General features: G+C 53.7%; 42 protein-coding genes, 2 tRNA genes, 1 other RNA gene and 1 riboswitch. Of the genes, 38 read left to right on the top strand and 7 right to left on the bottom strand.

What is annotated here, in order from left to right; all coding sequences use genetic code 11:
* Both FC43_RS10575 and mvk read right to left on the bottom strand, forming a co-directional pair.
* Nucleotides 1–956, bottom strand: a 956-nt coding sequence (locus FC43_RS10575) for an RNA-guided endonuclease InsQ/TnpB family protein (RefSeq protein ID WP_082611512.1), incomplete at its 3' end; no start/stop codon positions are given.
* 248 nt (nt 957–1,204) lie between these two features.
* A complete protein-coding gene (mvk, locus tag FC43_RS10570; protein ID WP_056955639.1) occupies nt 1,205–2,152 on the bottom strand; it encodes a mevalonate kinase in 948 nt (315 codons plus the stop codon).
* Nucleotides 2,153–2,370: 218 nt separating this feature from the next.
* On the opposite strand from mvk, the gene FC43_RS10565 reads away from it, so the two are divergent.
* From FC43_RS10565 to FC43_RS10530, 8 genes are all read left to right on the top strand, one after another.
* Nucleotides 2,371–5,205 carry a helicase C-terminal domain-containing protein gene (locus FC43_RS10565; protein WP_056955638.1) on the top strand — a complete coding sequence of 945 codons (2,835 nt, stop codon included), beginning with the start codon at nt 2,371–2,373 and terminating at the stop codon, nt 5,203–5,205.
* 76 nt (nt 5,206–5,281) lie between these two features.
* The gene (locus FC43_RS10560) at nt 5,282–5,800 is read left to right on the top strand and encodes a cell wall elongation regulator TseB-like domain-containing protein (RefSeq protein WP_019205618.1); all 519 of its coding nucleotides are present in this window, start codon (nt 5,282–5,284) and stop codon (nt 5,798–5,800) included.
* A 20-nt stretch (nt 5,801–5,820) separates the two neighbouring features.
* A complete protein-coding gene (gene asnS / locus FC43_RS10555) occupies nt 5,821–7,119 on the top strand; it encodes an asparagine--tRNA ligase (protein WP_056955637.1) in 1,299 nt (432 codons plus the stop codon).
* Nucleotides 7,120–7,240: 121 nt separating this feature from the next.
* Nucleotides 7,241–7,963, top strand: coding sequence for a DnaD domain-containing protein (locus tag FC43_RS10550; protein ID WP_056955636.1), 723 nt, complete (start codon nt 7,241–7,243; stop codon nt 7,961–7,963).
* Between the two features lie 94 nt (nt 7,964–8,057).
* Nucleotides 8,058–9,071: a DUF1002 domain-containing protein gene (locus tag FC43_RS10545; protein WP_056955635.1), complete on the top strand. Its 1,014-nt coding sequence runs from the start codon at nt 8,058–8,060 to the stop codon at nt 9,069–9,071.
* A gap of 116 nt (nt 9,072–9,187) precedes the next feature.
* The gene (locus FC43_RS10540; RefSeq protein WP_019205614.1) at nt 9,188–10,090 is read left to right on the top strand and encodes a DMT family transporter; all 903 of its coding nucleotides are present in this window, start codon (nt 9,188–9,190) and stop codon (nt 10,088–10,090) included.
* Between the two features lie 105 nt (nt 10,091–10,195).
* Entirely contained in the window at nt 10,196–11,110 is a 915-nt protein-coding gene (locus FC43_RS10535) for a prenyltransferase (protein ID WP_056955634.1), read from the top strand.
* 35 nt (nt 11,111–11,145) lie between these two features.
* Nucleotides 11,146–11,646 (top strand): cupin domain-containing protein, encoded by a 501-nt coding sequence (locus FC43_RS10530; protein WP_056955633.1) that lies wholly within the window; start codon nt 11,146–11,148, stop codon nt 11,644–11,646.
* A gap of 81 nt (nt 11,647–11,727) precedes the next feature.
* On the opposite strand, the gene FC43_RS10525 is transcribed toward FC43_RS10530, so the two are convergent.
* Complete coding sequence (locus FC43_RS10525; RefSeq protein WP_056955632.1) at nt 11,728–12,948, bottom strand: NAD(P)/FAD-dependent oxidoreductase; 1,221 nt, start codon at nt 12,946–12,948, stop codon at nt 11,728–11,730.
* A gap of 416 nt (nt 12,949–13,364) precedes the next feature.
* Between FC43_RS10525 and FC43_RS10520 the strand changes: the two genes are divergently transcribed.
* Genes FC43_RS10520 through cydC form a run of 4 tightly spaced genes read left to right on the top strand, consistent with a single transcriptional unit; the run spans nt 13,365 to nt 19,302 of the window.
* Nucleotides 13,365–14,804: a cytochrome ubiquinol oxidase subunit I gene (locus FC43_RS10520; protein ID WP_056955631.1), complete on the top strand. Its 1,440-nt coding sequence runs from the start codon at nt 13,365–13,367 to the stop codon at nt 14,802–14,804.
* Nucleotides 14,805–15,827 carry a cytochrome d ubiquinol oxidase subunit II gene (gene cydB / locus FC43_RS10515; protein WP_019205609.1) on the top strand — a complete coding sequence of 341 codons (1,023 nt, stop codon included), beginning with the start codon at nt 14,805–14,807 and terminating at the stop codon, nt 15,825–15,827. It begins immediately after the preceding gene.
* Nucleotides 15,828–15,830: 3 nt separating this feature from the next.
* Entirely contained in the window at nt 15,831–17,564 is a 1,734-nt protein-coding gene (gene cydD, locus FC43_RS10510; RefSeq protein ID WP_056955630.1) for a thiol reductant ABC exporter subunit CydD, read from the top strand.
* On the top strand, nt 17,554–19,302 hold the full coding sequence (gene cydC / locus FC43_RS10505) for a thiol reductant ABC exporter subunit CydC (RefSeq protein ID WP_056955629.1): 1,749 nt from the start codon (nt 17,554–17,556) through the stop codon (nt 19,300–19,302). The genes cydD and cydC overlap by 11 nt, the downstream gene beginning before the upstream one ends.
* 67 nt (nt 19,303–19,369) lie before the next feature.
* Here cydC and FC43_RS10500 read toward each other — a convergent pair whose 3' ends face one another.
* Nucleotides 19,370–21,616: a PBP1A family penicillin-binding protein gene (locus tag FC43_RS10500; RefSeq protein WP_056955628.1), complete on the bottom strand. Its 2,247-nt coding sequence runs from the start codon at nt 21,614–21,616 to the stop codon at nt 19,370–19,372.
* Entirely contained in the window at nt 21,609–22,226 is a 618-nt protein-coding gene (gene recU, locus FC43_RS10495) for a Holliday junction resolvase RecU (RefSeq protein WP_019205605.1), read from the bottom strand. The genes FC43_RS10500 and recU overlap by 8 nt, the downstream gene beginning before the upstream one ends.
* Before the next feature lie 87 nt (nt 22,227–22,313).
* On the opposite strand from recU, the gene FC43_RS10490 reads away from it, so the two are divergent.
* From FC43_RS10490 to FC43_RS11525, 10 genes are all read left to right on the top strand, one after another.
* Nucleotides 22,314–22,907, top strand: coding sequence for an SLOG family protein (locus FC43_RS10490; protein WP_056955627.1), 594 nt, complete (start codon nt 22,314–22,316; stop codon nt 22,905–22,907).
* Between the two features lie 106 nt (nt 22,908–23,013).
* A complete protein-coding gene (gene gpsB, locus FC43_RS10485) occupies nt 23,014–23,373 on the top strand; it encodes a cell division regulator GpsB (protein WP_056955626.1) in 360 nt (119 codons plus the stop codon).
* Nucleotides 23,374–23,402: 29 nt separating this feature from the next.
* Nucleotides 23,403–23,778, top strand: an RNA gene (rnpB, locus tag FC43_RS10955) — RNase P RNA component class B.
* Between the two features lie 70 nt (nt 23,779–23,848).
* Nucleotides 23,849–24,520, top strand: a complete 672-nt coding sequence (locus tag FC43_RS10480) for a response regulator transcription factor (protein WP_056955625.1) — start codon at nt 23,849–23,851, stop codon at nt 24,518–24,520.
* The gene (locus FC43_RS10475) at nt 24,513–25,457 is read left to right on the top strand and encodes a sensor histidine kinase (protein WP_056955624.1); all 945 of its coding nucleotides are present in this window, start codon (nt 24,513–24,515) and stop codon (nt 25,455–25,457) included. Before FC43_RS10480 ends, FC43_RS10475 begins: the two co-directional genes overlap by 8 nt.
* 94 nt (nt 25,458–25,551) lie before the next feature.
* A complete protein-coding gene (locus FC43_RS10470; RefSeq protein ID WP_019205599.1) occupies nt 25,552–26,319 on the top strand; it encodes an ABC transporter ATP-binding protein in 768 nt (255 codons plus the stop codon).
* On the top strand, nt 26,309–28,255 hold the full coding sequence (locus FC43_RS10465; RefSeq protein ID WP_056955623.1) for a hypothetical protein: 1,947 nt from the start codon (nt 26,309–26,311) through the stop codon (nt 28,253–28,255). Before FC43_RS10470 ends, FC43_RS10465 begins: the two co-directional genes overlap by 11 nt.
* A gap of 46 nt (nt 28,256–28,301) precedes the next feature.
* Complete coding sequence (locus FC43_RS10460) at nt 28,302–29,435, top strand: THUMP domain-containing class I SAM-dependent RNA methyltransferase (protein WP_056955622.1); 1,134 nt, start codon at nt 28,302–28,304, stop codon at nt 29,433–29,435.
* Nucleotides 29,436–29,453: 18 nt separating this feature from the next.
* Nucleotides 29,454–29,738 (top strand): hypothetical protein, encoded by a 285-nt coding sequence (locus tag FC43_RS10455; RefSeq protein ID WP_056955621.1) that lies wholly within the window; start codon nt 29,454–29,456, stop codon nt 29,736–29,738.
* Nucleotides 29,739–29,835: 97 nt separating this feature from the next.
* Nucleotides 29,836–29,970, top strand: coding sequence for a hypothetical protein (locus tag FC43_RS11525; protein WP_268872368.1), 135 nt, complete (start codon nt 29,836–29,838; stop codon nt 29,968–29,970).
* A 47-nt stretch (nt 29,971–30,017) separates the two neighbouring features.
* Here FC43_RS11525 and FC43_RS10450 read toward each other — a convergent pair whose 3' ends face one another.
* The gene (locus FC43_RS10450; protein ID WP_056955620.1) at nt 30,018–30,371 is read right to left on the bottom strand and encodes a hypothetical protein; all 354 of its coding nucleotides are present in this window, start codon (nt 30,369–30,371) and stop codon (nt 30,018–30,020) included.
* 2 nt (nt 30,372–30,373) lie between these two features.
* Nucleotides 30,374–31,255 carry a LysR family transcriptional regulator gene (locus FC43_RS10445; RefSeq protein ID WP_056955619.1) on the bottom strand — a complete coding sequence of 294 codons (882 nt, stop codon included), beginning with the start codon at nt 31,253–31,255 and terminating at the stop codon, nt 30,374–30,376.
* Between the two features lie 86 nt (nt 31,256–31,341).
* On the opposite strand from FC43_RS10445, the gene FC43_RS10440 reads away from it, so the two are divergent.
* The 16 genes from FC43_RS10440 to FC43_RS10370 all read left to right on the top strand — a co-directional run bounded on the left by FC43_RS10440 (nt 31,342) and on the right by FC43_RS10370 (nt 45,076).
* Nucleotides 31,342–31,650 (top strand): MGMT family protein, encoded by a 309-nt coding sequence (locus FC43_RS10440; protein WP_019205592.1) that lies wholly within the window; start codon nt 31,342–31,344, stop codon nt 31,648–31,650.
* A gap of 59 nt (nt 31,651–31,709) precedes the next feature.
* On the top strand, nt 31,710–31,946 hold the full coding sequence (locus FC43_RS10435) for a cytochrome b5 domain-containing protein (RefSeq protein ID WP_019205591.1): 237 nt from the start codon (nt 31,710–31,712) through the stop codon (nt 31,944–31,946).
* Nucleotides 31,947–32,262: 316 nt separating this feature from the next.
* Entirely contained in the window at nt 32,263–32,976 is a 714-nt protein-coding gene (gene pxpB / locus FC43_RS10430; RefSeq protein ID WP_056955618.1) for a 5-oxoprolinase subunit PxpB, read from the top strand.
* Nucleotides 32,976–33,992: a 5-oxoprolinase subunit C family protein gene (locus FC43_RS10425; RefSeq protein ID WP_056955617.1), complete on the top strand. Its 1,017-nt coding sequence runs from the start codon at nt 32,976–32,978 to the stop codon at nt 33,990–33,992. The genes pxpB and FC43_RS10425 overlap by 1 nt, the downstream gene beginning before the upstream one ends.
* A gap of 36 nt (nt 33,993–34,028) precedes the next feature.
* Nucleotides 34,029–34,460, top strand: a complete 432-nt coding sequence (locus FC43_RS10420) for an acetyl-CoA carboxylase biotin carboxyl carrier protein (protein WP_056955616.1) — start codon at nt 34,029–34,031, stop codon at nt 34,458–34,460.
* The gene (locus FC43_RS10415; protein WP_019205587.1) at nt 34,432–35,793 is read left to right on the top strand and encodes an acetyl-CoA carboxylase biotin carboxylase subunit; all 1,362 of its coding nucleotides are present in this window, start codon (nt 34,432–34,434) and stop codon (nt 35,791–35,793) included. Before FC43_RS10420 ends, FC43_RS10415 begins: the two co-directional genes overlap by 29 nt.
* 2 nt (nt 35,794–35,795) lie before the next feature.
* Nucleotides 35,796–36,545 carry a LamB/YcsF family protein gene (locus FC43_RS10410; protein WP_056955615.1) on the top strand — a complete coding sequence of 250 codons (750 nt, stop codon included), beginning with the start codon at nt 35,796–35,798 and terminating at the stop codon, nt 36,543–36,545.
* A gap of 42 nt (nt 36,546–36,587) precedes the next feature.
* Nucleotides 36,588–37,805 (top strand): NRAMP family divalent metal transporter, encoded by a 1,218-nt coding sequence (locus FC43_RS10405; protein WP_056955614.1) that lies wholly within the window; start codon nt 36,588–36,590, stop codon nt 37,803–37,805.
* A gap of 108 nt (nt 37,806–37,913) precedes the next feature.
* Entirely contained in the window at nt 37,914–38,843 is a 930-nt protein-coding gene (locus tag FC43_RS10400) for an FAD:protein FMN transferase (protein WP_019205584.1), read from the top strand.
* Between the two features lie 23 nt (nt 38,844–38,866).
* Nucleotides 38,867–38,973, top strand: a riboswitch (TPP riboswitch).
* 87 nt (nt 38,974–39,060) lie between these two features.
* A complete protein-coding gene (gene thiM, locus FC43_RS10395) occupies nt 39,061–39,831 on the top strand; it encodes a hydroxyethylthiazole kinase (protein ID WP_056955613.1) in 771 nt (256 codons plus the stop codon).
* Nucleotides 39,824–40,624: a bifunctional hydroxymethylpyrimidine kinase/phosphomethylpyrimidine kinase gene (gene thiD, locus FC43_RS10390; protein ID WP_056955612.1), complete on the top strand. Its 801-nt coding sequence runs from the start codon at nt 39,824–39,826 to the stop codon at nt 40,622–40,624. The genes thiM and thiD overlap by 8 nt, the downstream gene beginning before the upstream one ends.
* A gap of 5 nt (nt 40,625–40,629) precedes the next feature.
* On the top strand, nt 40,630–41,289 hold the full coding sequence (thiE, locus tag FC43_RS10385) for a thiamine phosphate synthase (protein ID WP_056955611.1): 660 nt from the start codon (nt 40,630–40,632) through the stop codon (nt 41,287–41,289).
* Between the two features lie 77 nt (nt 41,290–41,366).
* On the top strand, nt 41,367–41,528 hold the full coding sequence (locus FC43_RS11165) for a hypothetical protein (protein ID WP_019205580.1): 162 nt from the start codon (nt 41,367–41,369) through the stop codon (nt 41,526–41,528).
* A gap of 352 nt (nt 41,529–41,880) precedes the next feature.
* Nucleotides 41,881–41,954, top strand: a tRNA-Pro gene (locus tag FC43_RS10380).
* 62 nt (nt 41,955–42,016) lie between these two features.
* Complete coding sequence (locus FC43_RS10375; RefSeq protein WP_056955610.1) at nt 42,017–44,914, top strand: YfhO family protein; 2,898 nt, start codon at nt 42,017–42,019, stop codon at nt 44,912–44,914.
* A 90-nt stretch (nt 44,915–45,004) separates the two neighbouring features.
* Nucleotides 45,005–45,076: transfer RNA gene (locus FC43_RS10370), tRNA-Gln, on the top strand.
* Nucleotides 45,077–45,208 lie beyond the last annotated feature (132 nt).

Here is a 45,208-nt window from a genome sequence, read left to right as displayed (position 1 = left end):
ACCAGTAAAGTTTTCCCGTACCAGTCACACTTGTAGGTAAGAACCTGACGAAAATATCCAAACATGGAACGTTGGAGCCCTTTTGCCGTAACATGACTCATCTGCATCTTTTTGACGGCGAGGTCTTCAATCACGAACTGATCGTAAGTGTTAACTAACTGGGTCGTGAATTTTTGCATCAAGTCGTGCTGGACGTTGGCCACCCGCCGGTAATCACGCTGCAACTTGGCTCTCGTTTTGGCGTAATGCTTGCTTTGGGTGGCTTGCTTGCCATTGACCTTGCGCTTGCGGGCTAACTGACGTTGGTAGTGCTTGATCCGCTTGTAGATTGCTTGCAAGTGGCTCGGGAGGGTCTTGATTTGGCCATCAGTGTAATCAAGGTGCCCAACATTAACGTCAACCGCTGTTTTCGCCTTCGGTCCCATCGCGACTTCAAGGGGGAGATTGGCCCAGTACTGACCGTTTTCCCGATAAATCGAAACCACCTTCAACTCACCAGTCAAATTGCGGGCCCCTTTGAACTTGATATCAAACCACGGCGTTTTAACACCGCGCGGTTTATCGAGCCGTAAGCAACCATTGAACAGCTTGGCCCGGTCGGTCTTGAAGCCCTGGCGGGGGGCCTTTTTCGACTTGAAGTGCGGTTTGCCCCAATCCGGTTGGGCCTGGTCAAAAAAGTTCTGCCACGCCTTACCGAGATCAGAAATCGCCAGCTGCAAACACCGCGCCGACAGTTGAAACTGCCAGTCGGCCTTATTAGCAACTAATTCATCCCGAACCTTGCGCTCGTTGGGCCGTTGCTTCTTATCAGCAAGGATCACTGAAGCATCATACATGTCGTTCCAAAGGGCCAAACCTTGATTCCAACAGTAGCGTCGGTAATCACACAGGCCATCGAGCACTTTTTTCATCGTCTGATTTGGATATAACTTCACCTTTTGCGTGCGCAGCACCATCATCACCACCTCTCAAACGCCAATTCAGAGATAGATAATCGCTAAAGTATCAGCGAGACGATCAAACGGTCGCATTATTGATACTTTAATCATCTCATTGTTCCCTTCATTTAGCAAGTTTTTCGTTGACGTGACGATGACAAATTTTTGTTAGCTATTCCCCTAAGATCCATACCACATTTTGTCTTTCTCATGGACATTAGGGAAAGTTATTCAACATTTTAATTAACAGTTATTTCCTCCTTTGGTTAATCAGTGCTGAGTGCCGATGCTTTTAAGGGTTGGAGCCAGGTTTGCGTGGCGCCGGCGGTTTGCAGCGCTTGGGCGAGGTGTTGAGCCTGGGACAGATCGGCAGCCAGGGCAAAGAAGCATCCGCCCCGGCCGCCCCCGGTTAGTTTCGCGCCAAGGGCCCCGTTGGCTTTGGCTGTGGCAATCAAACGGTCTAACGTTGGATCGCTGACGTTGAGGGTGGCCAGGTTGATCTGGGCCTTATCTAAGACCGCCCCAAGCGCGTTAGGTTGGTTGGTGGCCAAAAAATGTTTGGTTTGTTCTGCCAGCTGGCCGAGATCGACTAGGGCTTCTTTCGCGGTGGTTGGGTGTAAGGTCAATTCTTGTTTGACGGCGGCAATCGCTTCTTTCGTCGCCCCGTGCACCCCAGAGTCGGCGATCACCAGGACAGCATCTAAATCAAGGTCGATCGGCACCCCAGCTTGGCCCCGGACAAACCATAACGGCCGGTCGGCACTGGTCATGGCAGCGTCTAAACCGCTGGGACTGCGGTGGGTGACTTGTTCTTCGATGTCGGCCCATTTTAACAATTCGGGCCGGGACAGGGGCGCGTCATAAAGATCAAAGAAGGCCCGGATAATCGCAATCGCGGCCGCGGCCGAAGAGCCCATCCCCCGTTCAGCTGGGATTTGGCTGGTAATCAACATCGCCCAGTTGCCATCATCGTGAAAGTGTACTTGGAGTCGGTGGATTAATTGACCGATCCCGGCCATCGGGGCTGGCAGCTCACTTAAGCGCCCCGTAAAATAGCGGCTTTCGATGGTGGCGGGGCCACTTTGCCGGCTCAGGGTGACCGTGGTTTTAATTGAAGCTAAGGGAAGGGCAATTGCTGGTTGACCATACACAACGCTGTGTTCACCAATAAAAATTAATTTAGCGTGACTTTGTCCATAACCTGAATTTTTCAAGTTGTTTCAACCTGCTTTCTAAAAATAACTACTGTCTATTCTACCATTAAGTATCTACAACAGGGAAATTCATCTGAAGCACTTTACCGAAACTCGATTGCCCGGGTGGGGTATGGTATAGTGGACTTAAATTTATGATGCTGTGACCACCCCGTACCAGCTGGGCTGAACGGTCAGGTTTTGGTCGCGGTAAGTTTAGGAAGAAAGAACGAATTGCAATGCAAAAAAAGAAAACGCCCCGGGGCCCAATCTACGCGGTCGTTGATTTGGAAACGACCGGGACCAACGTCAAAAAGGGGGACCGGATCATCCAAATCGGCTGTGTGTTGGTACAAGATGGCCGGTTGATTAATCACTTTGAGACTAAGGTCAATCCCGAACAACCAATTGCGCGCTCAATCAGCCAGTTAACCGGAATTTGGGCCGCGGATGTCAAAGCTGCCCCGCTCTTTGAAGAAGTTGCGCCAACCTTACAAAGTTTATTAGCGGATACAATCTTTGTGGCCCACAACGTTAATTTTGATTTTCCCTTTTTAAACGCGGAATTTCAACGGATCGGTCTGCCCAAACTGCAGATTCCGGCCGTTGATACCGTTAGTTTGAGCCAGTTGCTCTTGCCAACGGCGAAGAGTTATCGCTTGCGGGATTTGAGCGCCAAACTCCAGATTGAACACGATCAGCCCCACAGCGCGGTATCGGATGCGGAGGCGACCGCGCACTTGTTGATTGATCTGTTACAACGTTTGCAAGCGTTGCCAACTTTAACGCTGAATAAATTAGTGGCCTTGCAGCTGCAACTGCCCCTGCAAACCCGCTTATTGCTTGACCGGGCGGCGCAATACCGCCAAAGTCACCCCGTAGCCTTAGATGATGCCCACTACGTTAGTCACGGCTTGGTGTTGCATAAAAAACGGCCGCTCAGCGTGGCTACGCCCAAGACCCCCCCAGCTTTTCCGTTGACGAAGCGCCAAAAGCAGCGGTTGTTTGGTGATCTACTGACTTACCGGCCCCTGCAAGCGAAAATGATGAACGCGATTTATAACTACTTTACGCGTGATCACGCCCGGCAGATTATGATTGAAGCCGGGACCGGGGTGGGCAAGAGTCTGGGATACTTAGTTCCCCTGACGTATTTAGCGCAACCAACTGGTAAAGTAATTGTCGCTACGGCCACGAACCTGTTGCAGAGTCAATTAATGACGACGGCTTTGCCGCAGTTGCGGCAATTATTACCGGATTTCAGCGGGGCCGTGATGGTCAAAGGCAACGCCCATTACCTTAGTCTGAGCAAATTTGCCCACTCCCTAACGGTAAACGAAGATTCACAACTCAGCCAGTTTTTAAAAGCCCAATTGTTGGTCTGGTTGTTAACGACGACGACGGGCGATTTGGATGAATTGAATCTAACGGCGCAAAAGAGTCCGTATTTGGCAGAAGTTCGCCACACCGGTTTGGCAAACTTAGCCAGTGAAGATCCCTTTTATCGCGATGACTTCTTGGTTTATCGCCAGCGGCAATTAGCCTATGCACCGATTATCGTCACGAACCAAGCTTACTTAGTTGCCCATGCGGCTGAACTGGGCGCCCTGGCGCCAACGACCTATTTGGTGGTTGATGAAGCGCAACACCTGGCCCAAAGTGTTTTGAAACAGGCGCGGCACCAATTGGCGTTTGCGGAATGGCATTTACTGCTTAATCAGCTGGCGGCCTTGGTCAATCCAACTAATTCGCCCAACTTGCGGAGTTTATTTGCTAAGTTGCCACTGGCGGCTTACAACGTTGAATTGATGCAAGCGGATCTGGCCGGCTTGAAACAAACGGTTAGTGACCTGGCCGCGGCCTTATTAACCAAATTGACGCCACCGTCAGCTACCACGGGCACCTTTATTGAACAGGTCTTACCAAGTGCGGAGCTCAGCGTCTTATTGGATCCAGCGCATCCCCTGTGTGAAGCCTTTGAACAGGATTTGGCCAGTTTAAAGCTGCATTTTAGCGCTTTGCAACATTTGTTTGCGGAACGCCAAGCGCAATGGTTAGGTCAGGACCGTTATTTAATGAATCAATTTGCCAGCCAATTGGCGCAGTTAGTGGCCGTGGATGATCAGTTACACGAATTGAAACGGCTGGCCGACCAGCCCGATCAACTGACCCTCTTTTGGCTCCGGGCCCGGCAGGGGAGTGAAACAACGACCTTAACCTTAACGGGAGGATTGTTAGCGGCCAACCACTTCTTGCGCGAGCGAGTCTACGCCCACTTTACGCATCAATTGTTTACCGGTGCGACCTTATTTACTTCTAACCGCTCCGCCTTTATTTTTGACCAGTTGGATCTGGAGAAAGCCGCGGTGAAGGTCAAACGCTTGCCGGAAGCCTTTGATTATGAACATCAGGCCAAGCTCTTGGTCGCCAGTGACGCGCCTAGCCCCACGGACCACGAAGAAGCCAGCTATCACCAGTACTTGGCGCAGACGATTGCTGATTTGGCCGTGGCGACGGATTGTCAAACGATGGTGTTGTTTAACTCTTTGCAAACCATTGAGGCCGTGTATGGCTATTTGCGACAAACGGCGGTCTTTAATCAACGCGATATTCTGGCCCAAGGGGTTAACGGCAACCGGGCGAAATTGCTCAAACAGTTCAGCAGTGGGCATAATTCGATCCTCTTGGGGGCGGCCAGCTTTTGGGAGGGGATTGACTTGCCCGATAATCAGCTCCAGTTGCTGATTATTACCCGCTTACCATTTGCGGCCCCGACCCAATTGGAAAATCAAGCACGGTATGAGTTAATGAAGCAACAAGGCCACAGCCCGTTTTATCACTATTCTTTACCCCAAGCAATTATTCGGTTGCGCCAAGGGGTCGGGCGGCTGTTGCGCACGCCGACGGATACGGGGGTGGCGGTAGTGTTAGATCCCCGGTTGGTAACCAAGCGGTATGGGCAAACCATGCAACGGGCCTTACCGGCGGGCTTACCGCAAGTGGAAGTGCCCACGGCGGAATTGAGTTCTGCCACGGCGGCTTTTTTGCAAACCGCCGGCCCAGCGAAACTTTAAAAATCAATTAATCTCTATTCGCCTTCGGAAATCTGTGATAAACTTTTACTGATATTGTTTAGGAAGGAAGGCTTTTATGCAAAGTCGGCGAGATGTTCAACGTCAAAAAAGCCGGGTTTCGGGTAAGCAAGTGCTGATTCGAAGCTTAATGACGGTTTTGGTACTGATCCTGGTCGCTTGGGGTTCGTTTGCAATTGCAACCCAACCCAAGACCAGTGCCCAGCGCCAAGCCGTTAGTCTGGCCAAAAAGTATGCAGATTTGCGGTCCTTTGATCACTTTTACGTCTACAATCGCGATCACACTTACTACACGGTAAGTGGACAGAATCGGCAACACCAGCCCATTTTAGTGATCGTTCCCCAGACGGGGGGCAAATTACGGGTGGTCAAGCAGGCCAGTGGCTTAACCAGTCAGCAAGCCGTGGCGAAGGTGCGAGCAGACCGCGCCGTTAAGCGGGTTTTAAAGGTGGCGCCGGGAATTTTTAATGACCGGGTCGTCTGGGAGGTTACCTACAAGAATGCGCAAGGAGCGCTGTGCTATGATTTGCTTAGCTTTAAGACTGGTCATTACGTTCAACGGATCAACAACCTATAGAATATTTGGAGGAATCAGGAGTGCAAACAATTAACATTATTGATGCCCCACACCACGTTAACGAACGGGTGAAGATTGGGGTTTGGTTAACGGATAAGCGATCCAGCGGGAAGATTGCCTTCTTGCAATTGCGGGATGGGACGGCCTTTTTCCAAGGGGTCTTGTTAAAGAATAAGGTCACCCCAGAAGTTTTTGAATTGGCCAAGCACGAATTGCGCCAAGAAGCCAGTTTCTGGGTGATCGGGGAAATTCATGAAGATACCCGTTCCAAGTTTGGGTACGAAATTCAAATTGAAGACATCGAAGTGATCGATGCCAGTGAAGACTATCCGATTGGCAATAAGGAACACGGGATTGACTTCCTGTTAGATAACCGCCACCTGTGGTTGCGTACTTCAAAGCCCCAAGCGATGATGAAGATTCGCGACCGGGTGATCCGGGCTAATTACGAATACTTTGGTGACCATGGCTTTACCAAGATTGATCCCCCGATCCTGACCGGGAATGCCCCGGAAGGCACGACGGATCTGTTCCACACCAAATACTTTGAACAAGATGCTTACTTGTCCCAATCTGGTCAATTGTATGAAGAAGCTGGTGCCTTGGCCTTAAACAAGGTTTACTCCTTCGGGCCGGTTTTCCGGGCTGAAAAGTCCAAGACGCGGCGGCACCTGATTGAATTTTGGATGATTGAACCAGAAATGGCCTTTATGCACCAAGAAGAAAGCTTGGAAATTCAAGAAGAATACGTGGCCTACTTGGTACAAAAAGTGATTGACGATTGCAGCCACGAACTGGAAGTCTTGGGGCGGGATCCAGAAACCTTGAAGCCATTTACCCAAACGCCATACCCACGGATCAGCTACGATGAAGCAATTGAATTGTTGCAAAAAGGTGGGCTGGATGTTCAATGGGGGGACGACTTTGGTTCGCCAGAAGAAACCTTCTTAGCGGATCACTTCTCCAAGCCCGTCTTTATTTTAAACTACCCGAAGTCGATCAAGCCGTTCTACATGAAGGGACACCCAACCCGGGATGACGTGTACGTTTGTGCCGACTTGTTGGCCCCAGAAGGTTACGGGGAAATTATTGGGGGCTCCGAACGGGAGACCGACTACGACACCTTATTGCAAGCCGTTAAGGATGCTGGGTTAGATCCAAAGGATTATGCTTGGTACTTAGACTTGCGCAAGTATGGGTCAGTGCCACACTCAGGCTTTGGTTTAGGGTTAGAACGGTTCTTGAGTTGGATTACCTTGCAGGATCACTTGCGGACGACGATCCCGTTCCCACGGATGCTGAACCGTTTATACCCGTAATTTCAATTTTAAACTCACCAATCGAATTTTTTAATCACCGGGGTCGGAAAACAAGCAGCGTTTCCGACCCCGGTTTGTTGACGCGGCGATGGGGGATGGCCCCCTTAGAGAGGAAAGAACAATGGTTGATGTCTTATCAAAATACTTGCAAGCTGGCCAAACGACGGTCAGCAACCTCCTCTTGCACCACTACCATGACTTGGGGATGAGCACCAGTGAACTGATGGTTTATCTGGAGTTAAAGAGTTACCTGGATATGGGCCAGCTGCCCAATATTAAACAAATTGCGACGCACTTAGGGACGGAAACCGGTCAAGTTTATGAATTGATTCATGAATTGGTCAGTCACCATTTTTTGGCCCAGCGGTTGCAAAAGAATGCGGCGGGCCAAGAAGCGGAAGTGTATGACTTCAGCCCCCTTCATGCTCGGTTGTTACAGTACCTAGAGCAACCAGGCCACCCCAACGTAACACCGGAGCAGTCAGCCCCCCAGGATGCCAAAGAGCGCCTCTTTAAGCAATTGGAGAGTGGTTTTGGCCGCTTATTGAGTCCGATGGAGATCAACCTGGTGAACGATTGGCTGACCAAGGATCATTACGAGCCGGCGATTATCGAATTGGCCTTGCGCGAAACGGTCCTCAATGGGAAGTTTAGTTTTCGTTATATGGATCGGATTTTAATGAACTGGCGTCATCGGAAGTTAACCACGGTGGCGGCAATCGAAGCGGATCTGCGCCGGTTTGCCGAACAAAAGGCCGCGCCCAGTGCGGCGGAGTCGTCGGCACCGACGCCCCATATTCCGATTTTCAAGTTGGCCGATCAACCGCGCGAGCCGAAAGCTTAAATTTACCTCAAGTTCCGTAAAAGCAAGGTGGAAGGAACGCGGGCATGCTAAAATGAATAACAAACTGATGATAAATTAGGTGAGGGTGATAACGATGAAGAATACCAAACGGACCTTAGCCATCGTTTTGACGGCGGCGATTGTGGCTACGGCGGCCGGGCCGGTCAGTCAGGCCTTGGTTTTACCAACGCCGGTCCAAGCTGCGCAAACGGGATCAAGCCAACAAACGGCGTCTTTAAATCAGGCCTATGTGGTTTATGGGGCAGGGGCGCCCCAAAGCGTGTATGCCAACCTGAATGATGTGATGGATGTTGATTCGTCCTTTACGAAATTAACGGCGACGGGGCAGGACTACGCAACTTATATCAGCCACGGGGCACCCGCGACGGATGCGTCGATGATTTCTTCGGTGGCAATTGCCCCGACGGATCCCAGCTCCGGGGTCAAGGTAAACGTGAAAAAGTATAACGGGCAAAGCAACATTACCAAAGTTACGGCCCAACAATACGCGATGGTGGCCCAGATGGCCGGGGTAACGGATATTACGATTACTGTTACCGCGAACCGGGCGGTTTCAGGGGAATCAGCTTTAACCGGGGTTTATAAGGCCTTTGCGGCCGATGGGCACCAATTGGATACCCAAAATACTGCGGCGGCTAATTCCGTGTTAACAGCGACGCAAGCGGCGATTGATGCCAACAGTGATGATCAAGCTTATGCCGGAAAATTGATGGCCGCCGTCGGGGATACTTCCAAGCAAGTGGCGCAAGAAAAGCAAAAGGGAAACAACCTGACCAAAGTGCAAATTGAAGTGATTTTAAAGCAGGCGCTAGAAAAACGCGGGGTGGCTGATCAAACCACGGCCAACCAACAAAGTCAGATTGCCGGCTCGCTGGTGAACTTCCAGAATTCACCGATTGCTTCTTCTAAGACTTACGTAACCAACGTGACCAACACGATCAACAACGTGAAGAATTCAACCGGGGATTTGATGAATAAGGCGAAAAACTGGCTAAATAGTGACTCAGGAAAGCAAGCGGCCAACCAGGCATCGAATTGGTTCCAACGTTTAGTTAACTGGGTTAAGGGTTTATTCCAGCAAAATTAATTTTCTTAAGCAAAAGCCAGGGGAAACTTTCCTCTGGCTGCTTTTGGTTTAATTATTGGTATCAGCTGACCCGATAATGGTAAGATATTTGTATTGCTGAAAACGGAGGGTTAGTGATGAATAATAACCAAGTAATTAAGGGGATGACCTGGGCTGGGTTTGCCTCCTTGAGTTGGGGGATTTCCGGGACGGTTTTGCAGCTGATTTCGCAAGACTTAGCGGTGCCGGGCCCCTGGATGTTCTCGACCCGGACGACGGTGACGGGGGTCATCTTGTTGCTATTGAGTGCGGTAATTTACCGTGGTCAGATTTTCAATGTTTTTAAGACAAAGGCGGCCTTGCTGTCGGTCGTGACCTATGGGTTATTTGGGCTGGCCGCGAATCTGATTACCTTCTACTACTCGATTCAAACCGGGAATGCATCGACGGCGACGATCTTACAGTACTTGTCACCCTTGTTCATTGTCTTAGGGGGGATTTTCTTCTATCGGAATCGCCCCTTGCGCAGTGACTTACTGGCCTTTTTAGTGGCCTTGGTAGGAGTGTTGCTTTGTATCACCCGCGGTGATTTGACCCACTTGGCCGTGCCGTTGGTGTCCTTACTGTGGGGGTTAGGCTCCGGGATTACCGCCGCCTTTTATGTGGTCTTGCCCCAAAAAGCCAGTGCCACTAATCCCCCCTTGGTCGTCTTGGGCTGGGGGACGATGATTGCCGGGCTTTTCTTTAATCTCTTGCACCCGTTTTGGGTCGGTGTGCCGCCGCTGACCCCGACGTTGGTTTCGTCGGTGGCGACGGTGATTTTCTTCGGGACGATTCTGCCGTTTGGGATGTTGCTATATGCCAGTCGCCTGGCCCCGTCGGATGTCGTTAGTATCATGGATGCCTTGCAGCCAATCATGACCACGATTTTAAGTGTTATCTTCTTTCACTTGGCTATCAATTTCTTTGAAGTCCTCGGGATCGTGTTGGTCTTGATTGCCATTTATATCTTACAAAACGGCCGGCGCAAGGCCCAGTAAATGGTTAAACATGGTGAGCCAGAAGCTGCGGAAAAATGAATTTTCCCAGCTTCTTTTTTTGTGATCGAAATTAGTGTAAGATCATAATGGAAAAGAGGGGTTGAATTGTCAGTTAAAGTTTTTTTGGAATTAGTTGAGATTAAGGCCAAAACGGCCAGTGTACTGCCCGCACTCTTGGGCTTGTGCTTGAGTTACTACTATTTTCACAGTGTGAATTGGAGCTTGATGGCGCTCTTTTTTGTGGCCATGTTGCTGTTTAATATGGCCGTCGATATGCTGGATAATTATCACGATTATACCCACGCGGTTGATACCGCAGATTACCAGCAAAATACCAATATTATTGGCCGCGAAAAGCTTAATCCCCGCTTGGTCTTTTGGCTGCTGGTCAGCTTTGTGCTAGTGGCGGCCCTGCTGGGGTTGTATTTGGTCAGCCAGGTCGGTTGGCCGCTCTTGGCAATGGGGGTCTTTTGCTTTGCGGTGGGCATTGCCTACTCGTCTGGGCCGTTTCCGTTGTCGGGGCTGCCGGTCGGCGAATTTTTCTCCGGTTTTACCATGGGTTTTATGATCACCTTGATCAGTGTCTATCTCAATGCCTACCAGCATTTTGTGTGGGATCCCTTTAGCTTATTGGTGATTTTCGTAGTGGCTTTGCCAGATGAACTCTGGATTTCAAATTTGTTGCTCGCCAATAACATTTGTGATCAGCAAGAAGATGAGGATAACCGCCGGATTACGATCGTGCACTTTATTGGTAAAAAATGGGCTTTGAGGGCCTTTGCGGTTAAAAATGGCTTGGCCTTTGTGGCGCTTGGCTTGGCCGTTGGCTGGGGTTTTACGCCTTGGGCAACGTTATTCACCTGGCTGTTGATCCCGTTTGTCATCAAGCAAACCCGGATCTTGCTGGCCCGGCAGGTGAAAAAGGAAACTTTTCCGGCGGCGATTCGGATTTTGCTGGTGGGGTCGCTGGTGCAAGTGGTGACCTTTGCGTTAGGCATTGCGTTCGAAAATTGGCTCTAGAGTTACGCAAAGAAGTGAAAGGAACGTGATTTAAGATGTTAACAAAAGCCGACTACATTCAACAATTGAATCTTCAGCCCCACGCGGAGGGTGGTTGGTACCGGCAGGTCTTTCATGCGGCCACTCAGCGCTTGGACCCCGCGAGTCAAGCCCAACGGTTTGACTATACTTCGATTTATTTTTTACTGGACGAAAGTTCACCGTCTCATTTGCACCGGCTCTTGCATGATGAATTATGGTACTTTCACGCCGGCCAGCCCTTGACGGTGCATTGCTTAATGCCCGATGGCAGCTATGAGGCCTTGCATTTGGGGTCAGATTTGGCGGCGGGACAAGAATTTCAAGCCCGGGTGCCGGCAGGGACGATCTTTGGGGCGGAAGTTCACCGGGGGTTTGCCCTGGTCAGTTGCATGGTGGCCCCGGGCTTTGACTACCGGGACTTTGAGTTGTTGACGGCGCAAGAATTAACGGCGATGTATCCGGCCCAAGCGTCAATGATTAAACGGATGGCGTATGCGAAGTTACCAGCTGAATAACTTAGCCAACATAAAAAGGATCCGCACTGCGGATCCTTTTTTTACTACCGGCTGGCCGGAGACTGCCAGCGGCGGGAAATTTTAGTGGTAAAGGTCGAAACGGCCCTTCTTGAAGACTTCCTTTAAGCCCCCAATCCGGTACAGGGATTCGTTGGCGATCATCTTCTTGGTAGCTGAAGCCAGGTAACCCTTGGTTTCGCGGCCCATTGCCACCCCAAAGGCCCGGGTGTTGCCGACGGAAGCGACGGTCCCTAAGGACTTGTAGACAAAGCCTTCGCTTAAGTGACTGCCTGTCTTCAAGACGTTGGCCAGGTCGGCAGCCGTGTACTTACCCATTGCTAAGGCAATTTGGGCCGTCGTTGGGTAAGGACGCTGGCCATCCGGTGGCATCACCGCTGCTACGTCACCAATGATGTAAAGATCGTCGTGGTCCGCATCGGTTAAGTGTTCGGTTGGAATGACCCGGCCCCGCCGTGCCTTTAAGCCAGCGGCGTCGACTAATGGGCTCCCAGAAACCCCGGTCGTCCAAATGATGGTCTTGGCCGTCAGTTCGTGTGGTGTTTGTTCTTCATCCTTGCCGAAGACGTAAATTGTCTTGCCCGGTGCCACTTCTTGCACCCGGGCATCGGTAATGATGTCGACGCCTAAGCTCTTAACCAGGTTGACCCCGTATTCTGCCAATTCATCGCTAAACATTGGCAACAGCCGGGTGCCGGCATCCAACATGGAAATCTTGATGTCAGATGGGTTGACCCCAGCGTGTTCAGCGTATTCCTTGCGGCCATCGGCTAAGGCCCCCGCCAGTTCGATCCCGGTAAAGCCGGCCCCGGCAATAATGATGTTTAAGGCATCTGGATCAGGGTTTTGCTTGTATTCATCCATTACCTTCAGTAAGTGGGCGTGGATGGCTTCGGCTTCGTCAACCGTCGTCATTGGCAGGGCGTTTTCTTCGGCGCCGTTGATGCCGAAGGTTTCGGAAATAAAGCCTAAGGCTACCACTAAGTAGTCATAAGACAATTGGTCGTGGTTCTTTAAGTCAACCGTCTTAGCAGCCGGGTCAAAGGCTACGACTTCATCTTGGATAAAGGTCGTAACCTTTGGATCGACGATGTCAGCCACATCGTAGGTAATCTTTTCCTTCGGTTCCGTCCCCGCCGCGACTTCGTGCAGGTCGGTTGCTTCGTAGTGGTAGCTGTTTTTGTTGACCAACGTGATCTTAAAGCTGCCATCGGCCTTCTTTTGCAGTTCATGAACGGTCTTTAAGCCGGCATAACCAGCCCCCAGGACAACGACTTGCTTCATAAAAAATTCCCCCTCAAAAATAGAATGAAGATAATTGCTTATCGGATTAAAAGCGAAAATAAAAAAATTGCGCTTTTAACTTATGGATAATTATTGATGGTTTAATTATAACAAGGAAATTGGTTGGTGAAAAACAAAAAACCGGAAAAACTCGCAAAAAACTGCGAAAAATGTTGTTATTTAGCTCACAAAGTTGAAAATTGCGCCCCAATAAAAGCGGTTTATTTTAGGTGACACCGAATCACTTCTTATAATATGTAAGCGGTTTCTAAGCCAAAAGATAATTTATCATTCTTTAATCTATTATTGAAATACTAACTTTTTAAGAGTAAACTAAGAATTGAAATATAGGGAACACCCTATACGCTATTATTTTTGGACTTATTGGTCGATAATTTATATAGGGGGGGATAATAGTGGACATTGTTAGTTTGGCACGGTTCCAATTTGCAATGACAACGGTTTACCACTTCTTCTTCGTACCGTTTTCAATCGGGACGGCCTTTGCCATTGCGATTATGGAAACCATCTACGTGCGCACTAAAAATGAAGTCTACAAGAAAATGGCCCGCTACTGGGGGAATATTTTCTTGCTGAGCTTCGCGGTTGGTGTTGTGACCGGGTTGATCCAAGAATTCCAATTCGGGATGAACTGGTCGGATTATTCACGTTTCATGGGGGACATCTTCGGGGCTCCATTAGCCTTTGAAGCTTTGTTGGCCTTCTTTATGGAATCAACCTTTATCGGGTTGTGGACGTTTACGTGGAACAAGGTTAAGCCAGGGGTGCATGCCCTGTTTATTTGGCTGACCAGTATTGGTTCGATGATTTCGGCCCTGTGGATTTTGACCGCCAATTCCTTTATGCAAAACCCAGTGGGGTACACGATTAAGGATGGCCGGGCTGAAATGACCGACTTCTTTGCTTTGCTGAAGAACCCACAACTCTTCTTTGAATACGGTCACGTCATTGGGGCCGCCTTGATGATGGGTGGGGTCATCGTTGCCGGGTTGACGGGCTTCCAACTTTTGCGGGCCAAGAAGCAACCCGTTTCGGATGAAACCAAGCACATCTACAAGACTTCCATGCGGTTTGGGATGTGGGTTTCCTTGATTTTTGCCGTGCTGACAATTGCCGTTGGTCACGCCCAAATGCAATACCTGATCAAGGAACAACCGATGAAGTTTGCCGCGACTGAAGCCATTTACAAGAACACCAAGGATCCCGCTGGTTTAGCCTTGGTCGGGGTCGCCGATCAAAAGAACCATGAACTTAAGGGGAGCATTGAAATCCCTGGGATGCTGAGCTTTATGTCTTACAACAAGTTCTCTGGTTCCCTGACCGGGATGGACGAAGTTAATAAGGATTTGACCAAGAAGTACGGTAAGTACATCGCTGGCGAAAAGATGAACTACTACCCGCCGGTTAATACCCTGTTCTGGAGCTTCCGGATCATGGTCGGCGTCGGCATGTGGGTCGCCTTGGTCTCAATTGTTGCTCTCTTCTTGACGCGCAAGGGGAAAGAAACCTTGTATGAACACAAGTGGATGCTGTGGGTCGTGGCCCTGACGACCTTCTTGCCATTCATTGGGAACACGGTTGGTTGGTTTGTCACCGAATTTGGGCGTTACCCATGGACGGTGTACGGCCTGTTTACGATTAAGCAATCCGTTTCGCCAACCGTTTCGGTCGCTTCCTTGTTGACGTCGAACATTGTTTACTTCGTACTCTTCACAGCCTTAGCGGTTGTGATGATCGGCTTGGTCATTAAGGAACTCCACAAGGACCCAGCTAACATCGAAAATCCACAATTGCTGGAAAAGTTCATGGATCCATTTGATAAGGGGGCCTTTTAAATGAGTGCATTTCAATTTTTATGGTTCCTTTTGATCGGGGTCTTGTTTGCCGGCTTCTTCTTCCTCGACGGTTTTGACTACGGGGTGGGGATGGCCGCTAAGACAATTGCCTCGAACGAAGCGGAACAAGATCAAATTATTCATTCAATTGGACCGGTTTGGGATGCCAATGAAGTTTGGCTGATTACGGCCGGTGGGGCCATGTTTGCCTCCTTCCCATACTGGTACGCAACGTTATTTAGTGGTTACTACTTGATTTTATTGGCGATTTTGTGCGGTTTGATTATTCGGGGGGTCTCCTTTGAATTCCGTGCAAAGGGGAATGCCAAGACCAAGCGGGTTTGGACCACGTTGTTGGCAATTGCCAGCGCTTGGGTTCCCTTCTTCTTAGGGGTCATGTTCATCTCGATGATTGAAGGGATGCCAATTGATGCCAATGGCAACATGCATGCCACCTTCTTTGATTACTTTAATTGGTTCTCCGTCGTCGGTGGGGTTGCCTTGACCTTACTGACTTACCTGCACGGGTTGAACTACGTGGCCTTGAAGACCGTCGGCCAGGTGCGGGAAGTGGCCCGCAACGTGGCGGAAGCCCTGTACTATGTGCTGTACGTTGGCTTAGTGGTCTTTGCCTTACTGTTGATCTTTAAGACCGACTTCTTTAGCGTGCACCCACTGGGGACGGCCATAACGGTTGTCTTGATCGTGGTCTTTGCGGTCTTGGCGCACGTGGCCGTTTTCAAGGGGAAGGAAATGCTGGCCTTCATTGCCAGCGGGTTGACGATGGTGTCACTCGTGGCGATGATCTTTGTGGGGATGTTCCCGCGGGTCATGATCTCTTCGCTGAGTGCTAAGTACAGTCTGTTGATTCAAAATGCTTCTTCGACGTCCTACACCTTGACGGTGATGACGATTGCCACGATTTGCCTCTTGCCATTTGTTTTGGCTTACACGGCGTGGGCTTACTGGCTGTTCCGGAAGCGGATTGAAATGCCAACGGTCAAGCCACTGGAGGGATACTAAAAAATGGTTGATCGACTCCTATTTACAATTAACGGGGTCCGGTCAATGCTGGGAAAGCTTGTGGGACTGCACGTCCTGCAAGCTTTTCTTATCATTGGTCAGACCTTAACGCTCTCGGCAGTTTTGGTGGGCTTATGGCAAGGCGAAAGTCTGGCGCGCCAAATGCCGTGGGTTGCCCTGTTTATTTTGTCATTTCTGGGCCGGCACGGCGAGAATTGGCTGATCAGTGGGATCTTAGATCGGTTTGCTCGGGCGAATGCCCAACGCTTGCGTTCCCAATTGTTGGCCCAAACCTTTACCTTCGGCCCCGCTCTGGTACAACGTGAAGGGACCGGGAACATGGTGACGTTGACCTTGGACGGGATCAGCCAGGTAGAAGATTACTTTAAGCTGGTGCTGAATAAAATGGTTAATATGATGGTAGTGCCGGTGTTGATTCTGGGAGTGGCCTTTTACTTAGATTGGCTCTCCGGGTTGATTATGGTCCTGGTTTACCCGTTGATTATTTTGTTTATGATTGTGCTGGGCTATGCCGCCCAGGCGCAAGCTGATCGCCAATTTGCGACGTTCCAGCGCTTATCAAATCACTTTATTGACTCCTTGCGCGGGATTGACACGTTGAAATACTTTGGTTTAAGCAAGGCTTACTCCAAGAGTGTCTACCGCTCCAGTGAAGATTTTCGCAAGTCCACCATGGCAACTTTGCGGATTGCCATGACGTCGACTTTTGCCCTCGATTTTTTTACGACGCTTTCGATTGCGATTTTGGCGGTTACGTTAGGGCTACGCCTGATCAATGGGCAGATGACCCTTTATCCGGCCCTGGTGATTTTAGTCTTGGCCCCAGAATACTTTTTGCCGATTCGCAACTTTGCTAACGACTATCATGCAACGTTGAACGGCAAAAACGCCTTCCACAAGGTGATGACCTTGATTAACGAACCACCCGCACCGCAAGCTCCGTTGACGCTGACGCCTTGGCGGCCCACCGATGAACTGCAGGTTAAGGACCTAAGTTTTAGTTATGGGGAAGGCAAGGCTGGTTTGGCCCCGCTCAGTTTTTGCTTCCGCGGGTACCAAAAGGTCGGGATCATCGGGATGAGCGGCTCGGGGAAGACGACTTTGATCAACTTGTTGAGTGGTTTCTTGACGCCGGCAGCGGGGGAGATTACCCTCCAAGGGCAAACGGCAACCACTTTGCATGCCGCGGCCTGGCAAAAGCAGTTGACCTACTTACCGCAAAATCCGTATATTTTTTCGGCCAGCTTGCGGGAAAATATTGCCTTCTACCACCCGACGGCGACCGAAGCTGAGGTCCAAGAAGCCGTCCACGTGGTCGGGTTGGATGACTTGGTAGCCGAATTGCCAGCCGGTCTGGAAACCCAAATTGGGGCCGGCAAACGGGCGCTGTCCGGGGGGCAGGCCCAGCGGATTGCCCTGGCGCGGGCCTTTTTGGACCCGAACCGGCGGGTCATGATTTTTGACGAACCAACCGCGCACCTAGACTTGGAGACGGAACTGGAGCTAAAGGAGAAAATGTTACCCCTGATGGCGGACCACTTGGTGCTGTTTGCCACCCACCGCTTGCACTGGATGAAGCAAATGGACTACATTTTGGTGATGGAAGATGGGCACTTGGTTGAACAAGGGACCTACCAACAACTCCAAGCTCAGGCCGGGGCTTTTCAGCGCTTAGTTAAGCAGATGCAAGCCAAGGAGGAAAAAGATGCGCAATAAGTTTCCGTTATTAAAAATGTTAAAGACCGACCACTGGGTCAAACCCTTCCTGCGTCACTACAAGCGGACCTTGGTCTTAGCGATTACGCTGGGGATTTTAACCTTCGTGTGTGCCGGTGGGCTGATGTTTACCTCGGGGTTTTTGATTTCTAAATCAGCGACCCGCCCCGAAAATATCCTGTTGGTGTACGTCCCGATCGTGTTAACCCGGGGCTTTGGGATTTTTCGGCCGGTGATGCGCTATGCGGAACGGCTCACGAGCCACAACTGGGTCTTTAAGATGACCTCGGAATTTCGCAAAAAAATGTACGATTCCCTCGAACAAGATGCCGTCTTTTTTAACAGCAAATACCGATTAGGGGATATTTTAGGGCTCTTGTCAGAAGACGTGGCCCACATCCAAAACCTCTATTTGCGGACGATCTTTCCGAATTTTGTGGCTTGGGGGCTGTATGCGATTATCGTGGTGAGCCTGGGGATTTTGTCGCCGGCGATGGGCTTGGTAATGCTGGTCCTTTTTGGGCTGATCATTTTTGCTCTTCCCCTGTGGTCGGTGGTGGTCAACGGGGCCCGACAAGAATACGAAAAACAAGTTAAAAACGCGTTGTACACGGATTTAACGGATAACGTGATGGGGATTGTCGACTGGGTATTTGCCCAACGCAACCAGGAGTACGTCGACCAGCACCTGGCCAGTGAACACGAACTGTACGCGACCCAAGCGGCGCTGCGCAAGTTTGAGCGCTGCCGGGATTTCCTGCTCCAAGTGATGATTCTGCTGATCGCCTTGGCGTTGCTGGGGTGGGGGGCCAGTCGCTTTGGCGGCCAATTCGGGGGGCCAGCCAATTGGATTGCCGCCTTTGTGCTGGCCATTTTCCCGCTGGAAGATGCCCTGGCCGGGTTGCCGGCTGCCGCGCAAGAAACCAATGTTTATGTGGACTCGCTCAAGCGGTTGAATGCCTTGCCGCCGGTAACGACCTCGCCGACCTCAGCGCCGCAGTTGACGGCCCCCTTGGATTTTCAATTGACTGACGTTCACTATACCTACCCGGCGACCACCAAGGAAGTCCTCAAAGGCGTAGATCTTCAGCTGCCCGCGGGGCAAAAAGTGGCAATTCTGGGGAAAAGCGGTTCGGGAAAGAGTACGCTAGCCAGTTTATTGCGGGGCGACCGGGTGCCAACGGCCGGCCAGTTGACCTTAGCGGGGGTGGCGCCTAGTGAATTAGGCGATCAGATTGCTGATTTTATTGGCGTGATCAATCAAGCTCCCTACCTGTTCAATACCACCGTCCTAAACAACTTGCGGATCGGGAACGAAAACGCGAGTGAGGCTGACGTTTGGGCGGTCTTAGAACAGGTCGGTTTAAAGGCGACGATCGAACGGTTGCCCCACGGGTTGGCGACGATGGTCGATTCGGCCGGATTGCGCTTTTCCGGTGGGGAACGGCACCGGTTGGCCCTGGCCCGGATTCTCTTGGCGAAGACGCCAATTGTGTTGCTGGATGAGCCGACCGTCGGCTTGGACCCGGTGACCGAACGCGCGGTAATGAATACCTTCTTTACCGCCTTGCAAGACAAGACGTTGATCTGGATTACCCACCACTTACAAGGTATTGAAGCGATGGATCGGGTCATCTTCTTGGAAGACGGGCAATTAGCCATGGATGGTACGCCGCGCGAACTAGCCCAAACCAACGCCCGTTACCGACACTTAAAGGCGGTCGACGAAGGGCGCTAGCTTAATTATTGGGATAAGAAAAGAGTGATAACCACGTGGTGCGGTTATCACTCTTTTTACTTACGGATTATTGGCCAGCCGGGGCACCGCCACCATTGCTGGTATTGGTTGCCGTGCTGTTTTGCGTTTGGTTATTGTTTGGCGCCGGCGTTGACGGTGCGCTGGCGGACGCAGAAGATGCCGATGAAGCCGAGCTGCTTTGACTACTGCTGGAGGTACTGTCCGTACTTTCCTTTTCGCTGCTGGCTGAGCTGGAACGCAGTAAGCTGCTGGCACTGGATGAATGGCTGGCCGAGCTCATTTCCGTAAAGCCAAAGGCCCACTTGGAGTCACGAATGACCAATTCCCGGTGTCCGCTGTAAGAGATGGCTTCCACCGTATCTGGCATCGTCCAGTCGCTGGCGTGATTTTGCCCGTCTAAGAAGCTCATGATCGCCTTGTACAAGAGGTGGGCCGATTTTTCGTAGCCTTCTGCCACGGCGTACTTCGGATTATCAAAGCCGGTCCACACGGCCACGGAGTAGTTCTTGGTGTAACCAACCATCCAGGAGTCCATGACCCCGGACGTCCCGTACATTGGTTCATCGGTCCCGGTCTTCCCGGCTTGGTGGACCCCACTTAGGTTCGCGTCGGTGGCAGTCCCGTTACTGTCGGTAAAGACCCCTTTGAGCATGTCGGTAATCATGTAGGCCGTGGCCTTGGTCATCGCCCGTTTACCGTGCTTATCAAAGGTGATCGTCTTCCCGTCTTGGGTCGTAATTGAACTGATGTAGTACGGCTTGTAGTAGGTCCCACCGTTAGCAAAGGCAGCATAGGCAGCCGACATTTGCAGTGGGGAGACGTAGAGGCCGATCCCGTTTTGGAGGTTAAAGCCATTCTTCCCTGGGGTAATCCCCAGGCCTTTCAAGAAGGTCGTCGCCCGGGAAAGGCCCACGTCTTGCAGAGCGCGGATGGCCGGAACGTTCCGGGATTGCACGAGGGCGGAGCGCATGGTCATCGTGCCCTTGTACTTGTTGTCCCAGTCGCGCAGGGCTTTACTGGTGCCCGGCCAGTAGAACTTGGTGTCACTTAATGCCTTGTAAGTTGGCCAGTGGAGGTATTCGATCGCCGGGCCATAATCCATAATTGGCTTGGCCGTCGAACCGGAACTCCGGTTGGATTGAACAGCGCGGTTTAAACCGTAGATGACGTTATCGTCAATCTTGCGCCCGCCTAGCATGGCGACCACTTGCCCATTGTGGGGATCGGTGACGGCGACCCCGGTCTGCATGCTGTCATTTTGGAAGGCGACACCACTGTTGGCGGCGTTATAGAGTTCTTCTTGGGCGGCCAAGTCGAGGTTGGTGTGGACCTTGAGACCGTCGGTGTTAACGTTGTAGCCTTGGGCTTGGAGTTGGGCCAGGACTTCTTTGACGTAAGCATCAACGATCTTTTCCTTCACCCCAGTGGTGTTTTCGCTGGTATTACCGTGGTCTTCATCCAGGCCACTGGTAATATTTTCGGCCTTGGCACTCTTGGCCTGGGCGGCAGTAATGTACTTGCTGCGCACCATCGCGTCGAGCACTTGATTACGCCGCTGGGTCGCGTACTTGGTATCGTCGACGGCCGGGTTGTAGTAGGTCGGCGATTGTGGAATCCCAGCCAACGTTGCTAATTGGGCCAGGTCCAATTCATCGAGATCCTTGCCGTAGTAGTATTGCGCGGCGGTCTTCATTCCGTAGACCCCATTGCCCATGTAAACCTTATTAATGTAGAACTTTAAAATATCTTGTTTGGAGAAGTGCCGTTCTACATTTAAAGCCAACCAGGCTTCTTGGGCTTTACGCTTTAAGGTTTGATCCTTGGCCGACGTGGAGAAGACCGTCAGTTTGACCAGTTGTTGGGTCAGGGTACTCCCCCCTTGCATCCCGTTGCTGCGGTGGAAAATATCGGCGATCGCCGACCCCCCGATCCGGACCGGGTCAATCCCGTGGTGCTTGTAGAAGCGCCGGTCTTCGATGGCGACAACGGCGTTCTTTAGCGTCGCGGGGATTTCGCTTTGCGAAGCGTATTCGCGTTTTTGCGCCCCCAAGCGGGAAATCACCTTATCGCTGTCGTCATAAATGGTTGTCGTTGACTGACTCTTTAAGGCGCTTTCGCTGATCGTCGGGGCACTGGAAGCCCAAAAGAAAAAGAGGGCGGCCAGTGCGACAAAAATCAATAAACAGATGCTCAGCGTCCAGCCGATGATCTTTTTGATCAGTGGGCCTTTGCCTTGACCACCACTTCGCGGCCGGTTGCGCCGGGAAGTGGTGGTAGTTCCATCATTATTCATGGTTGACTCCTTTTTGCCGCGCGATCAGTTGATCGACGGCCGATAAATATTGCAAGCGGGGATGCAGGCCTAATTGGACCGGGATCCCAACTTGTTTCAGTGTGGCGAGGGGGATCGAATGCTTACCGCCCTGGGCTTGTTTTTGCCAGGCGGTAATTAAATGACTGGCTGGCAGGAGGTAATACGCCGTTAAGCGGGTAAACTTGATCAGGGCAAAACAAATTCCGCCTTGCTTAAGACAGGCCGCCAAATGATCGATTTGATGCTGGTGAAAATTTTTGAGGGGAAACGAGGTCACGTTTTTCGTCTCCTTGGCATCAAAATCGATATAATACCCTTGGTAGATCCCATTGTAATCCGTAGTTGACGGCCGGCGAAAGTAAGCTTCGCGGACTACGGCCGCACTGCGTTTGGGGTAGTCGACCTTCACCAATTGAATCGGGGTCGGCTTTTTGTGGATCACCGCTTGGTTGGTGGCCAGGTAATAAGCATTGCTGGCGTTGATTTCGGCTTCCAGTGACATTCCCCGGTCGGCAAAGTTGACGGCGGGTTGCGGCCGGCTTTGGGCGGGGCGCTGGGGCCCCTGGCCGTTTGGATAATGAATGGTCATGTGGTGGCCTCCCTTCGCTACTTGGTATATTATATCATTAGGCTGGCAATTAGTTACAGTTACGGAACGGTTACACGAGGAAAATTTATGCAACGATTATGGGTAAGTGGGTATCGCGATTATGAATTGGGGTTGTTTGATCCGGCAGCGCCAGAAATTAAAGTGATTAAACGGGTCTTGCTGGAGCGCATTGGGACCTGGTTAAATCAGCAAACGGAGCCGACCTGGTTGATCACCGGGCCCCAAGCCGGGGTGGAACGCTGGGCGCTCGAGGTGGGCCTGACTTTAAAGGCTGACTATCCGACCCTCCAGTTGGGGATGGTGCAGCCCTTTGTGGGGGTCGGGCAAAATTGGCAGCCGGCCCGGCAAGCGGCCTTGCAACAGATGCAAAGCCAGGTTGATTACCTGGGCACGCTCAGCCAGCAGCCTTACCAGGGTCCACAGCAATTGCGGGATTACCAGGCCTTTATGCTGGCCCATTCCGATCAATTGCTCTTGGTCTTTGACCCGGCCCAAGATGAGCAAAGCGAACGGCACGCCAAAAGCTACTATGATTACCAAGCGGGCCAACACGCCGTGGCGGCGGGGACTTATCAAATGGAATTAGTTGATTTTGATGACCTGCGCGAAGCCGGGGAAGCCTTGGCTGAAGAAGAACGAGAACGGCGCGGGGAATGGTAAGTTCCCAAGAAAAGTTAATTTTTTTAACTGGGCCCTTGTATTTAATCGGATTTCTGGTACAATTATTTTCGTATTGACGAATAAGTACAGTAAATGAGGTGTTGAAATGGATAACATTAAGTTTACTCCCCAAGATATTTTGCATAAGCAATTTAAGGAAAAGAGTATTGGGAAGGGCTACGATGTTGATGACGTTGATGGCTTCTTGGATGATGTTATTAAGGATTATGACACCTACAACAAAGAAGTAGCCCGCTTACAAGACGAAAACAAACGCTTGAAAGCCAAGGTTGACGAATTGAACCGTCAATTGGAAATTGGTTCTTCGATTGGCGCGGCGGCGCCAGCCAGTCAGCCGGTTGTTTCGTCAACGACCAATATGGATATCCTAAAGCGGCTGTCCAATTTGGAACGGCGGGTCTTTGGTTCCCAATTAGGAGACGATGGGGATTCCCATCTGCTGTAGTTCGTTAGTTGACAATTGAATTTTTTGCAGGTTTTGGGTAATCGAGCGCAACCTCAGTTGCGTTAGGAAGGTCCATGCTCGCACGGGCTGCGATGCCCGTAGTGTTTGTGCTCGCTGAAAAAATAAGGCGGGGCACCGAGCAATCGGTGACGGCGGAAAAAACGGCTAAGGCCTTTGGCTAGGTCCGAGTATTCCTGAAAAGTGCCACAGTGACGAAGCAAGTTGGGAAACCAACTTGGTGGAACGCGGTAAACCCCTCAAGCGGTAAACCCAAACTACGGTCGGGGAGCTTTGGATAGCGAATTGAAGCGATTCCAGGGGAGCAGTTATTAACTGCTGAGATAGATGATTACCACGGTCTAGGTTGGCCTGAACCTAGACTTCGACAAAACATGGCCTACAGAAATCTGCAATTAGGCAGCCCGGTTTCGACCGGGCTTTTTTCTTACATTTCGAAAGAAAGTGGGGGAAGGCAATGACCAAGATTCTGATAATTGAAGATGATCCACAAATTATTGCGACCATGACTGCCACGCTGCAAAAGTGGCAATATCAAGTCGCCACCGTCCAAGACTGGCAGCACGTCGCCCAAAGGGTGGATGAAACGGTCACCTTGGTGCTGTGTGACATTACCTTACCCAGCTTTGATGGTTTCTATTGGATCCAAACGATTCGTCAAACCAGCGCGGTGCCGATCATCGTGATCTCCGCCGCGGCAATCGATGATAACGTAATGCACGCGGTCGCGGCCGGGGCCGATGATTACCTAATGAAGCCCTTTTCGATGACCGTGCTGGTGGCCAAGATCCAGGCCCTCTTGCGCCGCCGCCAACAGGCCAGTCCGCAATACCGCCTGGGGGCGGCAACGTTGAATCCCCTAACCAATGAATTGCGCCAAGCTACGCAGGTTGTGAAGCTCTCCCCCACCCAGGCAGCCTTGTTAAAACTTTTATTGGCGAAGCCTAATCAGACGGTGACCAAACAGGAGCTATTGGAGCTCTTGTGGCAGGGCGGGGAATACTTAGACGAAAACACCTTAAACGTGAATATTTCGCGGCTGCGCCGAAAATTAGCGCAATTAGACTTAGCGACTGCCTTACGGACGGAGCGCGGGCTGGGCTACCGGGTGGTGACAGGCGATGCGTAAGTGGTGTAAGGAAGCCGCGCGCTTGACGATTGGTTACTGGCTTTTGCTGGGGTTACTGGCGCTGCTGTGGTATGTCTACCGTTTGCCGGGGACCTTATTTGCGGATTTGGTCTGGAATTCGCTGTGGCCGGTGCTGGGCTGGGTGGCCTGGTGGCTTTGGCATACGAAGCAGCGGCTCAAACAGACTAACTTAATTCCCCGCACGCTGGTGGAAACCGAGCTAACTCGGCGCTTGGCCCAAGCCAAGCGAGATCATCGCCACCAGCTGTTGCAACTACAAGCCCGCCAGCGGCAAGAACTCGATTATGTGGACCGTTTTGCCCACGAGATTAAAAACGCCTTAATGGCCTTGGAAGGGCTGACGGCACAGCCAACGGTTGCTTCCGCCCCCCTGAAGCCGGTCCTCTACCAAGCCAACCGTAATTTAGACCTCTTGTTGAACGCGGAGCGCCTGCAGTTTTTGACCAACGATTTCGCCTTTGAATGGCTTGATTTGACCGCCCTGTGCCAAACCGTCGTCCAAAGTTTGGCCCCGCTGATGATTGCCCAGCAATTACGGCCGCAGTTTGCCATTGGAAACGTCAAGGTCTTAAGTGACCGCAAGTGGTTGACCTTTATCGTGACCCAATTGGTGACCAATGCGGTTAAATACTCCCCGCCGGGCCGGGTGGTCACCTTTGCTTGGCAAGCTTCGACCCTGCAAATTATTGACCAGGGCCCCGGGGTGGCGCCCAGTGATTTGCCCCGCGTCTTTGAAGCCGGCTTTACCGGTCAAAATGGGCACCAAACTACCCGCGCCACGGGGATGGGCCTGTATTTGGCCCAACAAGCGGCCACCAAGATCAACCTGACGCTGACCCTGGTTAATCGCCAGACCCACGGCATCAAAGCGGAGGTTCATTTTCCCGCCGCGCACGTCAAACTTACCAAACTGTAAGGATTGTGACCCACCTGTAAGTAGGCAGGGGGTCCCAGCCCTTTTATAATGAAGAAAACGACGGCGCGTGACGTCGAACAAGGAGGAACTTGAAATGACTTTATTGACGCTTGAACACGTGGCCCGGACCTTTGGGGCCAATACCGCCCATCCGGTCCATGCGCTGCGTGACGTTTCATTTACGGTTGATGCAGGGGAGTTTGTGGCGATTATGGGCGAATCGGGGGCCGGCAAATCGACCCTCTTAAATTTATTGGCGACCCTGGATCAAGCCACGGCCGGCCAGCTCCGCTTGCAAAATCAGGACTTAGCCCAGCTGAGTGCGGAGCAAGCCGCGAAGTTTCGGCGTGATCACCTGGGCTTTGTCTTTCAAAGTTTTAATTTATTGGATAGTTTGACCAACCGCGACAATATTTTCTTACCGCTGGTTTTAAAACGGACGCCATTAGCGACCATGCAAGCCCGCCTGGCGCCCTTAGCGGAACAACTTGGCCTGCAGGAACTGCTGGATCGCTATCCCCAGGAAATTTCTGGGGGCCAAAAGCAACGGGTCGCGATTGCCCGGGCTTTGATTACGCAACCAGCGTTGTTATTGGCCGATGAGCCGACCGGCGCCCTTGATTCCAATACCAGCCAGCAGATCCTGGCGATTTTTAATCAGGTCAATGCCCAGGGGCAAACCATTTTGATGGTTACCCACAGTGCGGTGGCTGCCAGCTATGCCCAACGGGTCCTCTTTGTTAAGGACGGGCGGATTTACCACGAGCTGTTTCGCAAGGAGCAGTCCAGTGCGGCGATGCAAAGTCAAATCAATAACGCGATGCTGACCTTAAGCAAGGGGGGCGTGGCAAATGATGATTAAATTATTGGCCAGCCTCTGGCAAGCCCACCGGCGGATTTACTGGCCGGCCTGGTTGGCGACGGTCGTCCTCGTGGCCCTTAACTACTTGTTGTTTGCCCTGGCGAGTGATCCCAGCCTGCGTCATTTTGGCTTTAGCAGCTTGACCAATGCCCTGTTGCAAATTGGGATCGTCTTCATCGTTGCCATTACGCTGGGCTTTTTAGGCTACGCGGATAATTTCTTGGCCAAGGCGCAGAGCCGGGCCTTTGGCTTGTATCGGATGCTGGGGATGACGCACTGGCAGTTGGGCGGGTTGATGAGCTTGGATCGGTTTAGCTTTCTGGCCACGGCCGGGCTGGTGGGGGTCTGCACCGGGACGATTTTCACGCGGCTGGCTGGGCAGGTCTTATTGCGGCTGATTGACGGGACGGCGATTCACTTGGCGTTTTGGTCGGCCCGGGGGACGGCTGCGACCGCGGTCGTGCTGGCACTTGGCCTAGTGGGCTTAATTGTGGTTAACCTCTGGCGGCTGCAGCAGGTCAGTCCGCAAGCTTTATTTACGACCGGCCAGTTGGAAAAGGCGCCGGCGGCTAAAACGCCGTGGCTCAGTGGTAGCCTGGGGCTGCTTTGCTTAGGGCTGGCTTACTGGCAAGCGATCAGTGTCAAACCATCAATGGCCGCCCTGGTACAATTTATGGGCGCGACGTTGCTGGTCGTGATTGGGACTTACTTGGTCTTTATGGCCGGCAGCATTTTAATTTTGCGGCAGTTGCAAAAATGGCCCCGGTGCTACTACGAAAGTCCGCGCGGGATGATCGCCATTTCTGGCTTATTGACGCGAATGCGGGCCAACGGGGCCGGATTAGCTACGATCTGCCTGTTGTGCTCCGCCGTGATGGTCCTGCTGTTTGGTTCGCTGAGCCTTTACGTGGGGCGGAGTCGAATTCAACGCTTGTGGAACCCGGCGGCCATCCAAGTCGTGACCCCGCTCAAGCAACGCGCCCAAGTTCACCAAACGGTCGTGCAATTGGCCGACCAGCAAGGGGTTGCCGTCCGGCGGGTGGCAGACTATTCGATTACGGTGCCCCAGTATGGAAAAATCACCGGGGCAAAGTTTTCGACTCAACTGGGCGGGGCGGCTTCTAATACGGCCACGCTGATTCTGATTAGCCGTCAGACCTATCAACGTCTCACCCACCATCCCGTGCCGTTAGCGGCCAATCAAGCCCTCGTCTACTCGCCGGGGCAGGCGGTGCCCAGCAGATTGAAGGTGGGGGAGGCGACCTACCACTTACACCGGCTGGCGCATTTTAAGTGGGGCATCGACCCGACCCACTCGATTTTTCCGCCGATCTACTTGGTGGTTAACCAATTGCCGGTCCAACTGCCCCAGCTCCGGGTGCAGGCCTTTGACTACCAACGGACCTTACCAACCACCAAAAAGTTGGCCTTTGAACAAAGCGTGATGGCGGCCTTACCAATGGCTGACAACAGCTACTTGTCAATGCGCCAGACGATCAAGACCTTTTTGAATGGCCTCACCGGGGGCACGATTTTTGTCGGCTTTTTGATCAGTTTGGCGATGCTGGTTACAACGGCGATTGTGATCTACTTTAAGCAGTTGACCGAGGGCATGGCTGATCGCCACCGGTTTGTGACGATGCAAGCAGTGGGCTTAACGCCGCTAGAAACGGCGGCTGCCATTCGGACCCAGGTTCTGGCCGTCTTTTTGCTGCCCGTGGGTGGGGCCCTGCTGAATTTGGCGGTGGCCTTTCCGGGGATCCACAAGATCTTGAAGCTCTTTAGTATGTATGACGGGTGGTTGGAGTTAAAAATTGCGGTCGGTGTAGCGGTCTTGTTGCTGGTCATTTACCTGAGCGTCTATGCGTTCACGACCCGCTTGTACCAACGAGTTGTTGCTTCAGGTCAACCCACGGATGGGGATGTGGTAAGATAGTAGGTGATTACAGTCTGGGACAACCGGACGATTGAGAGGTAAAAATGTGCAGAAGTATCAATTGATTGCGACCGCCGCGGCGGGTGTGGAAGCCTTGGTGGGCAAGGAATTACGGGAACTGGGTTATCAGACCCAAGTCGAAAACGGCCGGGTCCGCTTTGAAGGGACGATGAGCGACGTCTTGCGGACCAACCTGTGGCTGCGGATCGCCGACCGGGTGAAGATCGTAGTGGGAGAATTTGATGCCCGGAATTTTGATGAATTATTTGAACAAACCAAGGCCTTAGCCTGGGAAGACCTCTTGCCCCTAGACGCCAATTTCCCGGTGGAAGGCAAGAGTCACCACTCCCAACTGCACCACGTGCCGACGGTCCAAGCAATGGTAAAAAAGGCGATTGTTGAACGGCTCAGCCAGGTCTATCACCGGCGGACTCGCTTGCCGGAAACCGGGGCGACCTACCCGCTAGAAGTGGCGATTGCTAAGGATCATGTCTTATTGACCCTGGATACCTCGGGCAGCAGCCTCTTCAAGCGCGGCTACCGTCAGGCCAAGGGGGGCGCGCCCCTGAAGGAAAATCTGGCCGCGGCCCTGGTCAGCTTGGCCCACTGGTTCCCGGACAACCCCTTTGTCGATCCGGTGTGTGGGTCGGGGACGATTCCGATTGAAGCGGCGCTGATTGGCTACAATATTGCCCCGGGGCTTAACCGCGAGTTTGCGGCCGAGCGGTGGGTTAATCTGGTTCCGGCCGGCTTAAGCGATGACCTGCGCGATGCGGCGCTGGATGCGGCCGATTACGACGTGGAATTAGACATTACTGGTTACGATATTGACGGACAAATGATTGAAATTGCTAAGGCCAACGCGCGGGCGGCCGGCTTATCACAAGCCATCACCTTTAAGCAATTGGCGGTTAAGGATTGGCACACCGACAAGCTGAACGGGGTTTTGGTCGCCAACCCACCGTACGGGGAACGGCTGAGCGATCTGGCCAGCGTCCGGGAATTGTACCGGCAGATGGGGCAGCTCTACCGGGCGATGCCAACCTGGTCCAAGTACATTTTGACCGCCGACCTGGAATTTGAAACTTACTACGGGGCCCCGGCCACCAAGCGGCGTAAATTATACAACGGGGCGCTGCGGACCGACCTCTTCCAGTACTGGGGCAAAAAGCAGCGTTAAGCAGAAAGGAAGCGGACGATGTTAAAAAGCGGTCCTAAATTTATCACCGGGTGTGTCGTCAGCATGTTGGTCATGAACGCGGTGGGGCTGGGGGCGACCTTGGCCCGCCAGGGGATGACCGGAGCGAGCTTCGGGTCCGTTGCCGGCTTTCTATTTGAGAACGGGGTATTGCTGGTGGTCTACTGGCTCGTGCAACGGACGGGCCCGGCCGTTAAGGTTTACTACTGGTGGACGCTGAGAGCTTTTGGCGTGGCCACCATTTTAACGGCGGTTGACCTGGGCCTTCGCTTGGCCTGGGGGTAACGGTCCTCGTGATAAGGCGGACCAATTTCGCGGCATTGGAGCTGAAAATGTGGTATCCTCAAGTTAAGGCAAACGCTTTCTTGAGGAGGAAAAAGTGATGACTAATAAACATTTACACCAATTAGGCTTAGTCGTGGCCCTGGGTTCGTTGGTGATCAACGTCTGCAGCTTGGCTTACCATGCGAAGCATCTTTGCCCCTGTCAGGCAGGCCATTGCCGGCACCAGCATTAGTAAATAAAATGGGAACCGCCCGTTGGGGGTAGTTCCCATTTTTTGCTTTAATCGGTTTCGGGCGTAATCGGCAGCTGACACAGGGTAGGCAGGGCCGCAGCAGCCTGAGCCGAACGGACCTGATATTTAATGCCGGTTGCGCTGACGTTGAGCGCCTGCCAAAAACGATTGGCGTCAAAGGCGGTATCGAACGCGTTTAGCAACAAACTGAGGTCTTTGACCTGCCGCCGGCGTTGGCGCAGCGTTTGCAACGCGGCGATTAGCCCGGGAGCATCAATTTGGGCCAGCGGAGTAAACTCAACAGCGTGCAAGTAGTCTTGGGTCACTTCCCGGTCATAGTAGGCCAGGTCGTGGTCGACAGTGGCCTTTAGCGCTAAGGCATCCAACACGTAGCTTGACAAAACTAGCTGAACTGTTCCTGCAGTGTTTCGTCAAAGGCATCGTTAATCAACGTCGTCATCTGCCGCTTCCAAAAGAGAAAGTAGGGTTGGTAGATGGGTGCGTGGTGTGGGTCAGTAAAGGGCAGAAGTTTAATGGCGGCGGGGACGGCGGGATGATCGCTGAGTTGATCGGTCAACAGCCAGCCCTGGTTGGCCGCCACCATCAGCCGGGCCTCGCGCAGGCTAGTTGCAAAGCGCAAGGGACTGGTAATCCCGAGGGCTTCGCGGTAGTAGCGAATTTCGCCGGCCTCTTGATCCGAAGCGGCCAGGATATAACAAGGGAGCGCGGACAACTGCGGGGCGGTGACCGGCCCGGTTAAGGATTGGTTGGCCGAGACTTCGACCATCTTTTGGGTGGTGATGATCCGCCGGCTGGTGTAGGCTTCGGATTCAGGGTGGCGCTGGTCGTTAAAGACCAGGTCGACCTTTTCTTGCCGCAAGGCGTCAAACAGTTCTTCGTGGTTGCCCAGGGTAATGCTTAATTCTAAGTGGGGATGTTGCTGGTTAAAGCTGGCGACCGCCTGATTGAATTCCGGGCCGATGTAGGACCGCACGCAGCCGATCGTCAGGTGGGTAGTGTTGGTGTGGCCGACGCTGATCGTGCTTTCCTTTAATTCCTTGGCCTGGGCTAAGAGCTGGGGCGCGTGGCGGTAGAGGTATTCGCCGGCGGGGGTGAGGGCGAAGCTGCGGTGTTGGCGGACCATCAAATCGACGCCGAGATCCTTTTCCAGGGCCTGGATCTGCTGGGAAATGGCCGATTGCGAAATATAGGCCTGGGCCGCAGCCTTGGTGAAACTGTTATTTTCAACGACTTTGACGAAGTAATCGAGCTGACGCAAGAGCATACTTATTTATCTCCTTAAAAGTAATCCTTGCTCATTTTAGCGGATTGGTATTAAAATGCAAGCAAAAAAACGGCGGAGGAAGCGAAATGACAACTGTTTTAAATGAACAATTGATTGACCAAGTCCTGACCCAAGTGGCCTTGATTCCGCGCGGGAAGGTGGCGACTTACGGGCAGCTTGCCAAGCGGATTGGTCGGCCCCGTCACGCGCGTCTGGTGGGGCGGATTTTAGGCACTGCGCCCCAGGCCGTGCATTATCCCTGCCACCGGGTGGTGACGGCGACTGGGCGTTTGGTACCCGGCTGGGCGGAGCAAGCGCGCTTGTTGGCCGCCGAGGGGGTCAGCCTGCGCGATCCGACCCATGTCGCCTTAAAAGCTCACCAGTGGCGAGGTTAATAATTAACGTGGAAAGCGCTTAATGTTATAATAGGTAAAAATAAAGGAGGATGAGCAACATGACGGAAAAAACCTTTACCTTAGCACAGTTAGCCCAATATGACGGCCAAAATGGCCAACCAGCCTATGTCGCCGTGGATGGGGTCGTGTACGATGTCACCAACAGCCCAGCTTGGCCGAATGGGCGCCACCATGGCAATCAAGCCGGCCAAGACGTAACCAAGGCTTTACATGAGGACTCTCCCCACGGAGCCAAGAAGTTAGCCTTGTTGCCGGTCGTGGGGAAGTTGGTCTAAGCAAGCGCAGTTGAATACCCAAAGCCCGGGAACCAAGTGAACAGTCGATGGTTTCTGGGCTTTGTTTTTTATCAAAAAAAATTAAGTTTGTGGTTTTAGAAAGTGCCGACCGGCGGTTTGATTAGAAAAAATAAGTCGGTTCGCCAATTTAACTTTGAAAGGTTAAGTGAAAATTGGGTAATTAGGTGGTGATTAGGGGTTCAACTTTGACAATTTAATCGTCACCCCCTAAAATTAATCTATTCTCATAAAAAATTAATCAAACCAACGCGGACGAACCGAGGTCGGCACGGAAAAAAGCAAGGAAGGTGAAGGAATGGATTATCGAATGATTCCAGTGGGTGATCAGGCGGTCGCCATTGAAATGGGGACGACGATTGATCCGGCGGTCAATCAACGGCTTCAAACCATCGGGCAGGCGGTGCTGGCGGCCCATTTACCAATGGTCAAGACCGTGATTCCGGGGTATGCAACGCTGACGGTGACTTTCAACGGGCAGATGGCCACGACGGAGATGGTCATGAAAAAGCTGACGCCGTTGATTGACGCGGCAATGCAAGCCAAACTGGCGCCCCACCAAACCTGGCTGATTCCAGTCTGTTACGGGGGCGAATTTGGGCCGGACCTGGCCGATGTAGCGGCCTTTGCCAAGTGTAGTGCCGAGGAAGTGATTGCCAAGCACACCAGCCGGGATTACCTGATTTACTTTATGGGCTTTTTGCCGGGCTTTGCTTACATGGGTAGTGTCGTCGATGAGATTGCCATGCCCCGCTTGGCCGAACCCCGCTTAGAAATTCCGGCCGGCAGCGTCGGAATTGCCGGGGCCCAAACGGGCTTTTACCCAGTGGCGTCCCCGGGGGGCTGGCGCATTATCGGCCAGACCCCACTCAAGCTCTATGACCCGGCGCATCCGCAAAGCTTCTATCACGCGGGTGACTTGATTCGTTTTCAAGCGGTATCAGCGGCGGAATTTGCGACGATTAAGCAAGCCGTCGCGGCCGGGACCTACCAACCAAAGGGGGTGGCATAATGGCTTATTTGCAAATTTTAAAGCCGGGGATCCAAACCACGGTCCAAGACGCGGGGCGGCCTCAGCACCAACGCGATGGCTTCCCCGAGTCCGGGAGCATCGATCAGGGGGCGGCCCGGGTGGCCAACCTCTTAGTCGGAAATGCCGAACAAGCCGCGGTTTTGGAATTTTCCTTGCTCGGCCCGACGATTGAGTTCAGCGCGCCCACCTTTATCGCCCTGACTGGGGCGGAATTTGCGACCGACCTCAACGGCGAATCACTGGCAGCCAACCGGTGCTGGCAAGTTCAGGCCGGCGATGTCTTGACGATTGGTAACGCGACGAAAGGACGGGTCGGCTATTTGGCCGTCGCCGGCGGGATCCAGACCCAGCCGGTGCTAGGCAGCCGCTCGACGACGATGCGCTTGCACTTAGGCGGCCTCAACGGTCAGGCCCTGGCGGCGGGGGATTTACTTCCGGTCAAGCGCCAGGTCGTCTTGCCGAGTTATTTCCACCGCCACTTGCCAGCCGAGCGCCTGCCCGAGCAAGCCACGCCAGCCGAAATCCGGTTGCTCAAGGGCCCGCAGTGGGACTGGTTTGATGAAGCGACCCAAACGGCGCTCGTGGACAGTGAATACGAAATCAGCAATCAAGCGGATCGGATGGGCTACCGACTGACGGGGCCCAAGTTAACGGTGCCCGAGCGCAGTCTCTTATCCACCGCGACCGTGCGTGGGGCGTTGCAAGTCCCGGCCAACGGGCAGCCGATTGTCCTCTTGGCGGACCGCCAAACGACCGGCGGTTACCCGATTATCGCCGTGGTGGCGACGGTTGACCTGGGTTATTTTGCTCAGTGCCAGCCGGGGCAAAAGGTTCGCTTTAAGTTGATCGGCTTGCCAACAGCGCAAACCTTATTGGCCGACGTCCGCCAGCCGCTTGATGAACTGGAACAAACGGTGATTACGGGCAAATACAAGCCACCGTACGGGATCAGCCGGGTGGCCAGCCAGCGGATTGCCCGCCTGTTTGAAGACTGATGGTTGGCAGGGTGAAAATTAGAAGGGGTGACCAAGATGAAAATTGATCAAGAAGCGATTGAAACTTTAACCAAGTTGTTGGAAGGCAGTGAATTAACCGAGTTGGAATACCAACAGGGCGATGAAAAAATTAAATTGAAGAAGGCGCCGGCTCCGGTCGTCGAAGCAGTGGCTCCAGTGGCCATGTCAAGTGATGACCAACCAGTTCGCGCCCCGCGGACCGACGTGGTCGAAGGGCATACGATCAACGCTCCGACGGTTGGGATCTTCTATACTGCTAAGTCGCCACAGGAACCACCGTACGTTCAAGTTGGCGATGAGGTCAAGCAAGGCCAAATCGTCGGCGTGATTGAAGCGATGAAGGTCTTTACCAACGTCGTCGCCGATGTGGATGGCGTCGTCGAACGGGTCCTGGTCAATAATGAGGAGGGGGTTGAATATGGACAACCACTTATTCAAATCCAGTAATTCGGTCAGTAAGTGGCCCTTCCACAAGGTCCTGATTGCCAACCGCGGCGAGATCGCGGTGCGGATCATTCGGACCTGCCGGATCTTGGGACTGGAGACGGTCGCGGTTTATTCGGCGGCGGATGCCGAGGCCTTGCACGTTAAGTTGGCCGATGAAGCGGTCAGCATTGGCCCGGCCAACGCTGAACAAAGCTATCTTAACATTGCTGCTTTGATTGGGGCCGCGCAGTTGACCGGGGCGGATGCGATTCACCCGGGCTACGGCTTTTTATCCGAGAGTGCTGATTTTGCCCAGGCCTGCCGGGACAACCACATTAAGTTGATCGGTCCCAGCCCGGCGGTGATTGAAATGCTGGGGGATAAAGAAACCGCCCGCCTGACGATGAAAAAGGCCGGTTTGCCGGTGGTCAAGGGGAGCCAAGCGGTCGTAACGACTTTAGCGGAAGCCCGCGCCCAGGCCAATCAAATTGGCTACCCGGTGATGCTGAAAGCCAGCGCCGGTGGGGGTGGTAAGGGGATGCGGATCATTAATTCCGTGACCGATTTGACCCAGCAGTTTGCTACGGCCCAAGAAGAAGCGGTCGCCTCCTTTAACGACAACCGGATGTATTTGGAACAGTACCTGCCGGCGCCGCGCCACATTGAAGTCCAAATCATCGCGGACCGTTACGGACATGCGGTTGCCCTGGGAGAACGGGACTGCACGATCCAGGCCCGCCACCAAAAGGTGATTGAAGAAGCGCCGGCCGTCGTCTTGCCGGCCAACGTCCGTGAGGAAATGTTGCGGCGTTCTGAGCAGGCGGTCAGCCAGCTGAATTACGAGGGGGTCGGGACGATTGAATTCCTCTACAACCCCGACGGCAGTTACTACTTCATGGAAATGAACACCCGGATCCAGGTTGAACACCCGGTCACCGAGCTGATTACCGGGACCGACCTGGTGGAAATCCAGCTCCGCTTGGCGGCGGGGGCCGAATTGAGTACCCGCCGGCCCCAACCGTTTGGCTTTGCCCTGGAGTGCCGGGTCAACGCCTTAACGCCGGGGCAAATTACCGGCTTGCACCTGCCGAGTGGACAGGGGGTCCGGATTGAATCGGCCCTCTACCAAGGCTACCGGGTGCCGACCAATTACGACGGGATGATTGCCAAAATCATCGTCTATGGTGACCGTCGCCAACGGGTTCTCCAGCAGATGCAGGCCGTGATTGACGAGACGGTGATCAAGGGGATTAAAACCAACTTGGATTTATTGGAACAAATTCTACAGGAACCGGATTTCCAACGCTTGGCGACTGACGTCAACTGGCTGGATAATCGCTCAAAGGGGGAGTAAAGATGGTCGCAATCGATTTAAACAGTGATTTAGGGGAAAGCTTTGGCCGCTACACCGTCGGCAACGATGAAGCGGTAATGGGCTTGATTACCTCGGCCAACGTTGCCTGTGGGGTGCACGCCGGGGATCCCGACGTGATGGCCCAGACCGTGGCGGTCGCGGCCCAGCGCGGGGTGGCGATCGGTGCCCACCCCGGCTTTCCGGACCGGCAGGGCTTTGGCCGGCGCTATTTGGCGATGAGTCCGCTGGAAGTTGAACACCTGGTAACCTACCAGGTCGCGGCCTTGGCGGGCTTTACCAAGGGCCACCGCCTCCACCACGTTAAGCCCCACGGCGCCTTGTACAACGCGGCGGCCAAGGATTACGATTTAGCCCTGGCGATTTGCCGGGGGGTCAAGCAGTTTGATCCCGGCCTGCCCCTGTACGGGCTGGCGGGCTCGGCCTTGCTTCAAGCAGCGGCCGAAGTTGGGCTGCCGGCGCGTTCGGAAGTCTTTGCCGACCGGGCCTACCAGGCGGATGGTTCCTTGGTGCCGCGCGGCCAGGCCGGCGCCGTACTGACGGACGCCCAGCAGGTGGCGGCCCGGGCCGTGGCGATGGTGGAAAACCAAGCCGTGACCGCCATTACCGGGGAAACGGTCCCGTTGCAAGTCGATACGATTTGTGTCCATGGCGATAACGAAGCCGCCCTGGCCCTGGTTAAAGAACTGCGGGCGGCGATGCTGGCCCAAGGGATTGAAATCAGCGCGGGATAAGTCTTTTTTGACGCAATTGGCATAAGAAAGAACAGAGGTGACATGATGCAAAACGGACGTGATTTAACGGCGGCTAGCCGCCACGCTGCCGTCAAGAAAGCAGCGATCGGGGGCGCCTTTTTGATGGCGATGTCAGCGGTCGGCCCGGGCTTTTTGACCCAAACGGCGACCTTTACCCAGGCCGAAGGGGCCAACTTCGGCTTTGCGATTTTAATTTGTATTCTGGTTGATATTATTGTTCAGTTAAACATCTGGCGGGTGATCGTCGTGGCCGGCAAGCGGGCCCAAATGATTGCCAATGACGTGGTTCCGGGCTTAGGCTACCTGCTGTCCGCCCTGGTGGCCCTAGGGGGACTCTTCTTTAACATTGGGAACGTTGCCGGGGCCGGCCTAGGGTTGAACGTGTTGTTTGGCATTCCCGTCGCGGCCGGGGCGATTATCTCGGCGGTAATTGCCATCGTGATTTTGATCGTGCGCAATGCCTTGAAGGTCGTCGACTGGACGGTCCAAGCCCTGGCGGTGATTGCAGTATTGGTCTTGGTCTACATGTTGTGCGTGACTAAGATTCCGTACGCGACGGCGGCGGTTCACACCGTTGCGCCAACTAAGATTGACTTCTACTCGATCCTGACGATTGTCGGTGGGACCGTCGGGGGCTACATCTCCTTTGCGGGGGGCCACCGGCTCCTTGAAGGTGGCGCCAAGGGCCAAGCCGATTTGAAGTACGTCAACTTGGGGGCCTTGACCGGGATCGGGCTGGCTTCCGTCATCCGGGTAATGCTCTTCTTGGTCGGGCTGGCGGTCGTCGTGGCCGGCACGACTTTGGATCCAACCAACCCGGCGGCCTCAATCTTTAAGACCGCGGCGGGGGCCTTTGGCTACAAGTTCTTCGGCCTCTTGCTGTTTGCGGCCGGGATGTCGTCGATTATCGGCTCGACCTTTACGTCGACCTCCTTCTTGGACTACGCGGTTAGCGGGCGGTCGGTCAAGTACCGTGATGCTTTGACGATTGGCTTTATCGCCTTTGCGACGGTGGTCTTTGTCTTTATCGGCCAACCGGCTAAGGTGCTGGTCGTGGTGGGGGCCTTGAACGGCTTTATCCTGCCGATTGCCCTGGCAATCTTGCTGGTGGCATCTGGTCGCCAAAAGATCATGGGCGCGGCTTACCGCCATCCGCTCTGGTTAGCGATCACCGGCTGGATCGTGGTCGCTTTCATGGCCTTTGCCAGTGTCAAGACGGTGATTGGTTTCTTCGGTTAGTGTTATTCGGCGGGGCGGGTGCGGCCCGCCTTTTTTAATGCTTTGCAAGCGGGCTGGCCTGGGGTACACTGGAAATAACGACTTACCAAAAGAAAGGAAGGACGGCAAATGATGGCAACCCGCCGGGTCCACTTGATGGGGACCGTAATTGACGTACAAATTGATGATCCTAAGGGGGAGGCGCTGGCCGATTCGGTGGTCGCGCGGCTGAAACTATACGAGCACCGCTTCTCGGCCAATGATGAGGCGGCCGAATTAATGCAGGTCAACCACCAGGCCGGCGTGGCCCCCGTTGCAGTGGCCCCGGAATTATTTGACTTGATTGCCCTGGGCAAAAAGTACAGTTTAAGGCCGGACGGCAATCTCAATATTGCCCTCGGTCCGCTGGTTAAACTCTGGCACATTGGCTTTGCTGACGCCCATAAGCCTAGTGATGAACAGATCCAGGCCCGCCTGGCCCTGACGGACCCGCACCAGATTGAATTGGATGCTCAGCGGCAAACGGTCTACTTGACCCAACCGGGGATGGAGCTTGATCTCGGCGCGCTGGCCAAGGGCTACATTGCCGATTTGCTGACCGATTTTTTGCGCGCCGCGGGGGTTAAGTCAGCCTTGCTGAACCTGGGCGGCAACGTTGTGGTGATCGGCGGCAAGCGGACCAATGCCGATGGTAATTGGCACGTTGGCCTACAAGATCCAGCCCAGCCGCTGGGGACTTACCGGCGGGTCTTGAATTTGCGCGACCAATCGATCGTGACCTCCGGGATCTACCAACGGAATTTAAAGGCGCACAATCATTTTTACCACCATATTTTTGATAAGCACACTGGCTACCCAACCCCGGCCCAGATCACCAGTCTGTCGATCATCTCGCCACGCTCAGTTGATGGCGAAATTTGGACGACGATGCTCTTTGGCCAGGACCGGGCGACGATTGAGCAAACGGTGGCCCAATTGCCCCAAGTCCGGGCGATCGTGATTGATCAGGCCGGACGACTAACCCAGTGCGCCGGGCCCGGCGCAGTTGCCGTGATGTGAAAAAAGGGTTATAATTAGACTAATTTAAGTAACTGGAGTGCCCGTGAGCCGGGCTGAGATGTACGCAAACGTACGGATCCATTGAACCTGGGAGTTAAGACTCGCGAAGGGACGTTACCAAGCCGATCAAGTAGGGATCGCGCGTTGCGGGTGAGTTGACTCATCGCAACGCGTTTTTTCGTTTCCCGGCCTGGCCGTTCCGGAAAGGAAATGGCAAATGGAAGTTCAATTAATTACTAGTCTGCAGCAACGGCGACCGCTAGTGTTAGCGGTCACGAATTTTATCACCGCCGGGGCCGTCGCTAATTGCCTCAGTGCGGCAGGAATGTCGCCCTTGATGCCGAGCGACCCGGCCGAAGCCGCGGAATTGGTGGCCTTGGCGGATGCCGTGGTCGTCAATATCGGCTCGGTTGGGGCCGAACAAGCGGCCCTCTTACGTGCCGTTGTTACCGCCGCGCGCCAACTCAAGAAGCCGTTGGTCCTGGATCCCGTGGCGGTCGGGGCCAGCCAGGCACGCCGGCAGCTGATCACCGAGCTTTTGGCCGGCCCGGTAACCCTGATTCGGGGCAACGCCAGCGAGATTGCGGTTTTGGCGGGGGCAACCAGCCATGGTCACGGGATTGACGCGGGGGCCGAGTCCAACTTGGCCCAGGTGGCAGCGGCCTGTGCCAAGCGCCACGCTTGTCTGGTCGTTTTGTCGGGCCCGGTCGATTACGTCAGTGATGGCCAGCATACCAAGGCGCTGCCTGGCGGCAGTCCGCTGATGCCCAAAGTGGTTGGGACCGGGGATATGTTATCGGCCTTTTTAGCCGGTTGCTTGACCTTGCCAATGGCCCCCTTGACGGCGGCCGAATTAGGGACGGCCTACTTTGGTCAGGCCGGCGCCCAGGCGGATGACGGGCAGCTTGGGCACTGGCTGAGCAATTTTCTGACGGTGCTTGCTCAAGCCCCACACGACTTTGGAAAGGCGGTGCAGACTAATGACTAAGCCACAATTTCCCCAGGCCCTCTCAATCGCGGGTTCTGATTCCGGTGGTGGGGCCGGGATGCAGGCGGATTTGAAGACGATGCAAATGCGCCACGTCTTTGCAACTACCGTTTTGGTAGCAATCACGGCCCAAAATACCCGCGGCGTCCAAAGGGCCCAGGTCCTACCCCCGGCCATGATTGATGCTCAGTTTGCTGCTTTGGCGGAGGACCTCCAAATTAAAGCAGTCAAAACCGGGATGTTGGCTGATTCCCAGACGGTCCAAACGGTGGTCCAAAACCTGCAGCGCTACGACTTTGGTCCGCTAACCGTTGATCCGGTGATGATTGCCAAGGGTGGGGCGCCGCTCTTGGCTGATGAGGCCGTGGCCACCGTCCGCGACCAGCTCTTGCCGTTGGCCACTTTAATCACGCCAAACCTACCCGAGGCCGAGGTTTTAACCGGCCAAAAGATCCGGACGGAAGCCCAGATGCGCCAGGCGGCTGAACACTTGCAGGCCCTGGGAGCGGCCAATGTCTTGGTCAAGGGTGGTCACTTGGGCGCAGACCAAGCGGCGGTGGATTACGTCTTACTGGCAAACGGACGGGACTTTTGGCTGACCAGTCCGCGGGTGGCGACCGCTAATACCCACGGCACTGGCGATACGATTTCGGCTTGCATTACGGCGGAATTAGCCAAGGGAGTCGACTTGGCAACGGCGATCCGGGTGGCCAAGGCCTACGTCACGGCAACAATTCGGGAAGGCATTCAAGTGGGGCACGGGCATGGTCCCTTAAATCATTGGGCGGTGTAGTAAAAATGAGATTTGAAACCACGATGTTAAAGGCCTACTTGGTGGGTGGGAGCCAGGATACCCAGGGGCGGCCCGACCAGCTGTTAGCCAAAGTTGAAGTCGCCTTGCAAAACGGCATTACCATGTTTCAGTACCGGGAAAAGGGACCTGGCGCTTTGACCGGGGGAGCTCGGATCCAGTTGGGACATCGGTTGCGCGCTCTATGTCGCCAGTACGATTGTCCCTTCGTGGTCGATGACGACCTCGCCCTGGCCCGCGAGCTGGGGGCGGACGGGATTCACGTCGGCCAACGCGACCAGGGAATTGAAGCGGTGCTCACGGCCGCCCAAGCCGCGGGGCTCTTTGTCGGCTACTCTTGTGCGACGGCGGGCCAGTTGGCGCGGGCCAATCAATTAGCTGGGGTGGCCTATGTAGGCAGTGGACCAGTCTTTCCGACGACTTCGAAGGCGGATGCCGATCCGGCCCTAGGGGTTGCGGGGCTAGCGGCGTTGGTAGCTCAAAGTCGCCACCCGGTCGTGGCAATCGGCGGTCTTAGCGCAACCAATTTAGCAACCGTCTGGACCACCGGGGTGGCCGGGACGGCGGTGATTTCGTTGGTGCTGGGGGCCCATGATGTGGCCAAAGCGACGCGTCAATTTGCCAAATATACCAAAATTAAAAGTTAAAAATCAGCCGAAACCGCGTATATATAAAGTAGGGCCTTTAAAAGGGGACCTACTTTTTTTCGTTGGGAGGAAATGACATGCAGGAATTTACCCATTGGTTGCAGTTGGCCAGTCAGCCTGGGGCCAGTTTGGCCACCGAAAAGCAATTACAACAACAGATGGTACGCTTGGGCTTTGATCGAAGTGATTTTGAAGCCCTTTTAGCGGTGGTGGTGGAATTGCGGGTTTGGGAAGTTTAGGTAGTTAATCCAATTCGGGGTACTTGTTATCACGGCTTAAGCGCATTTAGACGCCCAGCTCAGCAGAAGAGCTGGGCGTTTTGAATTGCCGCGGGACTTTGCCAAAATTTAACCAGCCCCCGCCCAGCGGTCTGGTATAATAGAGCCGGTGAGCTTTCGGGGGCGGGGGACAGTCCGTCCCCTGTCACCGGCATGCTGCGCCCACCAGTGTTCCAGCGGAAACGACGGCCCTGCTGGGGTAAATTTTGCGGTGGGGAAGCGAGCTTAAAAAAATTAACAAAAGTGGTTGACATTTGCCCTGGTGACCGGTAATATATTTAACTGTTGTCAGGTAATGACAAGGACTTCATTTCGGGAAATAGCTCAGCTTGGTAGAGCACCTGGTTTGGGACCAGGGGGTCGCAGGTTCGAATCCTGTTTTCCCGATTCATCAACGGCCGTGGTAAGTAATTACCACGGCCGTTAATTTTTTACCAAGGGGAATTACGATGGAATTTTCATTTGCCCAGTCCAAGCAGCGCCGGGTCTATCTGCTGTATAGCCTGGTCTTTATTTTAATTGCGGCTTGTATGTACGGCACCTACCTGGTGACGGGCAACAGCTTGATTTGGAATAAGGATCCGCTCAATCAACACGTCCCGCTCTTGATTGAATATCGCAAGGCCGTCTTACACTTTTTGACCCACCCGTTGGGCCCGCACCAGTGGTGGTCCTGGCGGATGGGGCTGGGGTCGGATACCTTTGCGATCTTTTCTTATTACACGATCGGGGACGTCTTTGCCTACCTGGCCCTGCTGTTTCCGGCTGGCAAAATGGTCTTGGCCTACCAGGTGATGGTGGTGCTGCGCCTGTACTGTGCCGGGCTGGCCTTTGTCTGGTTTGCCCGCCACTTTAAGCTGGCCGATTGGGTGATCGTGGCCGGGGCGGTCGTCTACCTGGTTAATTCTTACCTGCTCTACGCCAGCTTAGCCCAGCCCTTTTTTACCACCACCTTCATCCTGTTCCCGCTCTTAGTCGTGCAGGTCGAACGGATTCTGCAGGGGGGCTCGTGGTGGCCGCTGGCCGGGGCCTTTGTCTGGATGCTGGTCAATAATTACTACCTGGCCTACGTGCTGGGGATCGGGACCTTCTTGTTCCTGGTTTTGCGGGTGCTGACCCATTACCGGGGGCGCTTGGACTACGGGGTCACCATCTTGAAGCTGGGCTTGGCGACGGTGACGAGTCTGCTGTTAAGCGCGGTCTTGTTAGTACCAGAAATTTTGACCGTCATGAATTCCACCCGGGCCGGTTCGACCTTTGCCAATGGGCTGACGACCTACCCGGCGTATTACTACCTTTTCTTGCCCAAGGCCTTGATTAACGGCGGCCAGTGGTCCTTTATGTTCTGGGCGGCGCTGGGGATTGTTTCCTTTGGCTTCTTGGCCCTGGTCTACGTTTACTTGCAGCCTAAACGCTACCCGCTGTTGGCGCTCAGTTTGGCCCTCGCCTTGGTAATGCTTTTGATTCCGGCGGTTGGCGCCTTTTTCAATGGGCTGATGGCGGCCTCGAACCGCTGGACCTTGCTGATTTATTTGCCGATCGCCATGGCGGTCTGCTTCCTTCTCCAACACGTCGGTGAGTTGACTCGCCACCAGCTGCTGGTAATGTCGTGGGCGACCGCGGTCTACCTGCTGGTCGTCTTGGCCACTTACTTCCTTAAAAATGATGCGGCCCTCTTTGTACCGTTGACCTGCCTGTTGGGTGGCCTGCTGTTGTTGTGGCTGATTCACGCGGGGGTGGTGGCCCACCCGGGGCGGTGGCTACTGGCCTTGATCTTGGCCAACGCCGGCTTTAACGCCATTTACGCCGCCTTCCCGTACAACGGGGACTTCGCCAGCGCGATGCTGCCGCGCGGCGCCTACCAGCGTTTGACCACCCAGCGTTACGGGGGCTTGGAAAAGGGGCTGAGTAAGCAGCCGACCTACCGGGTTTCGACGCTCAGCCAAAATGACATTGTCAGCGACGTCTTGAATGATAATGACTTGACGACTGGTATGCACAATATCGATTCCTACTACTCGCTGCAAAATCAGTACCTCGGTCAGTTCAGCCAGGACTTGCAAAACACCCAGTACCAGGCCAACGTCCCGCTGCGGCAGGTCGATGACCGGAGCGTCTGGCTGAACTTTTTAGGGGTCAAGTATCTCTTTGTCCAAACCAACGGTGCTAACGCAACTAAGTGGCCGCAGGGGTATTTCTTGGATCAGGCGACAGCGCCCCAGTACGATTACAATGCCAAGCAACCAGCGGGGGCAACCAAGAAGGAGGATCTGCCGCCGATCCAAACCGTCCGGCTCAAGAGCCAGCAAAACTTCCCGCTCTTGTATTGGCAAAGCACCGCCATCACCCCGGCCCAGTACCGCCAGTTGGGGCCGACGGCTAAGGAGCGGGCACTGGCCAGTGGGGTGGTCGTTGCAGACCACGTGGCTCAAAAGCTGACGCCGGCGGATTTAACGGGTAACGTCGTCAAGCTCAAGAGTCAGCTGATTTCCAACCGCTTTAACCAGGTCAACCCGGCGAACTTGCACTACCGCGACGCCGAGGAGACCTACCAGCTGGTCTTACCACAATTGACCAACAAACAATTTGCCAAGCGACTTAAGGAAAGTGAGCTCCACGTCGAATTTCAGACGATTAAGTACCAGCCACTGACCCTCAAGCAGCAGTTAGCCGCGGAAATGGCCCACGCTAAGCAAACCGCCAACTTTAATCCGGGCGCAGCCCTAAATGAAAAGTCGGTCTGGTACAAGTACTGGCGCTACCACCTCATTAATGGTTCGCCGGACATTAGCTACACCCTGCAGCTGACCAGTAAGTACGGGACCGAAAAGATCAGCCAGCCCAAGCAAAGCGTCCTGTCCTTCTTTAAGGTCGTTAAAAACGGGACGATGAACGTTGGCTACTTTGCCAAGCACCTACCGACCCAGTTGACCTTTAAGCCGACTAAGCTCGGCACCTACCATTTGAAGTATCAGGTGGTTGCCGCGCGGCTGGGGGACAAGTACCAAAGCGAAGTGCGCCAAATCCAAGCCCACGGGCTGAAAAAATTGCATTTCGCGCCGAACACGGTCAGCGGGCAGTTGACCACGTCGCGCTACGGGGTCTTGACCTCGTCGATTCCGTATTCCAAGGGCTGGATGGCGACCGTTGATGGCCACCCGGCCCCAGTCTTGCGGACCAATACCGCCTTTGTCGGCTTGGCCCTGCCGGCGGGGAACCACCGGATTAAGCTGACCTACCACGTGCCGGGCTTGCGAGTGGGGGCCATCATCAGCTTGATTGGTCTGGCCTGGACCGCACTGTTAGCCGGAATTACCTGGTGGGTCCGGCATCACCGGGGCGCCTAGACCAAAAATGTTAAAAAAGTTGGGAGTAACCCTTGCAATTACCGCTGGATTTGCTATACTAATGAAGTCGTCAAATGATGACTTACAAATTGGGCTATGGCCAAGCGGTAAGGCAACGGTTTTTGGTACCGTCATGCGCTGGTTCGAATCCAGCTAGCCCAACTCTTTAGAAGCGATCAGCAGAGGCTGGTCGCTTTTTTCGTAGGTTAACTTGTCCATTAATGAAAACGTTTTTAGTAAGGGTTCTACAATATTTGGTACTGATGGGAGTAAAATCCTGTTAGTACCATTTTT

This window comes from Limosilactobacillus ingluviei DSM 15946, assembly GCF_001435775.1.
In the GTDB taxonomy this organism is placed as follows: domain Bacteria; phylum Bacillota; class Bacilli; order Lactobacillales; family Lactobacillaceae; genus Limosilactobacillus; species Limosilactobacillus ingluviei.
Note: the sequence above shows the minus strand (reverse complement) of the source record. Positions and strands in the feature narration are given on the sequence as shown.

Coding starts and splice junctions, on each gene's coding strand:
- FC43_RS10550 (WP_056955636.1), top strand. CDS start 7,241: ATGGTTGATGTCTTATCAAAATACTTGCAAGCTGGCCAAACGACGGTC.
- gpsB (WP_056955626.1), top strand. CDS start 23,014: ATGGATAACATTAAGTTTACTCCCCAAGATATTTTGCATAAGCAATTT.
- FC43_RS10415 (WP_019205587.1), top strand. CDS start 34,432: ATGGACAACCACTTATTCAAATCCAGTAATTCGGTCAGTAAGTGGCCC.
- cydC (WP_056955629.1), top strand. CDS start 17,554: ATGCGCAATAAGTTTCCGTTATTAAAAATGTTAAAGACCGACCACTGG.
- FC43_RS10560 (WP_019205618.1), top strand. CDS start 5,282: ATGCAAAGTCGGCGAGATGTTCAACGTCAAAAAAGCCGGGTTTCGGGT.
- FC43_RS10440 (WP_019205592.1), top strand. CDS start 31,342: ATGACAACTGTTTTAAATGAACAATTGATTGACCAAGTCCTGACCCAA.
- FC43_RS10465 (WP_056955623.1), top strand. CDS start 26,309: ATGATGATTAAATTATTGGCCAGCCTCTGGCAAGCCCACCGGCGGATT.
- FC43_RS10410 (WP_056955615.1), top strand. CDS start 35,796: ATGGTCGCAATCGATTTAAACAGTGATTTAGGGGAAAGCTTTGGCCGC.
- FC43_RS10470 (WP_019205599.1), top strand. CDS start 25,552: ATGACTTTATTGACGCTTGAACACGTGGCCCGGACCTTTGGGGCCAAT.
- FC43_RS10500 (WP_056955628.1), bottom strand. CDS start 21,616: ATGAATAATGATGGAACTACCACCACTTCCCGGCGCAACCGGCCGCGA.
- FC43_RS11525 (WP_268872368.1), top strand. CDS start 29,836: ATGACTAATAAACATTTACACCAATTAGGCTTAGTCGTGGCCCTGGGT.
- cydB (WP_019205609.1), top strand. CDS start 14,805: ATGAGTGCATTTCAATTTTTATGGTTCCTTTTGATCGGGGTCTTGTTT.
- FC43_RS10445 (WP_056955619.1), bottom strand. CDS start 31,255: ATGCTCTTGCGTCAGCTCGATTACTTCGTCAAAGTCGTTGAAAATAAC.
- thiE (WP_056955611.1), top strand. CDS start 40,630: ATGAGATTTGAAACCACGATGTTAAAGGCCTACTTGGTGGGTGGGAGC.
- FC43_RS10375 (WP_056955610.1), top strand. CDS start 42,017: ATGGAATTTTCATTTGCCCAGTCCAAGCAGCGCCGGGTCTATCTGCTG.
- FC43_RS10525 (WP_056955632.1), bottom strand. CDS start 12,948: ATGAAGCAAGTCGTTGTCCTGGGGGCTGGTTATGCCGGCTTAAAGACC.
- FC43_RS11165 (WP_019205580.1), top strand. CDS start 41,367: ATGCAGGAATTTACCCATTGGTTGCAGTTGGCCAGTCAGCCTGGGGCC.
- thiM (WP_056955613.1), top strand. CDS start 39,061: ATGGAAGTTCAATTAATTACTAGTCTGCAGCAACGGCGACCGCTAGTG.
- FC43_RS10405 (WP_056955614.1), top strand. CDS start 36,588: ATGATGCAAAACGGACGTGATTTAACGGCGGCTAGCCGCCACGCTGCC.
- FC43_RS10530 (WP_056955633.1), top strand. CDS start 11,146: ATGTTAACAAAAGCCGACTACATTCAACAATTGAATCTTCAGCCCCAC.
- FC43_RS10480 (WP_056955625.1), top strand. CDS start 23,849: ATGACCAAGATTCTGATAATTGAAGATGATCCACAAATTATTGCGACC.
- cydD (WP_056955630.1), top strand. CDS start 15,831: ATGGTTGATCGACTCCTATTTACAATTAACGGGGTCCGGTCAATGCTG.
- thiD (WP_056955612.1), top strand. CDS start 39,824: ATGACTAAGCCACAATTTCCCCAGGCCCTCTCAATCGCGGGTTCTGAT.
- FC43_RS10435 (WP_019205591.1), top strand. CDS start 31,710: ATGACGGAAAAAACCTTTACCTTAGCACAGTTAGCCCAATATGACGGC.
- FC43_RS10400 (WP_019205584.1), top strand. CDS start 37,914: ATGATGGCAACCCGCCGGGTCCACTTGATGGGGACCGTAATTGACGTA.
- pxpB (WP_056955618.1), top strand. CDS start 32,263: ATGGATTATCGAATGATTCCAGTGGGTGATCAGGCGGTCGCCATTGAA.
- FC43_RS10425 (WP_056955617.1), top strand. CDS start 32,976: ATGGCTTATTTGCAAATTTTAAAGCCGGGGATCCAAACCACGGTCCAA.
- FC43_RS10565 (WP_056955638.1), top strand. CDS start 2,371: ATGCAAAAAAAGAAAACGCCCCGGGGCCCAATCTACGCGGTCGTTGAT.
- FC43_RS10540 (WP_019205614.1), top strand. CDS start 9,188: ATGAATAATAACCAAGTAATTAAGGGGATGACCTGGGCTGGGTTTGCC.
- FC43_RS10475 (WP_056955624.1), top strand. CDS start 24,513: ATGCGTAAGTGGTGTAAGGAAGCCGCGCGCTTGACGATTGGTTACTGG.
- FC43_RS10455 (WP_056955621.1), top strand. CDS start 29,454: ATGTTAAAAAGCGGTCCTAAATTTATCACCGGGTGTGTCGTCAGCATG.
- recU (WP_019205605.1), bottom strand. CDS start 22,226: ATGACCATTCATTATCCAAACGGCCAGGGGCCCCAGCGCCCCGCCCAA.
- FC43_RS10420 (WP_056955616.1), top strand. CDS start 34,029: ATGAAAATTGATCAAGAAGCGATTGAAACTTTAACCAAGTTGTTGGAA.
- FC43_RS10490 (WP_056955627.1), top strand. CDS start 22,314: ATGCAACGATTATGGGTAAGTGGGTATCGCGATTATGAATTGGGGTTG.
- FC43_RS10545 (WP_056955635.1), top strand. CDS start 8,058: ATGAAGAATACCAAACGGACCTTAGCCATCGTTTTGACGGCGGCGATT.